Annotated in this window: 46 protein-coding genes (1 of these 46 running past the window's edge); 34 read left to right on the top strand and 12 right to left on the bottom strand. The window is 49.1% G+C overall.

Annotation, left to right across the window (positions count from 1 at the left end; translation table 11 throughout):
• The 3 genes in view from M2404_RS09995 to purF are tightly spaced (at most 59 nt apart) and all read left to right on the top strand, a layout consistent with a single transcriptional unit that may run on beyond the window.
• Positions 1-451, top strand: partial view of an SPOR domain-containing protein gene (locus M2404_RS09995; RefSeq protein WP_259239584.1) — the 3' portion only. The gene continues 161 nt to the left of window position 1, outside the view; the window shows 451 of its 612 coding nt (coding positions 162-612); its start codon lies off the left edge, out of view; the stop codon is at positions 449-451.
• Between the two features lie 59 nt (positions 452-510).
• On the top strand, positions 511-999 hold the full coding sequence (locus tag M2404_RS09990; RefSeq protein ID WP_259239583.1) for a CvpA family protein: 489 nt from the start codon (positions 511-513) through the stop codon (positions 997-999).
• A 21-nt stretch (positions 1,000-1,020) separates the two neighbouring features.
• On the top strand, positions 1,021-2,532 hold the full coding sequence (gene purF / locus M2404_RS09985; protein WP_259239582.1) for an amidophosphoribosyltransferase: 1,512 nt from the start codon (positions 1,021-1,023) through the stop codon (positions 2,530-2,532).
• Between the two features lie 75 nt (positions 2,533-2,607).
• Here the strand turns inward: purF and M2404_RS09980 are convergent, their stop codons facing one another.
• Positions 2,608-3,207: a Yip1 family protein gene (locus M2404_RS09980; protein WP_259239581.1), complete on the bottom strand. Its 600-nt coding sequence runs from the start codon at positions 3,205-3,207 to the stop codon at positions 2,608-2,610.
• 196 nt (positions 3,208-3,403) lie between these two features.
• On the opposite strand from M2404_RS09980, the gene miaE reads away from it, so the two are divergent.
• Positions 3,404-4,168 carry a tRNA isopentenyl-2-thiomethyl-A-37 hydroxylase MiaE gene (gene miaE / locus M2404_RS09975; RefSeq protein WP_259239580.1) on the top strand — a complete coding sequence of 255 codons (765 nt, stop codon included), beginning with the start codon at positions 3,404-3,406 and terminating at the stop codon, positions 4,166-4,168.
• 2 nt (positions 4,169-4,170) lie between these two features.
• Here miaE and M2404_RS09970 read toward each other — a convergent pair whose 3' ends face one another.
• Positions 4,171-5,106 (bottom strand): GGDEF domain-containing protein, encoded by a 936-nt coding sequence (locus tag M2404_RS09970; protein ID WP_259239579.1) that lies wholly within the window; start codon positions 5,104-5,106, stop codon positions 4,171-4,173.
• 83 nt (positions 5,107-5,189) lie between these two features.
• Between M2404_RS09970 and M2404_RS09965 the strand changes: the two genes are divergently transcribed.
• Both M2404_RS09965 and M2404_RS09960 read left to right on the top strand, forming a co-directional pair.
• A complete protein-coding gene (locus tag M2404_RS09965; RefSeq protein ID WP_259239578.1) occupies positions 5,190-6,899 on the top strand; it encodes an esterase/lipase family protein in 1,710 nt (569 codons plus the stop codon).
• A gap of 317 nt (positions 6,900-7,216) precedes the next feature.
• Positions 7,217-9,691, top strand: coding sequence for a TonB-dependent receptor (locus M2404_RS09960; protein WP_259239577.1), 2,475 nt, complete (start codon positions 7,217-7,219; stop codon positions 9,689-9,691).
• A 54-nt stretch (positions 9,692-9,745) separates the two neighbouring features.
• Here the strand turns inward: M2404_RS09960 and M2404_RS09955 are convergent, their stop codons facing one another.
• Positions 9,746-10,747 carry a LacI family DNA-binding transcriptional regulator gene (locus M2404_RS09955; RefSeq protein ID WP_259239576.1) on the bottom strand — a complete coding sequence of 334 codons (1,002 nt, stop codon included), beginning with the start codon at positions 10,745-10,747 and terminating at the stop codon, positions 9,746-9,748.
• Positions 10,748-10,878: 131 nt separating this feature from the next.
• Here M2404_RS09955 and M2404_RS09950 point away from each other — a divergent pair, with 131 nt between their 5' ends.
• The 4 genes from M2404_RS09950 (at position 10,879) to M2404_RS09935 (ending at position 16,296) form a co-directional block, all read left to right on the top strand.
• Positions 10,879-11,391, top strand: a complete 513-nt coding sequence (locus tag M2404_RS09950; RefSeq protein ID WP_259239575.1) for a gluconokinase — start codon at positions 10,879-10,881, stop codon at positions 11,389-11,391.
• 76 nt (positions 11,392-11,467) lie between these two features.
• Positions 11,468-12,856, top strand: a complete 1,389-nt coding sequence (locus M2404_RS09945; RefSeq protein WP_259239574.1) for an MFS transporter — start codon at positions 11,468-11,470, stop codon at positions 12,854-12,856.
• Between the two features lie 27 nt (positions 12,857-12,883).
• Positions 12,884-15,268, top strand: coding sequence for a GH36-type glycosyl hydrolase domain-containing protein (locus tag M2404_RS09940; protein WP_259239719.1), 2,385 nt, complete (start codon positions 12,884-12,886; stop codon positions 15,266-15,268).
• Positions 15,269-15,285: 17 nt separating this feature from the next.
• Positions 15,286-16,296: a Gfo/Idh/MocA family protein gene (locus tag M2404_RS09935; RefSeq protein ID WP_259239573.1), complete on the top strand. Its 1,011-nt coding sequence runs from the start codon at positions 15,286-15,288 to the stop codon at positions 16,294-16,296.
• 34 nt (positions 16,297-16,330) lie between these two features.
• On the opposite strand, the gene M2404_RS09930 is transcribed toward M2404_RS09935, so the two are convergent.
• Together M2404_RS09930 and M2404_RS09925 are read right to left on the bottom strand one after the other, a co-directional pair.
• Complete coding sequence (locus M2404_RS09930) at positions 16,331-17,092, bottom strand: UDP-2,3-diacylglucosamine diphosphatase (protein WP_310503079.1); 762 nt, start codon at positions 17,090-17,092, stop codon at positions 16,331-16,333.
• 21 nt (positions 17,093-17,113) lie between these two features.
• The gene (locus M2404_RS09925) at positions 17,114-17,608 is read right to left on the bottom strand and encodes a peptidylprolyl isomerase (protein WP_259239572.1); all 495 of its coding nucleotides are present in this window, start codon (positions 17,606-17,608) and stop codon (positions 17,114-17,116) included.
• Positions 17,609-17,765: 157 nt separating this feature from the next.
• Between M2404_RS09925 and cysS the strand changes: the two genes are divergently transcribed.
• From cysS to M2404_RS09895, 6 genes are all read left to right on the top strand, one after another.
• On the top strand, positions 17,766-19,145 hold the full coding sequence (gene cysS / locus M2404_RS09920) for a cysteine--tRNA ligase (RefSeq protein ID WP_259239571.1): 1,380 nt from the start codon (positions 17,766-17,768) through the stop codon (positions 19,143-19,145).
• Between the two features lie 248 nt (positions 19,146-19,393).
• The gene (locus M2404_RS09915; RefSeq protein WP_259239570.1) at positions 19,394-19,711 is read left to right on the top strand and encodes a DUF1889 family protein; all 318 of its coding nucleotides are present in this window, start codon (positions 19,394-19,396) and stop codon (positions 19,709-19,711) included.
• 437 nt (positions 19,712-20,148) lie between these two features.
• Complete coding sequence (locus M2404_RS09910; RefSeq protein WP_259239569.1) at positions 20,149-20,655, top strand: hypothetical protein; 507 nt, start codon at positions 20,149-20,151, stop codon at positions 20,653-20,655.
• A 110-nt stretch (positions 20,656-20,765) separates the two neighbouring features.
• Entirely contained in the window at positions 20,766-21,359 is a 594-nt protein-coding gene (locus tag M2404_RS09905) for a hypothetical protein (RefSeq protein ID WP_259239568.1), read from the top strand.
• Positions 21,360-21,730: 371 nt separating this feature from the next.
• Positions 21,731-22,834, top strand: coding sequence for a DUF4238 domain-containing protein (locus M2404_RS09900; protein WP_259239567.1), 1,104 nt, complete (start codon positions 21,731-21,733; stop codon positions 22,832-22,834).
• Positions 22,835-23,043: 209 nt separating this feature from the next.
• Positions 23,044-23,652 (top strand): hypothetical protein, encoded by a 609-nt coding sequence (locus M2404_RS09895; protein WP_259239566.1) that lies wholly within the window; start codon positions 23,044-23,046, stop codon positions 23,650-23,652.
• Positions 23,653-23,826: 174 nt separating this feature from the next.
• On the opposite strand, the gene M2404_RS09890 is transcribed toward M2404_RS09895, so the two are convergent.
• Together M2404_RS09890 and M2404_RS09885 are read right to left on the bottom strand one after the other, a co-directional pair.
• Positions 23,827-24,177, bottom strand: a complete 351-nt coding sequence (locus tag M2404_RS09890) for an outer membrane protein assembly factor BamD (protein ID WP_259239565.1) — start codon at positions 24,175-24,177, stop codon at positions 23,827-23,829.
• Positions 24,178-24,181: 4 nt separating this feature from the next.
• Positions 24,182-24,910: a hypothetical protein gene (locus M2404_RS09885; protein WP_259239564.1), complete on the bottom strand. Its 729-nt coding sequence runs from the start codon at positions 24,908-24,910 to the stop codon at positions 24,182-24,184.
• Positions 24,911-25,275: 365 nt separating this feature from the next.
• Between M2404_RS09885 and M2404_RS09880 the strand changes: the two genes are divergently transcribed.
• On the top strand, positions 25,276-25,914 hold the full coding sequence (locus tag M2404_RS09880; protein ID WP_259239563.1) for a class I SAM-dependent methyltransferase: 639 nt from the start codon (positions 25,276-25,278) through the stop codon (positions 25,912-25,914).
• 165 nt (positions 25,915-26,079) lie between these two features.
• Here the strand turns inward: M2404_RS09880 and M2404_RS09875 are convergent, their stop codons facing one another.
• From M2404_RS09875 to M2404_RS09860, 4 genes are all read right to left on the bottom strand, one after another.
• Positions 26,080-27,138, bottom strand: coding sequence for an alpha/beta hydrolase family protein (locus M2404_RS09875; RefSeq protein ID WP_259239562.1), 1,059 nt, complete (start codon positions 27,136-27,138; stop codon positions 26,080-26,082).
• A gap of 184 nt (positions 27,139-27,322) precedes the next feature.
• Positions 27,323-27,982 (bottom strand): HAD-IA family hydrolase, encoded by a 660-nt coding sequence (locus M2404_RS09870; RefSeq protein ID WP_259239561.1) that lies wholly within the window; start codon positions 27,980-27,982, stop codon positions 27,323-27,325.
• A gap of 9 nt (positions 27,983-27,991) precedes the next feature.
• Positions 27,992-30,409, bottom strand: a complete 2,418-nt coding sequence (locus M2404_RS09865) for a GH92 family glycosyl hydrolase (protein ID WP_259239560.1) — start codon at positions 30,407-30,409, stop codon at positions 27,992-27,994.
• A gap of 81 nt (positions 30,410-30,490) precedes the next feature.
• On the bottom strand, positions 30,491-31,240 hold the full coding sequence (locus tag M2404_RS09860; protein WP_259239559.1) for a FadR/GntR family transcriptional regulator: 750 nt from the start codon (positions 31,238-31,240) through the stop codon (positions 30,491-30,493).
• A gap of 154 nt (positions 31,241-31,394) precedes the next feature.
• Here M2404_RS09860 and manD point away from each other — a divergent pair, with 154 nt between their 5' ends.
• The 16 genes from manD (at position 31,395) to M2404_RS09780 (ending at position 55,850) form a co-directional block, all read left to right on the top strand.
• The gene (gene manD / locus M2404_RS09855; protein ID WP_259239558.1) at positions 31,395-32,603 is read left to right on the top strand and encodes a D-mannonate dehydratase ManD; all 1,209 of its coding nucleotides are present in this window, start codon (positions 31,395-31,397) and stop codon (positions 32,601-32,603) included.
• A 6-nt stretch (positions 32,604-32,609) separates the two neighbouring features.
• Positions 32,610-33,605 (top strand): carbohydrate kinase family protein, encoded by a 996-nt coding sequence (locus tag M2404_RS09850; RefSeq protein ID WP_259239557.1) that lies wholly within the window; start codon positions 32,610-32,612, stop codon positions 33,603-33,605.
• The gene (locus M2404_RS09845; RefSeq protein WP_259239556.1) at positions 33,602-34,813 is read left to right on the top strand and encodes an AGE family epimerase/isomerase; all 1,212 of its coding nucleotides are present in this window, start codon (positions 33,602-33,604) and stop codon (positions 34,811-34,813) included. Before M2404_RS09850 ends, M2404_RS09845 begins: the two co-directional genes overlap by 4 nt.
• Positions 34,813-36,057: a sugar MFS transporter gene (locus tag M2404_RS09840; RefSeq protein ID WP_259239555.1), complete on the top strand. Its 1,245-nt coding sequence runs from the start codon at positions 34,813-34,815 to the stop codon at positions 36,055-36,057. The genes M2404_RS09845 and M2404_RS09840 overlap by 1 nt, the downstream gene beginning before the upstream one ends.
• Positions 36,058-36,289: 232 nt before the next feature.
• Positions 36,290-38,995, top strand: coding sequence for a TonB-dependent receptor (locus tag M2404_RS09835; RefSeq protein ID WP_259239554.1), 2,706 nt, complete (start codon positions 36,290-36,292; stop codon positions 38,993-38,995).
• A gap of 191 nt (positions 38,996-39,186) precedes the next feature.
• Complete coding sequence (locus M2404_RS09830; RefSeq protein ID WP_259239552.1) at positions 39,187-40,206, top strand: LacI family DNA-binding transcriptional regulator; 1,020 nt, start codon at positions 39,187-39,189, stop codon at positions 40,204-40,206.
• Positions 40,207-40,394: 188 nt separating this feature from the next.
• Positions 40,395-43,058 (top strand): TonB-dependent receptor, encoded by a 2,664-nt coding sequence (locus tag M2404_RS09825; RefSeq protein WP_259239551.1) that lies wholly within the window; start codon positions 40,395-40,397, stop codon positions 43,056-43,058.
• Between the two features lie 80 nt (positions 43,059-43,138).
• Complete coding sequence (locus M2404_RS09820) at positions 43,139-45,451, top strand: alpha-N-acetylglucosaminidase (protein ID WP_259239550.1); 2,313 nt, start codon at positions 43,139-43,141, stop codon at positions 45,449-45,451.
• A 13-nt stretch (positions 45,452-45,464) separates the two neighbouring features.
• The gene (locus M2404_RS09815; RefSeq protein WP_259239549.1) at positions 45,465-46,541 is read left to right on the top strand and encodes an acyltransferase family protein; all 1,077 of its coding nucleotides are present in this window, start codon (positions 45,465-45,467) and stop codon (positions 46,539-46,541) included.
• On the top strand, positions 46,541-47,464 hold the full coding sequence (locus tag M2404_RS09810; RefSeq protein ID WP_259239548.1) for a glucosamine kinase nucleotide-binding domain-containing protein: 924 nt from the start codon (positions 46,541-46,543) through the stop codon (positions 47,462-47,464). The genes M2404_RS09815 and M2404_RS09810 overlap by 1 nt, the downstream gene beginning before the upstream one ends.
• Complete coding sequence (gene nagB-II, locus M2404_RS09805) at positions 47,461-48,453, top strand: glucosamine-6-phosphate deaminase NagB-II (protein WP_259239547.1); 993 nt, start codon at positions 47,461-47,463, stop codon at positions 48,451-48,453. The genes M2404_RS09810 and nagB-II overlap by 4 nt, the downstream gene beginning before the upstream one ends.
• Entirely contained in the window at positions 48,450-49,619 is a 1,170-nt protein-coding gene (gene nagA, locus M2404_RS09800; RefSeq protein WP_259239546.1) for an N-acetylglucosamine-6-phosphate deacetylase, read from the top strand. Before nagB-II ends, nagA begins: the two co-directional genes overlap by 4 nt.
• Positions 49,616-50,923 carry a sugar MFS transporter gene (locus M2404_RS09795; protein WP_259239545.1) on the top strand — a complete coding sequence of 436 codons (1,308 nt, stop codon included), beginning with the start codon at positions 49,616-49,618 and terminating at the stop codon, positions 50,921-50,923. The genes nagA and M2404_RS09795 overlap by 4 nt, the downstream gene beginning before the upstream one ends.
• 220 nt (positions 50,924-51,143) lie before the next feature.
• Positions 51,144-52,811 carry a glycoside hydrolase family 28 protein gene (locus tag M2404_RS09790; RefSeq protein ID WP_259239544.1) on the top strand — a complete coding sequence of 556 codons (1,668 nt, stop codon included), beginning with the start codon at positions 51,144-51,146 and terminating at the stop codon, positions 52,809-52,811.
• 13 nt (positions 52,812-52,824) lie between these two features.
• Entirely contained in the window at positions 52,825-54,321 is a 1,497-nt protein-coding gene (locus M2404_RS09785) for a phosphoesterase (RefSeq protein WP_259239543.1), read from the top strand.
• A 200-nt stretch (positions 54,322-54,521) separates the two neighbouring features.
• Positions 54,522-55,850 (top strand): alpha/beta hydrolase-fold protein, encoded by a 1,329-nt coding sequence (locus M2404_RS09780; protein ID WP_259239542.1) that lies wholly within the window; start codon positions 54,522-54,524, stop codon positions 55,848-55,850.
• A 179-nt stretch (positions 55,851-56,029) separates the two neighbouring features.
• On the opposite strand, the gene M2404_RS09775 is transcribed toward M2404_RS09780, so the two are convergent.
• Positions 56,030-56,794, bottom strand: coding sequence for a hypothetical protein (locus M2404_RS09775; RefSeq protein ID WP_259239541.1), 765 nt, complete (start codon positions 56,792-56,794; stop codon positions 56,030-56,032).
• Between the two features lie 471 nt (positions 56,795-57,265).
• Here M2404_RS09775 and M2404_RS09770 point away from each other — a divergent pair, with 471 nt between their 5' ends.
• The gene (locus M2404_RS09770) at positions 57,266-57,598 is read left to right on the top strand and encodes a DUF1835 domain-containing protein (protein ID WP_259239540.1); all 333 of its coding nucleotides are present in this window, start codon (positions 57,266-57,268) and stop codon (positions 57,596-57,598) included.
• The last annotated feature ends 73 nt before the right edge of the window (positions 57,599-57,671 follow it).

Raw genomic sequence — 57,671 nt, 5'->3', positions numbered from 1 at the left:
AGCTTTTGATCAGCAAGCATTTGAACAGGCACGCTCAGAGGTAACACCACAGCCGGTGGACGAGCCTGCGCTGGATGCCGCAGAACAAACCCCAAAAGACGATAATGGCTTGCCGTCTCAGCGTTATACCCAGGTAACGGCTCCGTCGGCAGACAAGCCTGTAACAACACGGCCCGTTAATGAAGCTCTGGCTCAGGCTGGTTGGGTAGTAAGGGTGGGGAGTTTCAGCAAAGTGCAAAATGCTAATGCATTGGTTGCTAAATTGCGTCAGGCAGGTTTTGTTACTTTTACCCGTGAGATAAGCAATGCTCAGGGCGTAAAGCTTACCAGTGTGTTGGTAGGCCCAGAGCTGAGAAAAGAGCGCCTGGAACAGCAATTGCCCAAGCTGCAGGAAATAACCGGTATTGAGCGGTTATCAGTAATGAGTTATCAGCCAACAGAAAATAATTAGCCAAGCAGTCGCTGTGTTTGGTAGAATGCGCGCCGTCATCAAACAACCGTTGGTAGCAAATGGTCTGGGTTGATTTTGCCATTCTGGCAATCATAGCGTTATCTGCAGTTATCAGCTTGGTACGTGGCTTTGTTAAAGAAGCTATTTCACTGGCTGTCTGGATCCTGGCATTCTTTATTGCCAGCCAATATTACCCCCATCTGGCTGGTTTATTTACCTCTATGCAGGACGAAACCCTGCGTAACGCCTGCGCCATCGCCATTTTATTTATTTGCAGCCTTATTGTTGGCGCTTTAGTTAATTTTCTTATTGGCAAATTGGTGCAATCTACCGGTTTGTCTGGCACAGACAGAGTATTAGGCCTGGTTTTTGGTGCGCTGCGCGGTGTGCTGATTGTCAGCGCGATATTGTTTTTTATGGACGCTTTTACCCCGGTGGCAGGTGCTGCCTGGTGGCAGCAATCAATTTTGATCCCTGAATTCGGTTTTATTATTGAATGGTTCTTCGAGTATTTGCAGAACCATTCCAGTTTTATGCAAAAGCCTTAACGCTGGCGAGGAAGAAAATCCATGTGTGGTATTGTTGGTATCGTTGGGAAATATCCGGTTAATCAGGCACTGTATGATGGTTTAACCGTGTTGCAGCATCGCGGGCAGGACGCTGCGGGTATTGTTACCGTTGACCACAACACGCTGCGTTTGCGCAAGGCAAACGGGCTGGTAAAGGATGTATTTGAAGCCCGCCATATGCAACGTCTGGCAGGCAATATCGGTATCGGTCATGTGCGTTATCCTACTGCGGGTTCTTCCAGCACCGCAGAAGCTCAGCCGTTTTATGTTAACAGCCCTTTTGGTATTGCACTGGCGCACAATGGCAATCTGACTAATTCGCATATTCTGAAAGAAGATATCTTCCGGGTAGCGCGCCGTCATGTAAACACCACGTCTGACTCTGAAGTGTTGTTAAATGTGCTGGCGCATGAACTGCATAACAGCGGTGTTATGGAGCTGCAGGCTGAGCATATTTTCCGTGCTGTAGCCAATGTACATCGTAAAGTTAAAGGTGGCTATGCCGTTGTGGCGCTGATTATCGGCCACGGTTTACTGGCATTTCGTGATCCTAACGGTATTCGCCCGTTAGTGATGGGTAAGCGCGAAACCGAGCTTGGCACCGAGTATATGGTGGCATCTGAAAGCGTTGCACTGGATGCCGACGGCTTTACCGTACTGCGCGATGTCTCGCCGGGCGAAGCGGTATATATCACCGAGCAGGGCGAGTTGCACAGCTTTCAGTGCGCCGAAAACCCAAGTTATACCCCGTGTATTTTCGAGTATGTGTATTTTGCCCGGCCAGACTCAACCATTGACAATATTTCGGTATACGCTTCCCGCGTAGCCATGGGCACAATGCTAGGGCAGAAGATCAAACGTGAATGGGCTAACCTGGATATTGATGTGGTGATCCCTATCCCGGAAACCAGTAACGATGCAGCATTGCAAATCGCCACCGTGCTAGGTTTGCCGTATCGCCAGGGCTATGTGAAAAACCGCTATATCGGCCGTACTTTTATTATGCCCGGCCAGGAAGCGCGGAAAAAATCGGTTAAACGTAAACTTAATGCTATTAAGCAGGAATTTAAAGATAAAAACGTGCTGTTGGTAGATGACTCAATAGTGCGTGGTACTACTTCACAGCAAATTATTGATATGGCACGTGAAGCTGGTGCAAAGAAAGTCTATTTTGCCTCAGCGGCGCCGGAAATCCGTTTTCCTAATGTGTACGGTATTGATATGCCATCGGCTAATGAGCTGATAGCGCATGGCCACGACGTGGAAAGTATCTGTAATATTATTGGTGCAGACGGCCTGATTTTTCAGTCACTGCCCGATTTGATAGAAGCGGTGCGGCTGGAGAACCCGGAAATTAAACGTTTTGAAACCTCAGTATTTGACGGTAACTACGTTACTAATGATATCGATCAGGAATACCTGAACCGGCTGGACCAGATGCGCAGCGATAGCGCTAAGGAAAAGTCCGGCGCAGCGATGGCAACTAACCTGGAAACCTACAACGAAGGCTAAGCAGTCGCCATAACATAGTGTTGATAATATAAAGGGAGCATTAAACTCCCTTTATAGTTTCTGGCTCAGAATAGTTTAATGCGTAAATGCCGGGCCGAAGCCGGAACTCCATAATATTGCTGTGGCAGTAAGAATGCACACCAGCAACACCAAACCACAGGTAACCACAGAACTGGCATAGATAAAGCCACGCTCTTCCGGAATATGCATCAGTATGGGCACCCCGACGTACAGCAGATACACTGAATAAGCCAGGCCAATCAAACCAACTACCATCACTACCCAAAGCTCAGGATACAAGCCGGCAAAACCCACCATAAACAGTGGCGTGGATGTATAAGCTGCCAGTTCCAGTGTTTGAGTATAGGTAGGTTCAGCACCAAAGGTATGGGCCATCCAGTGTGCCAGCAATGCCAGCGCAAATACGCCACCAATCAGTGCAATATACATAGCAACTGACAACATCAGCGCGCTGTCGGGGGTTAGCATAATACGATTACCCACACCTATGCTCCAGCCCAGATGTACCGCTGAATAATAAGCGCAAACAGAGGGTATCAGAGCAACCAGCAAAATGTGGATCAGGCTATAACGAAAACTTTCATGTCTTGCATCTATAGTATGCCATTCTTCTTTCGGATGAGCATACAGTCCCCATAAGTGATTCAATATCATAATTATTATCCTTGTCACTACGTCTGTATTACCTGACTATTTGCAATAGCCGTTACATCAGTTATGACCAATATAATGCACTTCGTCAAGCATTCTGGCTGAAATTTGAGCAGGCAGTTGCTGCAACTATCATCGCTTGGTAGCCAGAGGGCTATCCGCTATAATGCGCGCCATCTCTGAGTCGTGAACTAACAACATGCTAAACGCCGAAATTACGCAGTTATTAAGCCCGGTTAAGCAGTTTCTGCAATGTGAAACCCCTGCACAATGGCTGGCAATGGCGGCTAAACCAGGAAGCTTGCCACTTTTGCTGCAGGATCACCTGATTTGCGAGTTAAAAGCGGCGCAATCAGCTATGTATCTGATCCGCCGGTATGCCAGCGACGAGCAAAGTGGCGAGGCATTGCTGCAATGGCTCAAACCGTTTGAAGACTTTACCTATCGCCAGCAAGGTGACTGGCGGGCACTGGCCGGGCTTAGCCTGAAAAAGTCTATGTTGCCCAAAGCTAATTCCGGTTATGCACAGGATCTGATTGATAAAATGGTATTGCTGATCAAAGAAGAGCTGCATCATTTTTATCAGGTGCTGGAGGTGATGGCTGACAATGGTATTGAGTACGAAAAAATTACTTCCAGCCGCTATGCCCGCGGGCTGCTGCGCCATGTTCGCACCTACGAGCCACAGGCGATGGTAGATAAACTGATTTGTGGTGCTTTTATTGAAGCACGCTCCTGCGAGCGTTTTGCTAAGTTAGCCCCGCTCTTGCCAAAACCGATTGCCGATTTTTACATTTCATTGCTGCGTTCAGAAGCCCGGCATTATCAGGATTACCTGACTCTGGCCACAGAAATAGCGGGGCAGGATATCAGTGAGCGGATTGCGTTTTTTGCGGTGATTGAAGCTGAGCTTATCAGCTCGCCGGATGCCGACTTCAAATTTCACAGTGGTGTGCCGGCCTGAGCTTATAAAATAACGCAGTACTCTGCTACCACCACTTTATTACGTCCGCTATGTTTGGCCTGATACAGCGCAGCATCGGCATCAGCATATAGCTGTTCAAAGCTGGTTTTGTTGCGCGCCAGCGCGATACCTACCGACAAGGTAATGCGCAGCTCACGGCCATCAATATACAGTTTTTCATCTGCGATTTGCTGGCGTAGCCGTTCTGCTACTTCAACTGCTGTGTCGCGATCTGTTTGTGCCAGAAAAATACCAAACTCTTCGCCACCAATACGGCCGAAAATATCGTATTCGCGTAAGGTGCTTTTAATTAATCGTGCTACCTGGCGCAGTACTTCGTCGCCAGCCTGGTGGCCGAAGCTGTCGTTGACGTTTTTAAAGTGGTCGATATCCAGCAGAAAAAATGCCATAGCATTGTTATGGCGGTGACAGCGGGTGATTTCAGCTTGCACTGAAGCAACAAAACTACGCCGGTTAGCAATTTGTGTCAGCTCGTCAGTAAGGGCTAAATTAGTTAATTTACGGGTATGTTCATTTAAATGCTGTTCAACAATTTTTTGTTTGGTAATGTCTTTGGCCTGTATCAGCATTTCGCCACCCGGCAGGGTTTGTTCTGAGAATAAAAACCAGCGGCCATCGACTAAATCTACCTCAAACAAGCGAAAATCGCGTGAGCGGCGCAGCTGCTGTACCCGGTTTAGCCAACTGTCAATATTGTCGGTATCGATGCGCGGGCCTTTTTGAGTGTCAAAAACTGTACGCATAATAGCCTCAAAGCTCTGGCCAATCAGTTCGGTTTCGGGGCGGAAAAACACGGCTAGAAACGCTTTATTGGCGCAAAGCAGCGTATCGTCAGCAGAGAGAATGGCGTAGCCATCGCGGCTGACGTCAATAAATTCGGCTAACCGGCCGGCAAAGTGTTTAAATGAGTTTTCCATACTGAAAAAACCTGACACAGAACAATGCTATAGTGGTACAGCATAGCGGAAATCAAACCTGTTTTTAAACTACAGGAGTAAAAATGTTGCAGCGTTACCGTGTAGGGCAATTGTGTATTCTGCTGCTTATTATGGCATTGCAGGGTTGTAGCCAGGGCAAATATATCTACTGGAAAAAACCTGCAGCGATGCCGGAAGAGGCTGTAACAGGTTTGCTGGCTTACCAATATATTGCATTAAACCAGGTGCCAGATGTGGCTATAGCAGAGTATTGCCTGCAACTTACTGCGCAGCGCTCACCGGGGTATCAGCTATTTTTATTGCAGCTAAGCTGCGCAGAACGCTGGCTGGCGCAGCCACTGGATGATTCGCAGCGCCAGCAGGCTGTTGGCTACTATAACCGGGCATTAATGCCGCTGGTCAGGGCGGCGTTGGCGCGGCAGGACACTAAAGCGCTGAATCTGCGGCTTGAGTTATCGGCAGACAGCGATGAAAGTGGCCAGGCGTTTGAGCAGTTTTTTCTGGCGGCTGATTTGCAGGCTTATGACCCTTTTATGTTACGCCAGCAGGATAATGGTTTAGGCATTGCTGTAGTAGGGCAGCGTGCAAACACCGGCTCTGAGCAGGATCGTTATTTTCCGCCTGAGGGGATTTTCCGCCCGCTTACTGTGATGCCGGTAAAGCTGGATTTTAGCAACCCGGTGCTGCCTGTGCTCACACTGCGCGGTGTTTATATGCAACAACAGCAAAACTGGCCGGTAGCCGGGCAGCAATATCTGCTGAATTATGATCCTGCAGCCGCGTATTTATGTTTAGTAGAAGTGGCGGTGGCCGATCAGTTAGAAAAAACCGGCCTGTTTAATGCTGACAAAGTAGACGAAAAATTGGGTATTTATGCCATAGAGCCGCTAAGTGAAGACAAAATCCCGGTTTTGATGATCCATGGTTTAAATTCCAGCCCGTTGATATGGCGCCGCTTAAGCTGGGCGATATTTTCTGATCCGCAGCTATCGGCCCGTTATCAGGTGTGGCATGCGTTTTACCCCTCCGGCCCGCCGCCGTTTTTTAATGCCATGCGTTTAAGGCAACGCACTGATGAACTGCTGCAGCATATTTCGCCAGACGGTCAGGCAGTAGCTGCAAATAATATGGTACTGGTAGGCCATAGTATGGGCGGTATTATCAGCAAAACCTTTGTACAAAACAGCGGTACCGCTTTATGGGATACCACTTTTTACCGGCCTGCAGCTGAGCTGCCGGTAAATGCCGACACCCGCCAGAGCCTGCAGGATATTTTTATTTTTACGGCCCGGCCTTATGTAAAAACGGTAGTGTTTATTGATACGCCGCACCGCGGCGCGGCTACTGCTGACGGCTGGATCGGCAGATTAGCATCAGCCATGATCACGTTGCCTAAAGCGGTGAAAAACGTGTTTGGCAATATGTGGCTGGCATTAACTAAAGATGATATTAAACCCGCCATGCGCAGCTATATGCGTGGCTTTGGCCCTAACAGCGTTGATGTATTATCGCCCAGGCACCCGTTGGTGCAGCAATTAAACTTGTTACCACTACAGGTGCCGGTGTATTCGGTAATAGGCAATAACAGGGCAGACCGCTGCGCCGACTTTGCTACATGCCCGGCATTAAATGACAGTGTAGTGCCCTATAGTAGTGCGCATTTACCCCAGGCCGTGGCAGAGTATGTAGTTGCCTCCGAGCATAATTCTTATCAGTCAGTGCAAGCTATTGAGTTTATTTCGAAAATCTTATCCTCAGATATAGCTTTCTAACGGCACTGCTCCGGGTGCTTAACTGCACCTTGTGGCAGTTGCTGGTGCAATAACCGCTTTTTTCCTTGACAAGCTACCTGCTTTCGCTCTAATTTAGCCCAATTATTAAAATATGGTTGCGCAATCATTTTTGGTTGATAGCGGTTTTGATGATGCTTAAGTCAATAACTTGCTGTATTTAATTGGCCTGCTGTAGGTTTTTTTCGTATAACCTTCAGTTAAATGGTAGCGCAAACATTTATTTGATAACAATAACTGGGCCCTGTGTAAGTGCTTGAGCTGCAGTAACGACAACAACTCCGGGGGGAGAAACAATTATGCCAATCAGCAAAAAACCAATTACCAAACTTAAGCAAAGCTATCTTTTGATCTCTGCTGCCTTGCTTGCAGCCGGAGCAAATAGCGTATATGCGCAAAGTGCTGAACCTGCAGCAGACGGCAGCAGTGAAGCGCGTGCGATAGAAGTAATCCAGGTAAGCGCCACCAAACGGGTAACCACTATCCGCGAAACACCGCTGGCGGTTACAGCCTTTGACCAGAATGCACTGGACGACAACCACGTACTGCAACTGGATGATTTACAAGGCATAGTGCCAAGTTTACATATTGCCCAAAATGGCACGCAAAATACACCTATGGTATACCTGCGTGGTATTGGCTCGTCGGACCAAACCGAAAGCGGTGACCCTGCAGTAGCCTTCCATGTTGACGGTGTTTATTCTGCCCGCTCTCAGGGCGCTTCAGCCTTGATGTTCGATTTAGAAGGCGCCGAGATTTTACGCGGGCCACAGGGCACCTTATTTGGCCGTAATGCCACCGGCGGTGTGGTTAATTTGCATACGGCCAAACCTAAACTGGATTACTTTGAAGCCAATGCTGAATTTACCCTGGGTAACTATGACCGGCGTGCCACCCGCGCCATGGTTAACTTACCGCTGACCGATACGCTGGCAATTCGTGTGGCTGCAGCAATGGATAAATCTGAAGGCGTGGTAGATATGGCGCCGGGTTCTGCCATGGGCAAAAATTACGGCTCTACCGATTTGGCCGCCGCCCGTATCAGTGCGCTATGGCAGCCGAATGATAATTTTGACTGGTTTTTGTCATATGAAAACTTTACTGACCAGGGCACAGGCCATATTCCGACAGTAAGTGGCGGCTCAAACCGTTCGGCCTATATTCAGGAGCCGGGCTTTAACGATTTTGTGATCGACAGCGTGCGTACCCGGTTAAATTACAATTTTGATAACGGTATTACGGTGTCCTATATCGGTGGTTATACCGATTCGTCGCGTGAATCTGTCTGGGACAGAAGCTGGGATCAAAACAAATATGAGTGGGGCGGCTGTGTAGAATGTACCCACGAAGCAACCCAGCATGAACTGCAACTTAAAAATGAAGACAGCGCCCGCCTGCAGTGGATGGTTGGCTTGTTTTACTTTAAAGAAAACAACAGCACTCACTTTGATATAGTGCACCCGGATGTAGACTACGAAGGTGGCAATACACCTAACCCGAATTTATGGTCTACCTACCGCCAGCCGGATCGTGGTCTGAAATCTAACAGTATTTATGCCCAAAGCACTTATAAACTTACTGATGAATTCCGTGTTAGTGTCGGGCTGCGTTATACCGAAGACGAGCGTTGGGACAGAGGCGGGCGTAACATTATGTGCCCTGATGTTAAACGCACCGAAAACCTGCCGCTAAACAGTGACTATGTCGGCCTGCTGGATCCGGATAATCTGCTAAATGGCCTGGCACCAAACAAACACCTGGTACAACCCGGCCAGTGCTGGGTAGACACCTACAACGATACCAGCCCAAGCTGGGACAAAACTACCGGTATGGCGCGGCTGGAGTGGGATTTCTCACCCACTATTATGCTGTATAGCTCTTATGCTACCGGCTTTAAATCCGGCACTATTCAGGACGGCGGCCAGTACACCGGTACCGGCCCGTTTACACAAGCTGATCTGGACGCCATCATTGCCAGAAACAACAATGAAGCTGCCGGTACCAATGCTTATGTGGCACCGGAAGAAAATACCAGCATTGAGCTGGGCTTAAAAGGCTCGTTCCTCGATAGCACTTTGCAGGTATTTGCTGCTTTATTCAGCACCGAATACACCGACTTACAGGTAACCAGTAATGTCACCACCGAAACCGGTGCTGACTTATTGCGCAAAACCAACGCCGGTAAAGCCACTATTAATGGTTTGGAAGTAGAAGCGAAATGGCTGGTGGGCCGTAACGGCGAGCTGAACGGCACTATGTCGTATCTGGATGCGAAATACGATGAGTTTTTCACTACCGACTCCAGCTATGGCGCCGACGGTATCGCTTTTAACCCGTCAGCCGGTAACCCGAATCTACCAAATTTACTGGATTTCAGCGGTAACCATCTGGTGCAGGCACCAGAGTTTAGTATGTCGCTAAGTTATGAGCATTTCTTTGAGTTAAGCAATGGGGCTTCAGTGCGGCCACGCCTGCGTGCCAGCTATTCGTCAGAGATCTGGTTTGATCCGGCTAACCGTGGTGACAGACCGGAAGGCTTCCGTAATCTGCCTTATGCAGCAGACATTGACCGTCAGGATGCGTATACCAAGCTGGACGCCAGCCTGGTTTATCAGCCATCGGCCGGTAACTGGAGTCTGGAAGCTTTTGTTAATAACCTGACTGACAAAGCCATAAAAAGCGATCAGGGCCGCTGGAACAGCAACCCGGTACCTAACTATATGTGGCAGGCGCCACGTACTTTTGGCGTTCGGGTAAAAGTGAGTTTTGATTAATCACGCAGGCCAACGCCGCTGAGATATCAGCGGCGTTGTTATTCATGTTGCAACTCAGGTTGAGCTGCGTACCATAATATTGTAACCGACATCTACCGGGGCTACCGCATGGCGGCCTTTACCAGCTGCGCTAAACAACATTTCTACTGCCTGGCGGCCCATATCAGCGCGTGGTGATGCCACAGATGTAATGGCTGGTTCAACCAATGCTGAAGCTTCCAAATCATTAAAGCCGCAAATGGCAATATCTTTGGGCACGTTTAAATTCATGCGTTTACTTTCAAACAAAGCACCCAGCGCCAGATCATCATTACAGCAAAATACCGCATCGCACTGGTTGTCTGATTCGGCAATTACGGCCTGTAACAGCTGGCCGCCCAGTTTAATCGACGAGGGTTGCACCGTGGTTTTAATAAAACTGCGACAGGGCTGTGGCCAGTCGGCGATAGCTTGTTTAAAACCTGCCAGCCGCTGCTGGGTGCGGGGGTCCATGCGGGCACCAACAAAGGCCGGTGCGCGATAGCCACGTTGTAGCAGGTGTTTCGTCATATCGTAACTGGCCTGGTAATGCGAAAAGCCAATGTTTAAATCTATCGGCTGATTGGTCAGCTCCATGATCTGCACCACCGGAATATCAGCCTGCAGTAACAGTTTACGGGCGTAATCAGTTTGTGCGGCTCCGGTAACAATAAAGCCTTCCGGCGATTGGCTAAGCAGGGTAGCAATCAACTTTTCTTCTTCCAACGGCGAGTAGTGGCAGTCGCCCAGCAGCACCTGCAGGTTTTTTGCTTTCACTGCCTGATAAATGCCCTGCAGTACATCGTTAAACACAATATTGGATAACGACGGAATAATAACGGCCAGCACGCCGGACTTTTTCGACGCCAGGGCGCTGGCAGCATGGTTGCGGATATAGCCAATTTCGTGAATGGCTTTTTCTACTTTATTGCGTAATTTGTCAGATACCTTGGTTGGGTCTGTCAATACCCGCGATACCGTGATGGCGCTTACACCGGCAACTTTGGCAACGTCTTTTAAATTTGGCTTTGGGCTCATAAGCTTAGCTCTGCAATCTTTTACAAGACAATACTGTATTGCGGGTTGTTAGTCAAAATGGTTGCGCAATCATTGTTGCTGGTTTAAGCTTGAAACCAACAAGCAACACTAACAGGAAGCAGCAGCTTATTATGCGCGCTACAGTAAGCAAAACGATTGTGATTATGGGCGTGGCCGGTAGCGGTAAGTCAACCGTTGGCCAGTTACTGGCGCAGCAACTGGGCTGGCGCTTTATTGAAGGCGACGATTATCACAGCCCGCAGGCAAAACAGATGATGGCCAGTGGCATACCGCTGGCCGATCATTTACGCGAAAGCTGGGTACAGGCACTATGTAACGAGCTTAGTGCCTGCAAAGCCGCAAAGCAGCCTTGTGTGTTAAGTTATTCCGGTTTAATTGCCCGCCACCGCCAGCAAATTCGCAGTAGTGCAGACAATGCCCACTTTTTTTATTTACAGGGCGATGCCACATTGCTGGCACAGCGCCTGGCGCAGCGGCAAAACCATTTTATGCCGCCAGCCATGTTGCAAAGCCAGCTACTCACCATGCAAAGCTGCGACAATGAAACCGATATAACCATGCTGGATATCACGCTGCCGGCAGCAAAGCTGGTACAGCAGATAACACAGTTTTTAGCCGCGTAAATCGATACCTGATTGCGCTATCATATTCAGCCGCAGAGCTGATGCCATAACAGTTCATAATAACGGATAACAGGGTATGACCGCTTCAGCAAGGCAACACACCACAACGCCGCAGAGTGCCACACAGGTAACGCTGCGCGAAAAAATAGGTTACGGCCTCGGCGATATGGGCTTTAACTTTTACTGGACTAATATTTCAGCTTTTTTGCTGATTTATTATACCGACGTATTTGGCATTTCAGCGGCAGCTGCCGGTACTATGATGCTGGTAACAAAAATTATTGATGCTTTTACCGATCCGCTAATGGGGGCTATTGCCGACCGCACCCGCAGCCGCTTTGGTAAATTCCGGCCTTATTTATTATGGTTAGCAATACCGCTGGCGGCTGCCGGTGTACTCACTTACAGCACGCCGGATTTGGGCGAAACCGGCAAGCTGGTATGGGCTTATGCTACCTACACCTTGCTGATGCTGGTGTATACCGCGATTAATATTCCATATTCTGCCCTGTCTGGCGTTATTACCAGCGACAGCCAGCAGCGAACAACACTGGTAAGCTTTCGTTTTATCGGCGGTTTTAGCGGTGGCATACTGGTAACGTATTTAACACCCAAGTTAGTGCCTTTGCTGGGGCAGGGCGATGATGTGCTGGGCTGGCAACTGACGATGCTGGTGTTTGGTATCGCTGCAGCACTGATGTTTTTAACAACCTTTTTAACCACCCGCGAACGTATTGAACCTATTAACCGGCAACCTACTGCAGTGCTGCAGGATCTGGCTGATTTAAAGCATAACAAACCCTGGCTGGTGTTATTTGCGCTGGCGCTGATTATTATGGTAACCATTACCATGCGTGCCGGTAGCGGTGTGTATTATTTTAAATATTATGTTGAAAGGCCCGATTTAGTCGGCGAGTTTTTATCTTCCTATATGTTTGCGCTGGCACTTGGTGCTGCGGCCACGCCACTGATGACCCGCTTTATTGATAAAAAACATTTGATGGTGTTACTGATGTCCTTAGCAGGGATGCTTTCCATCAGCCTGTACTTTGTACCGGCCGATGCTGTCGGTGTTATTTTCGCGCTTAATCTGGCCATTGGTTTTGTGCTGGGGCCAAAGTCGCCGCTGGCGTTTTCTATGTATGCCGACACGGCCGATTACAACGAATGGCGCACCGGGCGCAGGGCCACCGCCATGACCTTTGCTGCAGCAACATTCTCACAAAAACTGGGCGGGGCTATAGCATCGGCCTTAATTGGCTGGCTGCTGGCCGCTATTGGTTATGTCGCTAACGAGCAGCAAAGCAGTGGCTCGCAAACCGGCATAGTACTGTTGATTTCGGTGATCCCAGGGGTTATCGCACTGCTGGCAGCTTTTGTGATGCGTTATTACAGCCTGGATAACCAGCAACTGGCAAAAATTCAGTTAGATTTGCAACAGCGCAAGGCAGCCGCCAGCGCATAAGATAATTTTACCCGGAGTATTACTTTGATGGCAGCCTCTGGCATGCAACCTGGCAACAACGGCCAACGTTATGACTTATTCAGCCCTACCACTATGCCGCTGGCAGCAGCATTTTTATGGAACAAACAATTAATGGTGCAACTGAACTGCCGTGGCTATGCCACTGCGCAGTTTATGCAGCCGGAGCCGGCAAAATACGCCCATGCGCCCAATTTGGAAGCAAAAACCTTTATGCAGCCCGAGCAGCCGTATTATGCGCATCATCCGGGCCGCTTTGTTTACATTAAAGACGAGCAAAGCACTAAGGTGTTTTCGGTACCTTACGAGCCGGTGCGCAGCAAAGCCGACAGCTTTGTGTTTTCGGCCGGTAAAAGTGATATTTGCTGGCAGTTGCAGCAACAGGGCCTGCAATTGCAATGGCAGCTGTGCTTAAGCCCGGATCAGCCCCATGAGTTGTGGCAGCTTACGGTGACTAACCTTGGTGCACAGCCACGAGAGCTGAGTATCTACCCGTATTTCCCGGTGGGTTATATGTCGTGGATGAACCAGTCAGCAAAGTTTGAACCGGCGCTCAACGCCATAGTGTGTTCATCGGTAACGCCGTATCAAAAATACCCCGATTATTTTAAAAACAAGCTGCTAAAGGATAAAACCTTTTTGCTGGCCGAGCAGGTGCCTGCCAGTTGGCAATGCGCACAACAAGCGTTTGAAGGTGAGGGTGGTCTGCATGCGCCGGGTGCTTTGCAGCAAACCGAGCTTGATGGCGGCGATGCCTTATATGAAACCCCGGCCTGCGTTATGCAATACCGGCTGAAACTGGCTGCTGGTGCACAGCAGGTTTACCGCTTTGTGTTTGGCCCGGCACTGGATGAAAGTGAGATTGCCGCAGCCCGTCAGCGTTACTTTTTAACGCCAGATGGCTTTAGCACAGCGCAGCAGCAGTACAGCAATTATATTGCGCAAGGAGAGGGCTGTTTACAGATAGAAACACCCGATACCGCACTGGATAACTTTGTAAACCACTGGCTGCCACGCCAGGTGTATTACCACGGCGACGTTAACCGGCTTACTACCGATCCGCAAACGCGCAATTATCTGCAGGATAATATGGGCATGAGCTATGTGCGGCCAGAGGCGTTTCGCACGGCTTTATTAACGGCATTGGCGCAGCAGCACAGCAGCGGTGAAATGCCAGACGGCATTTTGCTGCACCCCGATGCCGAGCTGAAATACATTAACCAGGTGCCGCATACTGACCAGTGCGTGTGGTTGCCGGTATGTTTAGCCGCCTACCTGGCTGAAACCAACGACACTGGCTTATTGCAGCAACAGATCGCATTTGGCGACAGTGCTGAGCAAGCCACAGTGTTTGAGCATATTTGCCGGGCCATGAGCTGGTTGCTGCATAAACGGGATGCGCGGGGCCTGAGTTTTATTGAACAGGGCGACTGGTGCGATCCAATGAATATGGTTGGTTACAAAGGCCGGGGCGTATCGGGTTGGTTATCGCTGGCGGCGGCTTATGCGCTTAACTGCTGGGCCGGTATATGCCAGCAGCTGGGCGAGCAGCAACGTGCTGAGCAATACCGCAAAGATGCTGACAGCTTTAATCAGGCGGTTAACCATTACCTGTGGGATGGCAAATGGTATGGCCGCGGTATTACCGACGACAATGTGGTATTTGGCGTTAGTAAAGACGCTGAAGGCCGTATTTATCTGAACCCGCAAAGCTGGGCCATGTTAAGCGGGGCGGCTAATAACGAGCAGCTGCAACTGATGCTGGCCGAAATTGATGCCCAACTGGCCACGCCTTATGGTGTGCAAATGCTGGCTCCGGCCTATACCGCTATGCGCGACGATGTTGGCAGGGTAACACAAAAGCATCCGGGCTCGGCCGAAAATGGCTCGGTGTATAACCATGCGGCGGCATTTTACCTGTATGCGTTGTATCAGATTAACCAGCCAGACAAGGCTTATCAGGTACTGCGCCAGATGCTGCCCGGCAGCACAGAGCAAGACTGCCTGCAACGCGGCCAGTTACCGGTGTTTATTCCGAATTACTATCGCGGTGCTTACCGGCAATTTCCGCGCACTGCCGGGCGCTCCAGCCAGTTATTTAATACCGGTACTGTACACTGGGTATATCGCTCGTTAATCGAAGGGCTGTTTGGCGTAAAAGGTTGTGCAGAGGGCTTATTACTGCAACCGCAACTGCCCGCCGATTGGCCACAGGTTAAGCTTAAGCGGCAGTTTCGTGGCGCAGAGTTTAGCATAGTAATGCGCCGGCAAAGTGATATCAAAGTCGCGCAGCTAAGTGTCGATGGCCGCTTACTGCCACAACCGCTTATCACGGATATTGTCGCCGGCCGGCATTATCAGGTAGAACTGTTGCTGCCTCAGCCAGCTAAGTAACTGTATAAGGAAAGGCTATGATCCGCATTGGTTTATTAGGCGCTGCCCGTATCAGTGATAAAGCAATATTTCAGCCGCTTAAGCAACTAAGAGGTTTTGCCTTGCAAGCGGTAGCCGCCTCATCGGCAGAACGGGCCCGCCAGTATGCCGGTGCGCATGGCATTTTACATGTCGCCGACAGCTATCAGGCTTTGCTTGAGCGTAGCGATATCGACCTGATTTACAATGCGCTGCCACCTTCAGAACATGCGTATTGGACCATACAAGCCTTACAGCAGGGCAAGCATGTGTTGTGTGAAAAGCCGTTTGCTATGGATGAAGCTGAGGCACAAGCTATGGTGCAGGCGGCAAAGGCGTCCGGCAAGGTACTGCTGGAAGCCTTTCATTACCGCTTTCACCCGTTGTTTGTTGAAATAATGCGCCTGGTGCAGGCCGGTACTATTGGCAGTATCCGCCATTTACGGGCTAATTTTTCGGTGCGGATCCCCTATTTTGCCGGTTCGCTACGGCACGAAGCAGCGCTGGGCGGTGGCGCCATGATGGATTTAGGCTGTTATCCGCTACATTGGGTACGTACTATTATGGGAAACGAACCTCAGGTACTAAGCGCTAATTGTATTACCGCCGGGGCAACTAATGGCGGGCCACAGATTGATATCACCACTCAGGCACAGCTGCAATTTGCTGACGGTGTTATTGCCGATATCGGCACCAGCATGGCAGAGCATTTAAGCCGCAGCCCCGATACCAGCCTGGTGCTGGAAGGCAGTTTGGGCAGTATTGAAGTTAGCGGGCTGATTACACCACAGCTGGGTAACAGTATAAAATTGATTACTGCCAGCTCAGAGCGGCAATATAGTGTGCCGGGCCGCAGCACCTATTATTATCAGTTGCAGCATGTTAAAGACTGCCTGCAAGGCCGCACTACAGCCTTAACCGGTGGTAACGATGCCATAAATAATATGCGCCTGCTGGATCAAATTTATCAGCAGGCCGGTTTGCTTCATCGTGGACAGTGCCGTAGTTAGCCAGTAACTGCTGTAATAAGTTTATCGCGGCGGTTTAGCTGGTCAAAGGGGTAAAATGCAGCTGCCACTGGCTGGCGCTCACTTTTAAATAACTGCTTTGTGTATACCAGTCGCCCAGTACATAGCGCTCAGCCGTTTTACCGTTAACGTCCAGTTTATGTACTGCCGGCCTGTGGGTATGGCCGTGGATCAACCTTAATACCCCGGCTTCGGCCATTACTCTGGGCACTTCGTCGGGGGTAACGTCCATAATTTGTGGCTGTGCCTGTGCCATATACTGCTGCTTATATTTAGCACTTTTGGCGCGTGCTTTACGGGCCAGGCGCTGGCGATACCATAGCGGCATATTCAGCATCAGCCACTGCCACCAGGGCTGGTTCCACCATTTACGGAATTTCTGGTAGGCAATATCCAGCGTACACAGGCTGTCGCCGTGCATTATCAGCGTTGGCTTGCCGTATAAATCAATTACCTTTGCCGGTGGCAATAGGGTCATGCCACAGCGTTTGGCGTAAGTGCTACGTAGAAAAAAGTCGCGGTTGCCGTGAATAAAATACAGCGCTACGCCGCTATCGCTAACGGTTTTAAGCGCGCGGGCTACCTCTGCCAGCAATGGCTCGGGGTTGTCATCGCCAATCCATACTTCAAATAAATCGCCCAGAATATACAAGGCTTCGGCGTGTATGGCTTGCTCGCGCAAAAAGCGTAAAAAGGCGGCGGTAATATCGGGCCGATCTGCCGCTAAGTGTAGATCGGCGATAAACAGCGTGTGCTGTTCAGGCATAAGCTCAGACATCAGCTCTGGTATCAACAGCGCTTAAGCGTGCAGTTCAGCTTTTTCAATCACAACCGGTTTTACCGGCACATCGCTGTGGCCTGCATTACGGCCGGTGGCGACTTTTTTAATCTCGTCAACCACGTCCATACCTTCAACCACTTCACCAAATACGCAGTAACCCCAGCCAGAGCCGGTTTCAGAGCTGAAGTTTAAGAAGTCGTTGTCGGCGATGTTAATAAAAAACTGGCAGGTAGCCGAGTGCGGGTCATTGGTACGTGCCATAGCAATAGTGCCTTTTTTGTTTGGCACTTTGTTGTTGGCTTCATTTTTAATTTTGTCTTTGGTGTCTTTTTGCTCCATCTCAGCAGTAAAACCGCCGCCCTGGATCATAAAGCCGTTAATAACACGGTGAAAAATGGTGTTGTCGTAAAAGCCGTCTTTAACATAGCTGATAAAGTTTTCTACCGTAGCAGGGGCTTTGTCGGCAAACAGGTTTAATTTAATTACGCCGTAATTGGTGTGTAAGCTAATCATAATAAGGTGTCCTTAGTTCAAAGTGGCGCTATTCTACCGCAGCTGAGCCAAATCATAAAGCAAGGATAGCCGCGTTACAGCACCGGTGATACACTAGCGCGCTGGTGCTGTAGCAGCACTGGTTTAGCGTTTTTAGTCAAAGGACTTCGGGGAAGACATGTTACATATTTATAATACCTTAAGCAGAAAAAAAGAACTTTTCACGCCAATTGAACCCGGTAAAGCAGGGCTCTATGTCTGCGGTATTACCATTTACGATTACTGCCATGTCGGCCACGCCCGTACCTATGTTGCCTTTGACGTAATAAACCGCTACCTGCGCTTTTTAGGATATGACGTTACCTATGTGCGTAATATTACCGACGTAGACGACAAAATTATTAAGCGCGCCGCCGAGAACAACGAAAGCTGCGACGCCTTAACCGAACGCTTTACCCAAGCCATGCACGCCGATTTTGCGGCGCTTGGCTTAATGCCGGCCGATATCGAGCCGCGCGTAACCACCCATATGGCCGAAATTATCGCCCTGATTGAAACCCTGGTCGCCAAAGGCTACGCCTATGTGGCAGCCGATGGCGATGTGTTGTTTGACGTTAGCAAATACGAAGCCTATGGCGAGCTTAGCCAGCAAAACCTGGAGATGCTGCAATCCGGTTCACGGGTAGAAGTGGCCGATAATAAAGACGATCCGCTGGATTTCGTATTATGGAAAGGCGCTAAGCCGGGCGAGCCGTTCTGGCAATCGCCGTGGGGCAATGGCCGCCCTGGCTGGCATATTGAATGTTCTGCCATGAGTGCCAAGCATTTAGGCGAGTATTTTGATATTCACGGCGGCGGTTCAGACTTACAGTTCCCGCACCACGAAAACGAAATTGCTCAGTCTACCTGTGCTCATGGCCACAAGTACGTAAATACCTGGATCCACACCGGTATGGTGCAGGTAGATAAAGAGAAAATGTCTAAATCGTTAGGCAATTTCTTTACGGTAAAAGACGTACTGGCAGAATATAACGCCGAGGCGGTACGCTACTTTTTATTATCCAGCCAATACCGCAGCCAGCTGAACTATTCCGCTGAAAACCTGCAGCAGGCTCATGCTGCCTTAGGCCGCTTATACACTGCGCTACGTAATGTAACGCCATCTGCCAGTGTTGATATGCAAAGTGATTATATCGCCCGTTTTAAAGCCGCAATGGACGATGATTTCAACACTCCGGAAGCCTTACCGGTGTTGTTTGAACTGGCGCGTGAAGTAAACCGCTTTAAAGAAACCGAACCGGCCAAGGCTGCCGAACTGGCTGGTATATTAAGCTTATTAGCCGGCGTGCTGGGCTTGCTGCAAGGTGATGCTGAGCAGTTCTTACAATCAGGCGCGTCAGATGACGATGTAGCTGAAATTGAAGCGCTAATAGCTAAGCGCAACAGCGCCCGTGCAAACAAAGACTGGGCAGCAGCAGACGCCGCCCGCGATGCGTTAACGGCAAAAGGTATTATCGTAGAAGATAAAAACGGCGTAACCAGCTGGCGTAAAGGCTGATTTAATACCGTTGATTAAAAAAACCGCCTGCTGGCGGTTTTTTTATGCGTTGATGTTGCAGCAGGCAGGGCTGAAAGCTGATTGATGTTTTGTTGAAATAGGCTGTGCCTGTAACTTATTGTAAGTTGGGAATATGCGGTGTAATGTACAAAACATTATATTTATAAGTCCGTGTTAACCCGTGTTGACGCGCGGGGGGCCTTGCAGAATAAGTGTTAGCTTTTATTGTCACGAATAAGGAGATTAAAATGAATTCAGTTATCGAAGAAGCATTGAAGTCGTTATCATTCAGGGTGAATATTTCAACTGGTTTAGTTCATCCATTAGATTCTGATTCAGCAAAGGAACTATTCAAAATTCTCAAAGAAAACGGACAGCAGCTTGTAAAAACAGAAATTGAAATGTGGGCAAGGCAAAACGGCTGGGCAGCCCGCCATGCTTCTGCACTTGGCGAATTAGGTGAAAAAATTGGGTCTGGAAGAAGTGTCCAAATCAAAAACAAGGGACGCTGGAAGGAAGGTATCTACGAACAATGGCTGTCTAGATCGCAAGGTCTTCAAAGTTAACAAGTTACTGCACCTGCAAAATTACTCGTGCGCTCCCAATTTTCCGGTTAGTAATGCGTAAAGTTTCTTACCCTTGAGGTTCAATGAGCGACAAAAGATTCGCAGTAGATTTTGATACATCGGCAGATATTCATCCTTGCTTGCTACATTTATGTAGGGCCGAGCAAACGATGCAACGGGTATCAAGCAGTGGTGATTCTTTACGTGTCACATAGAACAGGAAAGTTTGATAGTCCTGAAGGGATCGCCATGAGTTTCGATGTAGAAAACAACCTCTTCAAGTCAGAGCGAGAAGCTATCGCTTGGGTAGAAAGCTGGATTATCAATAAATCCGAGATCAGCGTGACGCGAAGGGAAGTCGATAAAACTTAACAAGCGGTTGTTCTCGCCCAGTGTCCAGTGAGGCTGGGGTGACCTTACTGCCGCATGGAGTATGAATGGAAATATCCTCTGTTATCGAAGTATGGAAGTACCTGAAATGGTTGCCAGGGTTTATTCTGAGAAAGATTTTCAGTAAGGAGCGGTTGGCGGATTTGGTGCTGATTGACGTGCAGGCTCGGCATGAGGCTGTCAGGGTCAATCTAGGTGAAATTGCTTCGTATTCTATATACTTGCAGGTAATAAACATGTCTCCGTTCGATGTGGAATTGGATAGAGCAGAGATAGATTTTTTGTGTGCAGGAGTTTCTGTCTCCAAACAACACATCAAGAAAACCGCCTTCAAATCAGGTGAAGTAGGATCTCTATATATTACAGGAGAAATCGAATCTCCTAAGGCAAAGCAAATGGCTCGTTACTATAACGAAAATCAGTCGTCCGTCTCTTTCCATTGCGAGTTCAATTGTGCACTACATAACTTTACAAAAATCTGTAGCAACCTCGAAGGTGTTAATGTTCACTTCGCAAACGCGGAATGGCGGAGTTCCGAAGTTGAAAAGGTGTAACAAACTGTTCCCGCACATTCCGGCATCTTCGGTGCCTCTACCTGGCAGTCTCTGCAGCGACTTGCGCCGCCAAGGCTGCTGAGTAAGGGCGTTAGTTTACGGAGGGAAATATGGAACATTGGCTTAGGACAGATGAGCGACAAGAGTTTATCTCTTCGATGCGAATGGTTCGCAAATGCCTTATATCTGTATCAGATGATATAGAACAATGGAAATGGGCTGTAATTGCTCTGCACAACGCGGCTCAAGGAGCAATGGTTCAAGCTTTAAGGGCTGGCAATGATTTTAGGATCATGCCTGAGAAATTAGCACAAAAATGCTATCAAGCTCACAGAGACAATAAGCCCTGGCCAAAAGCCAAAATGGATTCATTTCCTAATCTATACAAAAAGGTTCAGTCTCAGGAAATGATGCTTTTTTATACGCATAGTAAAACGCTACCTTGTGACACTGATCGGGACTATTGTGTAAGTAAGTTACTTGAACTCAGAAACTCGTTTATACATTTCATGCCACAGGGCTGGACACTTGAGGTATCTGGTTTACCTCACATATTTATTTCACTTATCGAAATGATCAGCTATTTATGCTGGGAGTCTAGAAACGTCATTTGGTATGAAGAAGGTCAATCTACTACAGCCAGAGAATTAGTCTCCGAGTGTTTAAGTGCTGCACGTCAGTTGAGCGACAGTTATGCAAACTAACACCATATAAGAGCCTCCCCATCCTCAACAGCTAAAACCGCTCTTCTGGCAGCGTTAACGGCCAATCTGTTGTCCATAAGCAAGATAGACTGTTTCATCTGTCATCATGGTTGCCAGGCGGTAGCCTGCAATAAATACATAAACGGCAAAAGGCTTTAACTTTGCAGTAGATAGCGCCTAATCGGTTAGCTGACATTTCCCCGAAATATGCTGTATTTGTCGCCAGGATAAGCTGTACCTGTAAGTCATTGTAAGTTGGAAAGATGCGGTGTAATGTTCAGTACATTGAACAGAAAAGGCTAAAATCTGTGTTTAAGTACGGATTTTTCAAGCATTAAGCCAACAAGCTATGAATGTAGACACGAGGATGAATGGCAACGAATAAGAATCAACACTTTGTCCCCAGATGCTATCTCAAAGCTTTTTCGAAGAGTGGCGAAGGCTTAGCTATAAATTTATTTAACATTGATCGCAGGAGGCTAATTCAAAACGCCCCGCTTAAACATCAGTGTTCAAAGGACTATTTTTACGGAGAAGATCAGGAACTGGAAAACGCGATTCAATTTATCGAGGGAAGATACGGAAGTATTGTCAAAGAGGTATTGTCGCCGGGATACAGGTTTACCGAAGATCATAAACACTTTCTGAAATTGTTTTGGTTGCTACAGTACCTACGAACGGAATCGGCATCTCGAAGACAAGTTGAAATGTTTCAGGGCATTAATGCCGCTTTCGGCGGAGTTTCAGATAAATTCGTCCCCAGCATTAAAGAAGCAGTACTTCATTCAATGTATGTCTTTGCAACTGAGATGAATATTGTCAGCGATCTCAAAGCGTGCCTAATTAAGAACAAGTCAGGAGTTCGATTTGTCACCTCAGATGACCCAGCCATAATGGGAAATCGTTGGCACCAATTAGACAAGCGTGCAAGAGGTATGGGTTTTGGGCTGGGGGCATCTGGATTGCTAGCTTTTTTGCCTCTTTCTGAAAACGTCATATTCATGGCTTATGATGGTGATGTGTATAGCGTCCCTAACAACGAAGGCTGGGCAGTATGTAAAAACAACGCTGATGCTAGAGCGTTTAATCAATTTCAATACCTTAACTGCAGAGCAAATATTTTTGTTCGTAACTCTGAATCCGAAAATGAGCTAGTCTCTTCTCTCGATGCTGCATTACCTTATAGGCCTAAAGAAAGGCACAAAATAAACTATGCGGTATTGGATTCTACGGAAGGTGAATACAAAAGGTATATTGTAATTACTCCTGAAGAAGCGGGAGAGCACGTTGAAGCACTGGTGCATTCACAACCAATTTTTCCAGTTCCGCCACACTGGCCCTCTCAGATAACGTGGAGGTCAAAAGGCGTTGTATATACCAATGGTACCGGCGTTGGATATGTTCGAAGGAATCAAGTATCTGAGGGGCAAAGCTATAGAAAATATTGGAGCGAGCCTGCAAAAATCAAGACTTAACATAATGGACGTCAATAGCGGGGCTTAAAGCCCCGTTTTACTCATTTAACAATAAAAATGAGTGGAAAAGCAGAATATAGCTGACGAAATAATAGCCTATGTTATAAATCCTAACTGTGGTAACTTTAAAACTGAAATGTGGGCTAGCCGAAAGCTAGTCCTTAGTGGAACGAAAAACACGTAATCTGACGAAATCGGAGTGTCACATAATGACAAAGCAAATCAATCAATATTCTACCTTATTTTCCTGTATTTATGACGAACAAGAACCTGTCGGACACTTAGGCCGCGGCACTCATTATTCTGTATTCAGGTCAGTTGAGTGGCTTGATGTCACTCGAACACCAATAAATAGACCGCAAATCCACGATTTTTCTGTTATTTGGGATGAAGACCACGACACTCGTGTCATTGACGTAATTGAAAGCATATACATGGCCGGACTGCTGTCACCAATTCAGTTTATAGGTGAAAGAAAAGGAATGTTAACGATTATAGTAGCGGCAAAGTTCTATTTTAGTGAAAATACCGATATCAGAGACTACGTGAAACAGTTACAAGATACTTGCGATAATTCGCCGCTTCAAGACCATTGGCCGGTTGGCGTTGGCATGTTTGACCGTTCTCCACACTTCCCTCCGAGTAATCCTCATCAGACGGAGCTTTGTGGAATTATCAACGATGCGAATCATAGTGTAGTTACTTACCTGAGAAATATTGATTCACTTTGGCGACTGGGTACAAAAGCGTACACACCAAAAGTACATATCGCTAACTTGCCAATTCCTCCAGTACCGGTACCGATTCAGCAACAATAATAATTAAATAGTTGATGGCCGTTATAACGGCCATCAGTCGTTTTACCACTTGGCATAATAAGCTTTCTCGGAGTTAATACGTAAAACTGCTCTTCTGGCCTCGTTAGCAAGCATTCCGTTTTCCATCAGCAAGATAGACTGCTTCATCTGTCATCATGGTTAGCTGACGATTTATCAGCGGGTTAACTTGTATTTTCCAATCGGAGTAGCGACTTCTAAACGATGAGTGGCTTCGCTGAGTATTTGCCAGGTAATTTGCTCATCATCCGCAGTTAACGTAAGCACGTTGTTTTGCCTGGTGTAGGGATACTGTCGGTTGCCATAGCCCTTAATAACCTCTGTTATCGTGTCGGCATTGATATCAACAAAATTACCGGCTTCCAGCTGATTAACACTGCCATCATCATAAACCACTTCAGCCATTACCCAGCGGCCTAAAATATCATCACTCTCGCTGGCATTGCTGCAAGAGGACAAGACTAAAGCGAATAGGGTTAGTGCAACCATATTCTTTATTTGTGCCATAAATTTATGCATAAGTTGATGTCGTCTTTATTGAGGGGGCACTTGCAATTGCACGTGCCAAGCCATCTGGCAATTCTGATAGCTGATACTTGCGGGTAGCAGATGACTCTCTGACAATCGCGCCTTCAAAGTTACGAGAAATCAGAGTGATTTTTTGTGTTAGCCCTTTTTGCCCCCAAGGATGCGGCGACCATTTAAAGCTATGTTCAAAAATTATCTCAAACGACCATCCGCGAGCCATTCTTGGGTATTCTACACCAGCCTGTATCTCATCTTTGGTAATAGCGACTATGGTACCAATAGCTACCGCTGCCATACCACTGGTTAATAATGTGGCAGCTACAGTCAAACCGGCAGTTGCTAAATGGCCGGTGTAACGAATTGCTTTTTCATGTTCAAGATTCCAGTTTGTGGCTGCACTGTCCGTTTCGAATAGGTAAGTGTGAGAACGCGAATTTGTTATCTCGTCTTTTAAAAAACAGTTGGGTTTGCGGCCTGACCCAATCCAGTTGCCACCATCAGACCAATTGAGGCGGTTATGGCACTTATTTTCAAGCTCTTTTCGCTGCGCAGGTCCTAATCTGGTCTGTGTTGCTGTTGCAAAATCTGATTGCATAACCAATGTATCCTTTTTTTGATAATGAATCCGTTCTGCTGTTAGCAGAAAATGAATAAAAATAGTACGAAATAAGTGTATTTTATGCAACATTTCATTATCAAAAACTGATCCCATTGCAACTGTAATTGGAAAATGGGTCTGGAAAATGGGTCGGAGCTAATAATCGCTTACTTATTTCAAGTGGCTGAAATATATTGGATTATCTAGGATGGGCTTTAATTCTCTCCGACTTTTTTGCTAAGAGTGGGCATGCAAATCAATTCCACAATAGTACGGATGTTGTGTAGTATAAAATTTCATTGGGTCTTCTCCTTTTTGGTTTGGTCGCCTTCCAGCTTAGCCAATCTGGCTGAACTGGGGAGAAGGCTCAATGAGTATCAAAAAAATTTTATCGCTAGCAAAAGCGCTGGCTGCAATGTCGACCCGCTGCGCGGCTTTCCGCGCTAAATTTGGGCGTTGGTGAGCTATAGGAGAGAGTAGTGCCAACTTCAGGCAAAGGTGACGATTTATCTAATGACTGGGAATCCGTCGCAAAGGAATTTATATCCATTGCATCCTTGGACATAGGAGCTACAACCGTTATGAGTTGGAGTAGTTTTCTTGATCCAGGACAAGCAGTTTTAGATGTTGGCTGTGGATTTGGCGGATCTTACACCCGAGGCCTGATGGAAAAGGGAATTGAAGTATACGGAATCGATGCTTCAGAAACTCTGATATTAGAACACCAAAAGAGGTTCCCAAATGCATTCGTTCGATGTGAGCTTGCTGAAGAGTCTTCTCTTTTCAACAGAGAATTTGATGGAGTTCTTTCCGTGGGATTAATCTTTCTTTTGTCTAAAGAGAAGCAACGAATGGTGCTTGAGAAAATGGCCGCTTCAGTAAAAGAAGGAGGGCGGCTTTTATTCAGTTCTCCTTTTCAGGTCTGTGATTGGAATGACCTATTAACGGGTAAGAAATCTGTATCATTGGGCAGAAACATGTATATCGAGTTCCTTCAGAAGCACGGCTTGCGATTGATCGGTGAATATACCGATGAAGGTGAAAATCACTACTACGATTTTAAGAAAGAGGAAAAAGGGGGCGGAGCTAATAATCGCTTACTTCTTGCAAGTTACTGAAATATATTGTGATTAAGCAAGTAGATCTTTAATTGTCTCCGACCCTTTTTGAGCTTAGCAGGCGATTGCTCAGCGGGTTAAGACGTATTTCCCTATCGGCGTAGCAACTTCTAAACGATGAGTGGCTTCGCTGAGTATTTACCAGGTAATTTGCTCATCATCCGTCTAATCTGCCATTGCCACTAAGTCTGAGCGGATAAACTCAGCTAACACCGCTTGATGTTGCTGGGCCCATAGGTTTATAGCCTGGCTGTCATCGGTGGTTATTTGTGCAATAAAGGCACTGGATAACGCCTGGGTGGCGGCTTTAATTACCTGCTGCTGTGGCTGCGTATCTTTGCCACCACGCCAGCCAGAGAAAATATTGTGGCTGCCCGAGCTAAACACCGCCAGCACTTTGTAACTGCTGGCTATGGCGTTATACAAGTCAAACCTGTCTTGTGGCGATGAATAATAACCCGGTACCCGAATTTCATCTTCGGTGGTGGTGATGTGCAAAGTGGGAATGTTCACTTCAGCCAGCACTTTATCCAGCGGCTGATCGTTATAAAAAGGCGGGGCTGAAATTAAAATAGCCGCTTTGATGCGATCATCCTTCAGGCTGACCAGGGCACCGTTTTGCTCAACCTGGGCACCGCTTAATAGCATTGAGGTATTGGCACCATAGGAGTGGCCAGCCATTACGATATTTTGCTGATCAAAATTTGCGGCATGCTCTGACGCTAATATCTGGTCTAAAGCAAACTTCACATCCAGTACTCTGGCTAACGCTTCGGTTGTATCGGCCGCGTCCATCAAGCGAAACGGTAGTGTTAGCCTGCTGCCGCGCCAGACTTTGCGATCACTGCCATCGTGCTGCACATGCAAGCTGGCATAGCCCTGGCTGGCCCAATACTGGCCCAGGTAAGCGTAGCGCTCTTTCGAGCCGCCCAGGCCATGAGAAAACACGATTAAGGCGCTGGCTTTTTTCTGGCGTGCGGGTTTAAACAATAATGCCGGTACAACGCGATCCCGGCTTTGGTCCAGCCAGTCAAAACTGATTTCTTCAATATTTAGCCACAAGTGCTCAGCAACGTTTGCCGAGTATTTTACCGAGGGCAAATTCAGTTGCTGTTGCCAGGCAACGCTATCGGGCTCCGGTTTTTGCGCGCATCCGGTTAAAGAGATCAGCAACATAGCGATAAATGCGGCGATGCCTGCTTTAATGATGATATGAGATCGCATAAAAGTCCTCTTGGGTGGAATCAACCCGCTTAATACGCTCAAAAGTGGTTTAGGGTTTGGTTTCTGGTCATTACAGGCTAACAGTATCCAGGTGAATAGAAAAAAGAAACAGCGATAAAAGCTGATTAGGTTGTTCGATAATTTCGACGAACGTTTTTGCTTCTGAAAAATGTGGTTATGGTGCCTAACTCAGGCCCTTGCTAACCCCCGCCAATATCGCTTTAATTTCACTGATATGTTTGATTTCAATTACGTCGGTGCTTGGGCTGGTTTCGTTATGCAGGTTGTAGAAAATGGTTGTCATACCGGCAGCAACACCGGCTTTTACGCCCGGCAGGCTGTCTTCAATAACCACACATTGCTCTGGCCTGGAGCCTAACTGCGCTGCCGCGTGCAGATACAGGCGTGGGTCGGGCTTAAAAATATCAATATCATAAGCACTGTAAATATGGCCGTTAAAAAACGGCAGCAACTGGCAGCGGCTAAGTGCCTGCTGTAATTTGCTTTGCGGGCCATTGCTTACTACGGCGCATGGCCAGCCTTGTTGTTGCACCCAGGCTAATAGTTCAGGAATACCTGCTACCGGCTGTAATTGTTGCGCAAACAATTCGGCTACTTTAGCGCGATACCAGGCTTCGCTGTCGCTATTCAGTGTTACGTTATGTTGGGCGGCTAACTGGTCAAAAATACGCTGTAGTTCACCGCCACGGTAGTCACGCATTAAATCTACGACATTTAACTGCACATTATAGCGGGCAAATAGCAGCGCCAGTGCCTGATTGCACAACCACTCGCTGTCTACTAAGGTACCGTCGCTGTCAAACAGCAGGCAAAGTCTGGCCATGTACTTCCCTTATCGTGTCAGGTTTTTATTCGGCTTATCTGACATTGTCAGCTCCAGCTCGCCACCGGCGATAATTTCACTATGGTATAAAAAGCTGCGATCTAGCGGTTTACTGTTTAGCTTTATGCTTTGGATATAAGGCCGGTTGGTGCTGTTTTGCAGGGCTTTAATAACAAATTTCTGGCCGGGGTAGTAATTTTGATCCAGCGTAATGCTGATTTCGTCAAATAACGGGCTGCCAATATAGTAGATAGGATCGGCCTCTGTGCCGCCGGTTAGCTGAAACAGGCCAATTTTCAGTAACACCGCCAGACTGCCCATTAAGCCCTGATCTTCATCACCGTTATAGCCGCGTTCTGGCGATAAATCACTGTAAACGGTATCAACCACCCGGCGTGACCAATATTGTGTTAGCCAGGGCGCACCGGCAGCGCTGAAAATAAAAGCCGTTTGCATACTGGGCTGGTTGCCGTAGTTTATTGGAATGCGCCGGTACTCCGGGTGGGTTTCGTGCGCATGGGCGGTGCCAGCGGTAAAGCCTTGCTGTTCGGCAATTTCAAAGGCAGTGTTTAATTTGCTAACCAGCTTATCTTTACCGCCCATTAGCTTAGCCAACCCGGCAATATCATGCGGCACAAACCAGGTGCCCTGAGCGGCATTGGCTTCTACAAAGCCGTTTTCATATTCAAAAGGGTCAAACGGCTGCTGCCAGCTGCCATCTATATTGCGTGGCCGCATATAGCCGCTTTGCTGATCAAACTGGTGATGGTAGTTCTGGCTGCGGCGGCTGAACTCTTTATAGTCTGCGGTTTTGCCCAGGGCTTTGGCCAGTTGCGCCAGGGTATGATCCTGAAAGCTGTATTCCAGTGTTTGGCCGGGGCCGCGGCGATGGCTGCCGTAATTGCTTTCTGCTACCGGCAGCGGGTAGGGAATATAGCCCTGCTTAAGGTAATAACGCATGCCGCCGCCTGTTGCACTGTAATGCTCGTAACCGGCGCGGGCCATCACGCCCTCTAAGCTGTGGTTTTTCTTCATTGCCTGATAGGCCAGTTCTACATCAAAATCACGCAGGCCTTTTTGATAGTTAGAAACCAGAAACGGCGTAGTAGGTGAGCCTGTCATCACCAGCGTGTCTTGCCCACCGGAGGGGCCGCGGGGAATAAAGCCGCTGTCTTGGTAATATTGCAGCAGGCTGTTGCCCATATCTGAGGCAATTTGCGGATAAGCCAGTGGCCACAGCGTCGCAATAGTCCATTGTGCGCCCCAGAATGAGTCGGAATTATGCTGGTTAAACCTGGGCTGGCCCTGCGCGTTTAGCGGTAACTGACCAATGCGGGTTTGCTGGCCGCTGTTATCCGGGTACTGGCCGTTAACGTCAGAAATCGCGCGGCGGCCTTGCAGGGCATGCCATAAGTCAGTATAAAAACGCCGTTGCTGCTGCGTGCTGCCGCCCTTAACCTGAATGTTGCTTAGCAGGGTATTCCATTCCTGCCGCGCTTCTTGCTGTACACGGGCAAAGTCCCAGTGTGGCAGTTCTGTCTGCATATTTAGTTTGGCGTTTTCTGCCGACACATAAGAGATAGCCACTTTCATCAGCGTGGGTTCGCCTTGGCCCTTTAGCTGTACCACAACACCGGCATTGTCACCGTTAACGCCCTGGACATTGCTAAACGCTATATCACCGCGCCAGGCATCAAGTTTAGCAATGGGCTGATTAAACTGAGCATGAAAATACACTCTTACCGGTTTAGTACGCCGTTCAGTACCCTGGTTGGTAATAAAGCCGGCTAAGCTGTTGTCGTCTTGCAACCAGGCTTCGGCATGCCCCAATTGCGAGGGGCCCATCAGGCCGCCTAATTGAAACAGCACTTGCTGGGGCTGATCTTTGGCATAGCGGTACTGATGAAAACCTACCCTTGAGGTAGCCGTTAAGGCTACATCTAACTGATAACGCTGCAGATGTAACTGGTGAAAGCCGGGCTGAACCACTTCGCCCTGATGCGAAAATGCCGAGGCGTAGTCTTGTTTTAGTGTGGCGAGCGGCGCGCTGCTGGACAACGGCATTACTGATAAACCAGCCAGTTGCCATTCATGGATATGGTTAAAACCTTGCACGGTGTCTGAGTTATAGCGGTAGCCGCTGCCCCATTCACCCATTTGCTCGGTGTCGGGGAACAGGCTAACCATACCAAAAGGCCGGGCGGCAGAGCTAAAGTAAAACCAGCGGCTGTTAGCGGTGTCCAGGTAGGGATATACCAGCTCAACCGGCTGCGGCGCTGGTTGTGCCGCAGTTGCCGTCAGACACAACCCGGCACTAAACAGCACCGGGCCCAGTAGCAGGCTTTGAAATTTGCCGACAGCAAAGCGGTGACGGTTTAAGTTAAAACTAAACAACTTAACGTTAAACAACTTAAGGTTAAACAGCATAGGAAATCCGGATTTGTTGTAATTCAGAGTGACTATCTATAACAAATTGGCCTGTCCAGTTGCAAGTGTGGTTTGTCCGCTTTAGTCTGAAATCAGTAGTAAATAGGCCTGGGTTACTTCGCTGATATGCGCCTGCATCGCCGATCTGGCACCGTCTGCATCGCGTCGGCTGATGCACTGATAAATTTTTTCATGTGCCAGAATATTGGGGCCGGCTACCTGCTGCTGAATTTTTCGCGCAAATAACCGGCTTAGCTCTGAGCTTTCACGCAGTTGCCACAGCCATTCAATCATCGATTGTAGCGCGCTATTGCGGGTGGCACTGGCAATTAACTGATGAAACTTACCGTCATAAGCTTCAGCCTCTGTGCTTTTTTTTGCCTCTACCAGCAGTGCCATCTGTTGCAGGTAAGCCTTGAGTCTTTGCAGCTCTTCATTGCTGATGCGTTCAGCTGCCAGCGCCGCGGCATCGCCTTCCAGCAGTAAGCGTGCTTCCATAATTTCCAGTGGGCCGGGGGCGTCGTCTGCCACTATTGAGCTTTTCAGGCCGTGGCGTTTTTCGGCGGTTTTCTGCACATAAATACCAGAGCCAGGCCTGATTTCTACTAAGCCGGATACCTCCAGCGCTATTAGTGCTTCGCGTACTGTCTGGCGGCTTACGTCATAACTTTGCGCCAGATCACGCTCTGCCGGTAAGCGGCTGCCGGGGCTAAGTTCGCCGGTGCTGATCCGCCCGGCCAGTTTTTCGGCAATTTGCAGATAAAGCCTTGAGCCAGCCGGTGTTGGGCGCTGCGGGCTGGTGCTGGATATTAGTTGTACAGTTTTTGTCATGGTGCTCTTTTAAAAAATAGGCTTTCAAAAAAATTTGGCCTGACCAATTATTTTATATTGTAAATTGGCCTGTCCAGGTGCTAATGTCTATAAATCGGCCAGACCAATTTAGTCGGTTGGTCAGCACTATTCAAGTTTTAAGTTGAGGAACAACATGAAAATCATCGATGCCAAAGTGATTGTAACCTGTCCGGGCAGAAATTTTGTTACGCTGAAAATCACCACCGATCAGGGGTTGTATGGTATCGGTGATGCTACGCTTAATGGCCGCGAGCTGGCAGTTGTCAGTTATTTGCAGGATTATTTGATCCCGTGTCTGATTGGCCGCGATGCCAGCCAGATTGAAGATATCTGGCAGTTTTTCTACCGTGGCGCTTACTGGCGCCGTGGCCCGGTGGGTATGACCGCGATAGCCGCTATTGATGTGGCATTGTGGGATATTAAAGCCAAAGCCGCCAATATGCCGTTATACCAATTATTGGGAGGCCGCAGCCGCGATGGCGTTATGGTGTATGGCCATGCCAATGGCCGGGATATTGCCGAAACGGTAGCTGAAGTAGGTAAGTATATTGAGCTGGGTTATAAAGCGATCCGCGCGCAAACCGGCATACCGGGCCTGGCCAGCACCTATGGTGTATCGAAAGATAAAATGTATTACGAACCGGCAGATAACGATTTGCCGTCAGAAAACCTGTGGTCTACCAGTAAATACCTGAACAGCGTACCCAAGCTGTTTGAAACACTGCGCGATACCTATGGTTATGAACATCATTTACTGCACGATACGCATCACCGTTTAACTCCTATTGAAGCGGCACAGCTGGGTAAATCGTTAGAACCGTACAAACTGTTCTGGCTGGAAGATGCGGTACCAGCAGAGTTACAGGAAGGCTTCCGGCTATTCCGCCACCATACCACTACGCCAATCGCCGTGGGTGAGGTGTTTGCCTCTATCCATGATTGCCAGCAACTGATCAGCGAGCAACTGATTGATTATATCCGTACCACCATAGTACACGGTGGTGGCATAACCCATTTACGCCGCATTGCGCACCTGGCCGAGCTATACCATGTGCGTACCGGCTTCCATGGTGCTACCGACTTAAGCCCGGTAACTATGGGCGCAGCGCTGCATTTTGATACCTGGGTGCCGAATTTTGGTATTCAGGAATATATGCGCCATACCGATGAAACCGACGAAGTATTCCCGCACGATTACCATTTTGACAATGGCTATCTGAAGGTAGGTGATACACCGGGCCATGGTGTTGATATCGATGAAGCCAAAGCGGCGAAATATCCCTATAAACGTGCCTATCTGCCGGTAAACCGGCTAGAAGATGGCACTATGTTTAACTGGTAAGCGGCAATGACCTGCAACAATAACCACAGCAACGCCGTAGTCTGTTTTGGCGAAGCACTGATTGATTTTATCAGCCAAAGCCAAATACAGTCTGACGGCCTGAGCATTGCGCAGTTTGCTCAGTACCCCGGCGGCGCACCGGCTAATGCAGCCGTGGCGGTGGCAAAGCTGGGTGGTAAAGCCCGTTTTGCCGGGCAGGTAGGGCAGGATAGCTTTGGTTATTTTTTACAGCAGGCCCTGCAGCATTATGGCGTTTGCACAGAGCATCTGGCGCTGCACCCGGCAGCGAAAACTGCACTGGCTTTTGTAGCGCATGACAGCCAGGGCGAGCGTAGCTTCAGCTTTTACCGCGAGCAATCAGCCGATTTACTCTATAGCAGTGCGCAAATCCAGCCAGCGTTATTTAACGGGGCCAGCTTGCTGCATTTTTGCAGCAATACCTTAGTTGAACCGGGCATTGCCGCTGTAACGGCAGAGCTACTGCAACAAGCACGCAATAAGGGTTTGTGGCTAAGTTTTGACGTTAACCTGCGCCATAATCTCTGGCCGGCAGGGCACGCCGGTAAAGAAGTAGTGCGTGGCTTTGTCAACAAAGCGCAGTTACTGAAGTTTTCTTATGATGAACTGGCTTACCTTAGTGATAACCCTGAGCCGTATATTCAGCAATTGCTGGCGGCAGAGGCGCATCTGGTGGTGATAACCCATGATGACAAACCCGTGCGCTATTACAACCGCCTTACACACGGCAGCCTTGCAGTGCCGCAAGTGCAGGCCGTAGATACCACTGCCGGTGGTGATGCCTTTATTGGCGGTTTGTTGTATCAGTTAAGTTTACAGCCAGCGTTGGCGGCATTTTGCCGTAACACTGCTGCGGTAGAGGCTGCTTTAGCCTTTGCTGCGCGCTGTGGTGCCCATGCCGTTACCCGCCATGGCGCTTTTCCTGCTTTACCTGTGCTGGCCGATGTCGCCGGTGCTATTGCTGTTGAAGGAGCTCAGCTATGAGCCTGATGTCTGTTCCGCCGTTGCCACAAAGTTATGACCGGGATTTTTTACTGGCGCATTGTCGCGATATTCTGGCGTTTTACACTCCCCGGTTAATCGATAGCAGCGGCGGCTTTTTCCATAATTATCTGGATGATGGCAGCTTGTTTAATCCTGGTTTTCGCCAGTTGGTTAGCAGCACCCGGCTGATTGTTAACTATGCCCGGGCATCAGTAGTGCTTAATCAGCCAGAGTATAAAACAGTGGTACTGCATGGCCTGCAGTATTTAGAGCAGGTGCATTACCAAAGCGACAGCCAGCGCTATGCCTGGACGCTACAGGATCACCAGCCGTTGGATATGACACAACAAGCCTATGGTTACGCTTTTGTGCTGCTGGCTTACAGTGCTGTGCATCAGGCTGGTATTGCACAGCGGCGCGATAAAATTGCTGAAACCTATAACTTACTGGAGCAGCGCTTCTGGCAGGCCGAATTCGGCCTGTATGCTGATGAAATAAGCAGCGCCGGGGGGCTTAGTTCGTATCGTGGCCAAAATGCCAATATGCATTTGTGTGAGGCGATGCTGGCGGCATACCAGGCTACCAGTGAGCCGCGCTATTTAGCCCGGGCTAAATTGCTGGCCCACAATATTACTGTGCGCCAGGCTGCACTTACCGGATGGCAGGTGTGGGAACATTACACTGAAACCTTCCAGCCCGACTGGGATTACAACAAAGACGATCCGAAAAATCTGTACCGGCCCTGGGGTTTTCAGCCCGGCCACCAAACCGAGTGGGCTAAATTGCTGTTGCAGTTAAACCGGTTGGACGCTGACCCTGCTCTGGTAACCAAAGCCCGTAGCCTGTTTGATCTCGCTTTTAACACCGCCTGGGACAGTGAGCACGGTGGCCTGGTATATGGCTACGATGCGCAAGGTAACTGGTGTGACGACGACAAATACTTCTGGGTACAGGCTGAAAGTTTCGCCGCCGCCGCGCTGTTATACCAAACCACCGCTGAAGCGCAGTACCTGAGCGCCTATCAGCAGCTTTGGCAGTACAGCTGGCAGCATCTGGTTGACCACCGGTATGGCGCCTGGTACCGGCTGCTAAACCGGCAAAACCAGCGTTACAACAATGAAAAAAGCAGTGCCGGTGCCAAGTGTGATTATCACACCTTGTGTGCCTGTTTTGATGTATTGGCCGCAATGCCGGGAGGGAGTAACTAATGCAATTATCCGGTTCGGCCGCATTAAAAACCAATCAATCTGCGATGAATGTCAGGCTGGCATTTTGGGCCATGACATCGCTGTTTTTTATCTGGGGTTTTATTACTGCGCTAAATGATATTTTGCTGCCTTACCTGAAAGGCGCCTTTGCGCTGAGCTACCTGCAGGCAGGTTTAGTACAGTTTTGCTTTTTTGGCGCCTATTTTGTCGTATCGCCACTGGCCGGAATATTACTGGAACGGATTGGTTTTCAGCGCGGCATGGTGGTAGGGCTGCTAACCATGGCTGCCGGTGCGGCGTTGTTTTATCCGGCAGCGGTACTGGGTTGGTATTGGTTTTTTCTGCTGGCGCTGTTTGTGCTGGCTGCGGGCATTACCGTGTTGCAAGTGTCGGCCAACCCTTATGTGGCTGTACTGGGCGATGAACGCCATGCTGCCAGCCGGCTTAATCTGGCGCAGGCACTTAATTCACTGGGCCACACTGCAGGGCCCTGGTTTGGCGCAGTACTTATTTTATCGGCCGGTACCGTAGTAGGCGACGCCAGCTCGGTGCAGGGGCCTTACTTACTGTTAGCCGTGATCCTGGCGCTGGTTGCGCTGTTGTTTTTATGGCTGCGTTTACCAGCGCTACAGCAAAACGATACCAGCAGCAAAACTGGTTTTGCCAGCCTGATGCGCACTTATCCGCAGCTGCGTTTTGGTGTGGTGGCTATTTTTCTTTATGTTGGTGCTGAGGTGGCGGTAGGCAGCTATCTGGTGAGCCTGTTTATGCAACTGGATATTGCCGGTATGGACAGAGTTGCCGCCGGCAAAATGGTGTCTTATTACTGGGGCGCGGCCATGGTGGGGCGCTTTATTGGTGCCGGTTTAATGCGTTTTATCGCGCCTGTTTACCTGCTGGCAGCTAACGCTGTGTTAGCTGTGCTGATGATTATACTGGCAGTGAATAGCAGTGGCGAGATCGCGATGTGGGCTATTTTGTCGGTGGGCTTGTTCAATTCTATTATGTTTCCAACTATTTTTGCGCTGGCGATTCGTGGCCTGGGTGTACACACCGGCCGCGCTTCAGGCTATTTGTGTCAGGGTATTGTGGGCGGTGCGTTAATGCCGCTGCTACAAGCAGGTGTAGCTGATATGTGGTCGTTGCAGTGGAGTTTTCTGGTACCTGCCTGTGCTTATGTTTATATCGGCTGGTACGCTCTGGCAGGCAGTAAAAGCCATACAGCACAGGGTACACAAGCATAGAGATACTAAGGTGTTGAATATTTGATACCGGTGTCAATTTTGTCTGTTACCTGGTGGGGAAGCCAGGTTAACCGGGCCAATTTTGGCCGCATTATCTGCCGGTTGCCGTGTTATTCAGCATGTTGTGACAGATTTTGCTTAGATATTTAAGCAAAAAACGATAATCAATTGACACCGGTGTCAATGGTTGTTTAAGGTAAAAGCGCTCGTAAAATAATCAACAGGGGTAGACATGAAAAATTATAAAAAAAGCACCATGTCGCTGGCCATCCTGGCGGCATTAACCGCAAGTATGCACAGCACGGTGTTAGCACAAGAAACAGTACAGGCAACTAATGAAGACGTTGAAATTATTGCCGTTAAAGGTTTTCGCAGCTCGGTGATCCGGGCAAAAGACATTAAACGCGATTCGATGATAGCGCAGGATTCGATAGTGGCTGAAGATATTGCCGACTTTCCGGATCTGAACCTGGCCGACTCACTACAACGGGTACCTGGTGTGGCCATTACCCGCGAGGGTGGCGAAGGCCGGCAGATTTCTCTGCGTGGTCTGGGGCCGGATTTCACCCGCGTGCAGGTAAACGGCATGGAAGCACTGGGTATTTCGTCGTCGCCAATGGACAGCCGAGGTGCCGTTGGCCGCTCACGGGCATTCGACTTTAATATTTTCGCCTCAGAGCTGTTTAACCAAATTGACGTGAAAAAATCTTACTCAGCCGATCAGGAAGAAGGCGGTATAGGTGGTACGGTGAATTTGCGCACCGCCAAGCCGTTTGACTACGATGGTTTTCAGGGCGCAGTAGCCGGGCAGTTGGGCACCAATACTAACACCGACAGTAACGATCCGCGTTTTGCCGGTATGTTATCCAACACCTGGGGCAACTTTGGTGCGCTGGCTTCGGTGGCATACAGCAAAAAAGAGTCACGCGAAATGGGCTATAACACCTATCGCTGGCGTAAGGTAAGGTCTACCAATATCAGTGATGCTGTTGACGCAGCCGATGCCGCAGAGGTAGCCAATGGTAATGTCTGGTTTGCCCGTGGTAACCGTTATTCAGTATGGGACAACGAACAGCAGCGTTTGGGCGTAACCACAGCACTGCAATACCGGCCGAGTAATGATCTGAAGTTTGCACTGGAATATATGTACGGCAAGCTGGAAAACGAGCTGGACGAGCATCATATTTCTACCGGTGGAGCCAGCAGTACTGCGCTGGGCCGGATTGAAGAGCTGGAAGTGCTCGATAATAACGGCGATCTGGAAGCTGTATATGCCCGCTTTAGCAACTCGACTATCCGTACCGAAAACCGTTCAGACTACAACGAGTCTATTTTTCAGCAACTGACATTTAATACCGACTGGCAAATTACCGATAACCTTGGTGTTAAGTTCCAACTGGGTACCAGTACCTCTGACTACAACCAGCCCAGATTAGACAAGGTTAACTTAACCCGCAGCGGCGGCATCACCACCGACTTTACCCAGGATCGGTTTTACGGTGTAAACACTTACGACTTTGACCCGACAGCGCTGGCTGGCTGGACGGTAAAAGATCTGTATTTCCGTGAAGATTACATCGCCACTGATTTCGATAATGCCAAAGCAGATTTTGACTATGCGTTTGATAACGGCAGCATTTTAACTTTTGGTGCTAATTACAAAAAGTTTAAAAACAGCGGCAACATGCGTGAAGACGGCGGTTATGCCGAAAATAAAGCTACACCGCTAAATAACGGTATAAACACTATTTCTGATGCGGTAACCAGTGTTTACTCTGAGCACCCGAATATGTCGTGGCTGCAGGCCGATGTGCGGGCGTTGCAGGCGTTTTATGGCCTGGAAGATTTAAAACTGGGTGAAGATAAAATTATCCAGACTAACTCTTACACGGTAGAAGAAGAAACCAGTAGTTTGTACACCCAGTATTACTGGGACACACTGATTGGCGGTAAAACATTACGCGGTACTGTTGGTGCGCGTTACTATGAAACCACACTGACATCCAGCGGTGTATCTAACGGCCAGGATATTGTTATTGAGCGCGAATACTCAGGTGTACTGCCAACATTAAACCTGGTGTACGAGCTGGGCGACGATTTGCTGCTGCGCTTTAGCGCCGGTAAAAACCTGACACGGCCGTCACTAAGCGCTATTTCGGTGTCGGCTAACGTGGCACAAATGACGGGCTCTCCGGGCGAAATTGGCCGTATCGCTATAGGTAACCCTGATCTTAAGCCGTTTGAATCGACCAACTTCGATTTAGCGCTGGAATATTACTTCGAAGGTGTCGGCTCGTTATCTGCGGCAATATTTCATAAAGACATTGAAAACTTTATTGTGACGGAATCGGTAACGGTAGCCTACAGCGAACTTGGCCTGCCAGCGTCACTGTTGCCCACCGGCGCGACGATGGATTCATTGTTTAACGTTACGTCACCACAAAACTCTGATTCTTCAAAAATTAAAGGTGCAGAGCTGGCGTTTCAGCGCGATCTGGACTTTTTACCGGCACCGTTTAACCAGTTGGGTGTTATTGCAAACTATACCTGGGTAGATGGCACTACACTGTACCGCAACGTGCAGGGTAGCGGCGAGAATCAGGAAAAAAGCTTCCCTGGCCTGTCGAAACAGAGCTACAACTTTACGCTGTATTATGAATCAGACAGCTGGGGCGCCCGTATTGCTGCGGCACACCGCAGTAAATATATCAGTGTAGTAGAAGGTGGCTTAGCTGACGAAGATGAGCGTGGTTTCCATGACACCACCTACTTTGATTTCTCAGCATTTTACCAAATCACCGACTCGCTGAAGTTTACTCTGGAAGCCATTAACCTGACTAACCAGCGTGAAGTGCAGTATAGCGATTCCAGTGAGCGGCCTTACAATACTACCACCAGTGGCCGTACTTATATGGCGGGTTTAAGCTATAAGTTCTAATCTGCCGAATAAGCTTTAATCGCCGGTAAAAGCCTGCACCAGAGCCAGATAACATGATGTTGGCACTGGTTCAGGCTTTGTTTTTTATCTGACTTAAGCTGTTGTAAGCTGAAAGATATTTGCACAGCCAGCGGGTGCCGGTATAAAGTTGGCTAATCACGCTGCATGCTTAGTTAATCTTAATGGACGCTATGTCGAGCAAAAAACCTACCATCAAAGATGTGGCCCGCCTCGCCGGGGTGTCGTTTAAAACGGTGTCGCGGGTGGTGAATAACGAAGCCTGGGTTAGTGATGACATTAAAACCAGGGTGCAGGCAGTGATTGCCCAGCTGAATTATCAGCCTAACCGTACGGCAAGGCTAATGCGCACCGCACCGTTTTCGCTGGCATTTGTATACGATAACCCCAACAGCCACTACGTGATTGAAATGCAAAACGGCATTTTATCGCAGTGCCGGCAAAAAGGTTTTGAACTGGTGATCCACCCGACAGATTCTCACTCAGGCCAGGTGCTGCACGAGCTTACCACCATTATTGGCAGTAACCAGGTGGGCGGGGTGATCCTGACACCACCGCTGTCAGAAAACCGTGAACTGGTACAGCAACTACTGGCCCAGCAGGCCAAAGTAGTGCGTATAGTGTCAGGCTCGGCACCACCGGATGATTTGTGCCCAACCATTTACGTTGACGATGAGCAAGCCGGTTTTAGTATTACCAGACATTTGCTAAAACTGGGCCACCGCCGTATAGCATTTTTGGGCTATCACAAAGATCACCAATCGTCACTGGGCCGCTATCGTGGCTACTGCGCTGCACTGCATGAGGCCGGATTAACGGTGTCAGAGCAACTGGTGATCGCCGGTGATTTCACCTTTGACTCCGGTGTCGCCATGACCGAACAGCTATTACAACAAGCTGATAAACCCACCGCACTGTTTGGCTGTAATGATGAAATTGCCGCTGGCGCTTTATTTACTGCCCGTATGCACCAACTTGCGGTGCCACAAGACTTGTCGATAGTAGGTTTTGAAAACAGCCCGTTCTCGCGCCAAACCTGGCCGCGACTCACCACAGTACACCAACCCAACGCCGAAATTGCTGCTAAAGCGGCAGCCTTGCTCATTAGCCTGATGCTGGAGAATGAAACGCAAACTGAACATTGCGGCTTTGAGTTGCAATTGGTATTGCGTGACTCTGTTTCTACATTGTGAAAATCGATATTTTCATTGATAAACAATAACTTAAAATTTATGTCAACGTTGTCACGTTTTTCATTGACAACGTTGACAGTGTGGTGCTAACTTGAACCCAGAGTGATTAATAAATCACCGGCCAGCAAGCTCTGGTACACAGGAAAAGACGTTCAATAAACCATAATTGGCAACAAGAGAGCGCAGGTATGAACAGGTTGAATCAGCACAAGTTAGGTAAGAAAACAGTTCTTGCATCGATCCTGGCGTCGTTATTATTTCCGGCGCTGGCCCAGGAGCAACAGCAGCAAACAACAGCACCTGAAGATGATAATTATGAGGTTATTTCAGTAACCTTCCGCGGCAGTTTAGTGGCTGCGGCAGATATTAAACGCCAGGATACTAAGGTAACCGACGCCATCACCACGGAAGATATCGGTAAGTTTCCCAGCGAAAATATCGCTGAAGCTATTCAGCGTATTCCTGGCGTACAAATTTCTAATGTTAACGGCCGTGGCTCAACGATCAGCGTGCGTGGCCTTGGTTCGCAATATGCGCGTACCACCCTGAACGGCCAGACCATGGCCAGCGCCGATTTTACCAGTGGTTTTCGGTTTGACATTATCCAGACTGAACTGGCGTCGTTGATTGAGGTGATTAAATCACCCACAGCTGACATGGACAGCGGCGGTTTATCCGGCACTATTAATATTGATACCGCTTCGCCTTTATCTTTCAGAGAGCAAAAAATTCTGCTGTCGGCCAATGGCCAGTATTCAGAATTTTCACCCAGCGGTGATGTTACACCAAAAGCCAATTTTACCTACATTGACCAGTTTGCCGGTAATACCGTAGGCGTGTTGCTAAACATGGGTTATCAGCAGTTAGACGACAGAGTAGACAACCTGTGGATGGACCGCTGGTTTGTTGATGCACAAGGCGATGTTACGCCGCGCCGGCCACGTTATCGCCGTATTGACCGTGAAACCGACCGCACCTTGTTTAATGGTACCCTGCAGTGGCGGCCAACAAGCGAATTTGAAGCTAAATTTACCGCTGTTTATGCCGGTGATGACACCAAACAGGATCTGAACCAGCAGGTGTTTTTGTTTAATGAAAACCAGATCACCCGCTTAGGTGCGGCTGAAAATGGCGTGTATAACCAGATCCAAATCAACAACTTTACCACCGAAAATAACCGCCAGTTGGAAGAAAAAGACGCAAAATCGCAGGCTTACACCTTAGAGCTGGATTACGATTGGAACGACTGGGCCTTTAGCAGCGTGCTGCATTACACCGCAGGTAAAGCATTACACAATGAAGAAGCGGCGATATTAGCGACAGTCATTTCGCAGGCTACGCTGGATATTTCTAACCCGTCGGATGTGGTGTTTGATGTTGCTGAAAACCTGGCTGATCCGGCGCTGTATCCGGCGATCATGCCACGTAATGAATACCCCAACGGGGCCAGCCGTAAAATGGATTCTGATGAAACCGCCGTGCAGTTTGATGCAACCCGTTTACTGGACTGGCACGGTTTTACCAGTATTTCTGCCGGGGTTAAATACCGTAAAGAAACACTGGAGCGCGAAGTATACCGCACTGACCGTGCCGCTATTGGTGATGCCGACCCGGCAGATTTACCGTCAATGGCTGAATATGGCTATCTGGTAACCGACTTCCTCGACAACCAGATGAGTATTCCGCACAGCTGGATAGCACCCAATATTCAGGCCTACCGCGATGCACTGGTGGCTGAAGGCGTAACGGTACCCACCTTATTTGCTGCCCAGTCAAGTTATTCGATGGAGCGGCAAATTACCTCGGCCTACCTGATGGCTAACTTTGAAACTGAAGTATTTGGTTTGGCCCTGCGCGGTAATTTTGGTGGCCGTTACGAGCAAACCAAACGCGATGTAAATACTTATCTGACCGGCGCCACTCACCCGGATAACGAAGAAATTAAACTGGCGATTGGTGAAATTACCCAAAGCTATGATTACAACAACTTCCTGCCAAGTGCTAACTTTGTGCTGGCACTGAACGATGATATGCAGGTGCGCCTGGCCGCCGCCAAAGTACTGGTAAGGCCCATTTTAACCTCTAACACCCAGTTGGCACCGTCAGAAACCTCGGGGGCAAACTCGGTTGGCAGCCGCACTTATACTGTCAACCTGGGCCAGCCGGAGCTAAAAGCCCTGACCGCGAATCAGCTGGATTTAGGCTGGGAGTGGTACTACAACCCGGGTGATTCGTTAACGGTAAACCTGTTTCAGAAAGATATTAAAAACGGCACCGTCAGCGAGCTGGTGTGCCCGGCGCAATATAACGGTACCGCACTGGGTATGGCAGGTTCAGAGTGCGTTGACGCCAGCGGCAATATTTATGATATCACCGCCATTTACAATGACAGCTCAACACTAACGGTAAAAGGTTATGAAATTGGCTGGAACCAGGGGTTAGATGACCTGTTACCGGTAGCCGGTTTTGGCTTAAGTTCTAACTATACCCGTATTCTGGTAGATGAAAGCGAAGGTTTTACCCTGAGCAACTCATCTGAGCAAACCTGGAATATTACCGCTTACTGGGAAAACGAAGAGTTCAGTGCCCGCGTAGCACTAAACCACCGCAGCCCCTATGTTCAGGACAGCAGCGATGCATTTTTTGCCCGTGAAGGCCGGGTGGTAAATGGCCGTAATCAGGTAGATTTGCTGTTAGGCTGGACCATCAGCGATCAATGGTCGATGCGTTTTGGCGCACTTAACGTTACCGGCAAAGATGAAGAAGCCTACCGTGATGAGCAAACCCGTGCCTGGCAAACTACCAGTGTTATCGGCCGCAGCTATTATCTGGGTGTAAGCTTTAACCTGTAATACTTCGTAAAAACAGTAGCCTGCCGCCTGGGGCAGGCGCTGTGTTGTGCATTATAACGATGATAATAAAAGGACATCCCATGCATTTATCCCCGCTAAATTTATCGCCGCGACAGTTCCCGTCGCGAAAGCTATGTCAGTTCCGCCACAAGGTGCTGGCATCCTGCTTATTGGCTGGCGCCTTGTTAACCGGTTGCAGCCCGGCAGTTGAGCAACCGCAAAGCGTAGTGGCAGAGCAACAAAACAGCGCAGGCGCTGAACCGGTGCGGCAGCTGTTTGAGCGGGTGGCAGGCCAGGCTGTGCCGCATGTGCATTTTTCGCTGGTTAACGATGACCAGCCCGATTGGTATCAGGTTGAGGCCCGCAGTGGCAAGCTGTATGTCAGTGCCAATGCGTTAACGGCGCTAAGCTATGGTACTTATGAATATCTGCGCCAGATTGGCGCTATGTCAGTAAGCTGGGAAGGCAGCCGGGTACAGTTGCCAGAGCAGTTTGCTGATTACCCGGCCGAGCGGGTTACGGCTTTGTTTCAGCAGCGCGCTTACTTAAATGTGTGTGCTTATGGTTACACCACGCCGTGGTGGAATTGGGATCGCTGGGAGCAGGAACTGGACTGGATGGCGTTGCACGGGGTAAATAACCCGGTGGCGATGGAAGGGCAGGAATATATCTGGCAACAGCTATGGCGTGAGTTTGGTGTGTCTGACGATGAACTGGCAGCTTACTTTTCTGGCCCGGCATTTACCCCCTGGCAGCGGATGGGCAATATCGAAGGCCACGAAGGCCCGTTGCCACAGGCTTATATTGATAAAAAACATCAGCTACAAAAACAGATCCTGCAAAAAATGGCCAGCTACGACATGAAACCGGTAGTACCGGCGTTTTCCGGTTATGTGCCGGAGCAGTTTGTTAAAATGTTCCCCGACGCCCGGATCATTGAAATGAAAGCCTGGAGTGGTTTTCCTAAACCCACCTATTGGCTCGATCCTGCCGATCCGCTGTTTGCTAAAGTCGCCAAACGCTTTATTGAGTTATACAACGCTGAATATGGTGAGCAGCACTACTACCTGATGGATGCCTTTAACGAAATGCTGCCGCCGGTATCAAAAGATAACCGTTATCAGGATCTGGCCGGTTATGGCGAGGCGCTGTATCAGTCACTGGCGCAGGTTGTGCCCAACGCTACCTGGGTAATGCAGGGCTGGATGTTTGGCTCAGACAGGCATTTCTGGGATCTGGATTCCATTCAGGCATTTTTAAGCAAAATACCTGATGACAAAATGATGATCCACGATATCGGCAACGACCGCTACGATGTATGGCAGGGCGCCAAAGGGTTTTATGGTAAGCAGTGGGTGTTTGGTTTTATTCATAATTACGGTGGCAGCAACCCGGTATATGCCGATTTTGATTTCTACCGCGAAAAAACTGCTTATGCATTGCAGCATGAAGAAAAAGGCAATTTAACCGGTTATGGCGTATTTCCGGAGGGGATCCACGGTACGTCATCAGCATACGAGTATATGTTTGACGTAGCCTGGCAAGGGCAAGCTACTGCAACAACAGAGTGGCTGCAGCACTACCTGAATGCCCGTTACGGCAGCACCACCCCGGCGTTGTTGTCAGCCTGGAATAAACTGTACAAGGCTACGCTTAGCACCAAGTACTGGGACCCTCGCTGGTGGGAAGGCTCAGCCGGTGCTTATTTGTTATTTAAACGCCCCTCAACAGAATATCTGCGCGCCACCGGCGCACCGGGTGATTTAGCTTTGCTGGATGAGGCACTGCGTGATTTGGTGGCCTTACCGCAGGCGCAGCAACAGGACAGGTTATTCCGCTATGATCTGGTCGATTTTGCCCGTCATTCGGTTACCCAACATATTGATATGTTGCTGCAACATACCACCCTGGCTTATCAGCAGGGTAAGGTAGAACAGGGCGATAATTTCCGCCGTCAGGCCAAGCAATTGATACTGGAGGTAGATGCGCTGATTGGCGGCCAGCAGGAAACACTTTACAGCTGGGTTAACGATGCCCGTGCCTATGCTGACAGCCCGGAATTAGCCGACTTTTACGAGCGCAATGCCCGTAAGCAAGTCACTATTTGGGGTGGAGAGAGTTTAAAAGACTACGCCTCTAAAGCCTGGCAGGGTATGTACGCACACTTTTATCTGCCGCGCTGGCAGCTGTTTTTCGATGCCCAGCGCCAGGCTGCAGTAAATGGTAAGCCACTGGATACTGCCGCACTGGAGCAGCAATTAATTGCCTGGGAGAACGCCTGGCTGGATCAACCGTTACCGCCTGCATCAGCAGTGCCGGCCGATGTGGTGTCTGCAGTAAAAGCACTACAGCAACTGGTTACCGCCAGTAAAGCGCCGCCATCAAACCTTTAAGCAGGAATATACTATGCAATCACAACGTTTGCTGGCATTAGATTTATTCCGCGGTTTAACCATTCTGTTTATGATTATGGTTAACAGCCCCAACACCTATGGTGAGTTTTCCCATGCTTACTGGGAGGGGGTTACCTTTGCCGATTTTATTTTTCCGTTCTTTTTGGTCATTGTTGGTGTAGCAGTAGCCATCGGTTTACAGCCGGTGGCGCGTAGCGCACAGCAGCTAAAAGAAGCGCGGGTAAAAATTTTGCGCCGTACCCTGATCCTGTTTGGCCTTGGTATCTTCGTTAACCTGATTTACCTGAAATTTGCCGATCTGCGCATTCTTGGCGTACTGCAACGCATCGCGCTGGTGTATCTGGTGTGCTCGTTGCTGTCGATGCACTGCAGCACTAAACGGCTGGTGCAAATCACAGTGTTTATTCTGCTGAGTTACTGGCTGCTGATTTTACTGGTACCGGCTCCGGGTTTGGCGGCAGGGCAATTGGAGCGTGATGCCAACCTGATTAACTGGTTCGACAGTCAGTTTCTGCCCGGTATGTTATGGCGCGGCACCTGGGATCCTGAAGGCATACTCAGCACTTATCCGGCCATTGCCAGCGGTTTATTTGGCGTCATTATGGGCCGCATAGTGTTGCAGTATAAACAGCAATTGCCGCAACTGGTCATGCTGTTATTTGTGCTGGGTTTTAGCAGCTTTTTGCTCGGTTGCCTGTGGAGCTTGTGGTTCCCGCTGATTAAGCAAATCTGGAGCAGTTCTTTTGTACTGGTAACCAGCGGCATGGCCAGCATGGTGCTGGCACTGCTGATTTGGTACACCGACGTACAGCAATATCACAGGTTTACTCAGGTTTCACTGGTGTTTGGTGCCAATGCCATTGTGGCTTATGTGCTGCATGTGGCGCTGGAAAAGCTGCTGGAACTGCAAATTGCAGGTGTGTCGGTACATGGCAGCTATTTGCAGTTAGCTGAGCAGCTTGGCTTAAGCCGGTTTTTCAGCGCCGGGTTATGGATAGTTGCCTTTCTGGCTTTGTGTTATGTGCCGGTATGGTGGATGTATCAGCGCAAAATCTTCGTGAAAATTTAATGGCATCAGCAGTGCAGTCTGAGGAGATTTTAGTGCAGCAAAGCGAACAACTTTTTATCGGCGTGGATGGCGGCGGCAGCAAGTGTAAAGCCCGGCTGGAAAACGCCAGCGGCCAGTTGCTGGCCGAAGCCGTAGCAGGCCCGGCCAACCCGGCAACAGACTTTGCCCAGACCACCGATTCAATACTCAGCGCTTGTCAGCGCGTACTGCAGCAGGCCGGTTATACCAGTGCAATGTTAGCGCAAAGCCATGTGGTATTGGGCCTTGCCGGGGTAAATGTACCCAGGGTACAGCGGCAAATGCAAAACTGGCGGCACCCTTTTGCCAGTATGCAGGTTACTACCGATTTACATATTGCCTGCCTGGGGGCCCATGGCGGGCGCGATGGCGCCATTTTAATAACCGGTACCGGTACCGCCGCTTTTGCCAGTGTGAATGGCGAACAACAGCTATTCAGTGCGCAGGGCTTTCCGCTGGGAGATCGGGGCAGCGGTGCCTGGCTTGGCTGGCAAGGGGTCAGCGCCACGCTGGATGTACTGGATGGCCTGCAACCGGCAACAGAGCTGACGCACAGTATTTGCCGCCGTTTGGGGGTAAACAGCAATACCGATCTGATCAGCTGCTGCATAGGTTACAAAGCTGCAGATTACGGCCAGTTGGCGCCATTGGTATTACAACACCAGCAGGCGGGCGATCCTTATGCCTGCGATATTCTGGCCAGGGGGCTTAGTTATATTCAGGCGTTGTTGCAACGCCTGCAGGACAGCGGCGCGGCGCAGATTGCCATGATAGGCGGTTTAGCACCACAGCTGGCGGCATTATTGCCGCCAGCATTACAGCAACAATTCAGCCAGGTGCAGGGCCCGCCAGAGGCAGGCGCCAGTGCACTGGCCCGGCAGTATTTTCTGGAGAAACAACTATGACCCTGATGCGACAGGAAGCCAGCGAAACCTGGCAACGCATTCAACAACAAATTGACAGCAACGGCAGCTTATACGCCGAAGTAGCAGAGCGCATTCGCGCTTTTGATCCGGCTTTTGTCTATATTGTTGGCCGTGGCACTTCTGACCACGCCGGTGTATTTGCCCGCTATCTGATTGAGGTAGAGCTGGGCGTGGTGGTAGCTGCGGCCGCGCCTTCTGTCGCCAGTTTATTTGCCCGCCAGCTTAAACTGCAACGCGCGCTGGTGCTGCTTATATCTCAGTCTGGCCGTAGTGAAGACATACTGGCGCAGGCCCGTGCCGCCAAACAAAGCGGGGCTTTGGTGCTGGCGCTGGTAAATGATATCAGTTCACCGTTGGCAGCCCTGGCCGACTACGCCGTGCCGTTGCTGGCCGGGCCCGAAAAAGCCGTTGCGGCAACCAAAAGTTATTTGTGTACGCTGGCGGCGATAATACAGCTGGTAGCGTACTGGAAACAGGATGCGGCACTGCTAGCGGCATTACCCGGCTTACCGCAAGCGCTGCAAACTGTGCTGGTGCAACCGGCCCAGCTACAACTGCCACACCTGCAACAACTGCGGCACTGTGTGGTGTTGGGGCGGGCGTTTGGTTATGCCATCAGCCGTGAAATAGCACTTAAAATCAAAGAAGTATGCGGTATTCAGGCCGAAGCCTTCAGCAGTGCCGAATTTTTACACGGCCCGGTATCGTTACTTAACCAGCCGCTGACCCTGTTAAACGTGGCATTGGAAGATGAAAGCGCTGGCGCACATCAAACGCAAATTACCGAAGTAAAAAAACGCGGTGGTGAAGTAGTAACACTACACAGCACCCTGGCAGACATTCATCCGCGTCTGCAGCCATTATTGCTGATGCAGCGCTTTTATCTGGATATTGAAGCTATAGCGGTGGCGATGGGCAAAAACCCGGATGCGCCGGTAGGGCTGAATAAAGTGACTATTACGTTATGAGCAAGGCAAATAGCACAGTGCAAACCCTGTATGTAGCGCAGTGCTTTGATGGCAGGCAGCTACTGAACAATGTCCGGGTAGACTGGCAACATGGCCGTATCAGTGCTATTGAGGCCGGAGTTAAGCCGGCGCAACCTGGCCAGCAGTTACAGGGGCTGCTTTGCCCCGGTTTTTTTGATATTCAGGTAAATGGCGGCGGGGGCGTGTTATTTAACCAACAGCCGGATGCCACCGCTCTGCGTACTATCAGCCAGGCGCATTTGCAGTTTGGCACCACGGCCATGCTGCCAACGGTAATTACCGATAAACTGCAGGTTATGCAAGCTGCCGCTGATGCGGTTGCTGAGCTGTTGCCGCAAGCCGGGCATACAATAGTGGGTATTCACTTTGAAGGCCCGCATCTTTCAACCGCGCGGCGGGGTATTCACCCGGCTGACTGTATCCGGCCCTTGTCTGATGCTGAGCTGGCACTGTTTTGCCGTAAAGATCTGGGCATAGTTATGGTAACGCTGGCGCCGGAAACTGTACCGGCAGCGCAAATTCGCCAGTTATCTGCTGAGGGCGTTATTGTTTGTCTGGGCCATTCTGCTGCCACCGCAGAACAGGCACTTGCTGCTATTGATGCCGGAGCCCGCTGTTTTACCCATTTATTTAATGCTATGTCGCCTCTAACCAGCCGCGAGCCCGGTATGGTGGGGGCGGCACTGGCAAGCACGGATGTGTATTGCGGCCTTATTCTGGACCACTTGCATGTACACCCGTTGTCGGCCCGTATTGCCGCGCAATGTAAAGGCGAAGATAAGCTGATCCTGGTTACCGATGCTATGGCACACACCGGCAGTGAGCTACAAACCTTAGCCTATCAGCATACTGAAATCCGCCGCGACGGCTTAAAGCTTACACTGCCAGATGGCACGCTAGCCGGTTCTGCGCTGGATATGCTCACGGCACTGCGCCACTACCATCATGATTTAGCCTTACCGCTTAGCAGTGGTTTAAAAGCGCTTAGCGCTAACCCGGCCAGTTTGTGTGGCCTGCAGCCTGATATAGGCTACCTGCAGCAGGGCGCGCTAGCCAATATGCTGTTGCTTAATACCGGGCTGGATATACAGCGCTGCTGGTTACAAGGCACTCAGATTAATAACAACAACAGGATACAGTTATGACCCATCCCGGCAAAACCGGCTACGGCCTGCAACCGATTATTATTATCGGTGTGCTGTTTTTTATGTTTGGCTTTATTACCTGGCTTAATGGGGCGTTAATCCCGTTTTTACAGCTGGTATGCCAGTTAAGCGAAGTACAGGCTTTACTGATCGCCTTTAGTTTTTATATTGCTTATGTGGTAATGGCGTTGCCGATGGCACGGGTGCTGATATGGTCGGGTTATAAAAATGCCATGTCGATTGGCCTTGGCCTGATAGCGCTGGGGTGCGCATTGTTTATTCCGGCGGCGCTAAGCCAGCAGTTTGCGGTATTTTTGCTGGCGCAGTTTGTGGTGGGCTCCGGGCTTACCTTATTGCAAACGGCATCTAACCCTTACCTGGTAAGGGTTGGGCCCGAGCAATCTGCCGCGGCGCGTATTTCGCTAATGGGCATTTTAAATAAGAGTGCCGGTGTACTGGCACCTTTGGTATTTACCTGGCTGGTGCTGCAGGATTTAGGGCATATTACCGCTGAAAGCCTGGCCTTACTGGACGAAGCACAGCGTCTGCAACAGCTTGAGATGCTGTCGCTGCAACTTATTACACCTTATGCCGGTATCGCTGTCGCCATTTTGCTGCTGGCGGTGGCACTGCGTTTTTCAGCCTTACCCGATTTACCCGCCGAGCCTGCGCCGGTTAGCACTGGCAAGGGCGATGCATCGGTATGGCAGCACCGGCATTTGGTGCTGGGCGTTATCACGTTGTTTTGCTATGTCGGCGTTGAAGTTATTGCCGGTGACACCATCGGTTTGCTGGGCTCTGCATTACAAGTGCCGGGGGCCACTACGCTGACTTCTTATACATTAGCCTTTATGGTGCTGGGTTACAGTTTAGGTTTATTGCTGGTGCCGCGTTTATTGTCACAACGCCAGGCACTGGCTATTTCGGCCGGGCTTGGCCTGATACTGTCTGTAGCGATTTTGTTATCTGATGCCCAAAGTAGTGCTATTGCTGCTGTGTTATGGGGCTGGGCCGGTATTCCGCTATTGCCGGATCCGGTTAGCCTGGTAGCGTTACTGGGGCTGGCTAATGCGCTGGTATGGCCCGCAGTGTGGCCACTGGCACTGGCTGGCTTAGGCTCATTAACGCCCAAAGGCTCAGCGTTATTAATTATGGGTATTGCCGGTGGTGCCATCTTGCCGCTGGTGTATGGTGTGCTATCGGAGCAAACCGGGCCAGTCAGTGCTTATATGGTACTGCTACCCTGTTACGCGATGATTTTGTATTACGCACTGCATGGATGTAAGCGTAAAGCCTTTAAATAACCGCTACTTTAACCTTATTTACCTGTCGCTGATAACGGCAAAAGCCGGTAGCAGCGACTAAATCTGCTTAGACCCCATAAGCATTGACACCGGTGTCAATGCTTGTTATATCTACAAAAAAGCCCGCTTCAGGGCAAATAATAACAGGTTTGCGATAGAGCAAACTTTTGCCATAAGCAGCCTGATGCTGCTTAACGGCACTGACAAAAGGGGATATAGCGTGACATTAAACCGCCGTCGTTTTCTTAAGGGCTCGCTTGCTGCAGTGGCTGCGGCTCAGTTAGTCTCTGTTGCTGCTTCAGCCAGCCAACTGGCGCAGTACCAGCAGTTATTTGACAGTAACCGCAAAGCCGGTAAACGGCCACAGCTTGCCAACCGCCAGCAACTTAACCTGACAGATTTCGGAGCCGTGGGCGATGGTGTGTTTAATAACACCGAAGCCTTGCAGCAGGCTATTGCTCAGGCCAGTGCGCAACCAGACGGCGCTACAATTAAAGTTGCTGCCGGGCAGTATCTTATTGGTGCTACAGAGCTTAAATCCAAAGTTGATTTATTGCTGGAACCCGGTGCCGTGCTGTTGGGTAGTGTCAATATTGAAGATTATTATATCGACGGCAAATTAAAAGCATTGCTGTATGCCAATGAGGCCCGCGAGATCGCCATTTTTGGTGGCGGTACTATTGATGGCCGGGGCCGTGAGCTGGCGTTAAACATTAACGAGCTACACCATAGTGGTAAAAGGGTTGAGAGCGATTTTAATACCTGGCGTAACCGTTCTAATCACCGGCCAAATGTGATTGGTTTTTACCACTGCACTAAGGTGCGGATTTACGATATCAGCGTGAACAATGGCGCGTCCTGGGTGCAGCATTATGGCGCCTGCGAAGATCTGGTAATCGATAATATTACAGTGCACAGCGACGCCTACTGGAATAACGACGGTATTGATATTAACGACTGCAAAAAAGTGCAGATCACCGGCTGTTTTATCAACTCGGCTGACGACGCCATTTGCCTGAAATCGACTATGGGGCCGGGGTATTTTAATGAAGATGTTTATATTGCCGATTGTGTGCTGCGTTCCAGTGCCAACGGCGTGAAGTTTGGTACCGAGTCGCAAGGCGGTTTTCGCCGGGTAAAAATTCATAATATTCAGGTGTTTGATACCTACCGTGCCGCCATTGCACTGGAAGCGGTAGACGGCGCTTTTCTGGAAGATATCGAAGTTGACGGGGTTGATGCCCGCCATGTTGGTTGTGCGTTATTTTTGCGGCTGGGCCAGCGCAATATGCATGTCGCCAAAGACACGCCGGTAGGCCGTTTTCAAAATGTCAGCCTGAAAAATATTAAAGCCGATATCGCCTTTGAACGCGCCGACTTACACTACGAAGTACGTGGCCCGGCACTCAATGCGTTTTTTAACCCGATCCCGGCGTCAATTACCGGCCTGCCAGATGCGCCGCTTAATGGCATCAGCCTGGAAAATATTGAAATACACTACCCTGGCCGGGCCAATAAAGGCCTGGCTTACCGGCCGTATCATCAGCTGTTTTTAGTACCGCAAGAGCGTGATGCCTACCCCGAATACAGCATGTTTGGCGAACTGCCGGCCTATGGCCTATATGTGCGGCATGTAAACGGCCTGAGCCTGAAAAATATCCGTTTTAGCAGCCGCGAAGCGGATTTTCGCCCGGCACTGATCCTGGATGATGTAAAGCAGTTACGGCTTGAACGGGCTCAGTTGGCGGGCAGCCAGCGGCCACAGTTGGTAATGCAGCAGGTACCGTCGCCACAGCTAACGGCAATTTCCGGCACTGATGCGGCAGGGCAACCGGTGGTGTTAACGGCGGCAGATATGGCCGTAGTGCAAGCTCAAACTAATCGCTAACAAGAGGTACATAATGAAGTTGTCTGTCTGTGCATTAAGTCTGAGTATGGTAATGCTGGCGGGTTGCCAGAACAGCCCTGCGCTAACAAGAGCAACCCCGGCGGTAACCGGAGCAACCGACACCACTGCCAACATCACCGACACCCGCCAGTGGCTGGCCGGTGATCACCATGTGCACACCCATTACAGCGTGCGCTGGGATACCAGCGTGTTTCCGCCAGCACCGATTATTGGCGGCGACGCTATTTATTCTATTCCGGTAAATGCTCAGATGGCTGCGCACCATGGCTTAAGCTGGATGGTGATTACCGATCACGGCGGGCCAAACCGTGCCAAACTGGCGCTGGAGCAAGCCTACCCGGAATTGCTGGCCTCGCGTAAAGCCCTGCCGCATATTCTGCAATTTTACGGTATGGAATTTGATGTGCCGGGCAATAGCCCCGGAGGCCGTCATGCTACCTTTATTATGCCAAAGCGGCCAAGCGAAGCGCAGCAACTGTATGATATAGAAAGTAAATACAATGGCCGCCAGGGCATGCCGCCATCCCCGGATAAAGCCGACGATGCCTATATGCTGCTGGCATTAAAAGCTATGGCAGCCTTACCGGACACACCTTTATTGCTGGCGAACCACCCGGGCCGGTTGGCAACCGGGTTTCGCGAATACAATAAAATCACCCCCAAACAATTACGGGACTGGCAAGACACCGCCCCCGAGGTGGTTATAGGCATGAGTGGCGCTGAAGGCCATCAGGCTGCGGTGTTTAACCGTGACGGCAGCCTTAAGCCAGAGGGCGTGCGCGGTGAATATCCCGGCTACCCCACCATGGGCGGCTATGATCAAATGACTGCGCGTTTAGGTGGCGTATGGGACAGCCTGTTAAGCGAGGGCCGCAAATGGTGGGTCACTGCGGTATCCGACAGCCACGGCCACTACACCGATGGCTGGGCCGATTTCTGGCCCGGTGAATATGCCAAAACCTATGTTTATGCCGATAAAAACTACGACAGCATTTTCGACAATTTAAAAGCCGGGCGCGTATTTGCCGTTACCGGTGATTTAATTGACGCCCTCTTTGTTGAAGTGGCGGTAAAAGGCTCCGATCGTAGCGCCGGTATGGGCGAAACCTTAACGGTAACACCACAGGACGAACTGGTGCTGCGGGTACGCTTTCGCGACCCGGATACCTTAAACGCTGGCGGCTATAACCCGCAGGTTGCGCGGGTAGATGCCATTGTCGGCCAAATCAGCGGCCCGGTGGCCGACCGCAACAGCGACGAAACCAGCACAACCCGCGTATTACAGCGTTTTTATCAGCAGGACTGGCAACAGCAAGATGGCTTTAGCGTATTTGAGCTGCCACTTGGCAAAGTAACGGCCGATCAGTACCTACGCCTGCGCGGCACCAATCAGCGCGACGAGCTGGAACCGCAGCCGGATGAAAAGGGCGAAAACCCCTGGAGCGATCTGTGGTTTTACAGCAACCCGGTGTTTATCAGGGTTATGTAATATTTAAGGTACAGCATGTGTACCCCAAGCAAACTACCAACACCGGCTGGTTTAATGCCTTCACCGCCTGGCTAACAATGCATGGCATGTTTAAGCGTAAAGAGTAAGTATCAGGCGGCTCAGCCGCCTGTTGTTTCGCATGTAAATACCGTGCTTAATACTTTATCTGATAGTTCTGAATTAATCCGACAGGCTGCTAAGTGCCAAAAGCGGACGTACAACTTAACTTTGTTATGGCCCTCAAATTCAGTATATGGTTGAGCCACGAAGCCTTTCAATATATGCGCCTACATGCTAGCTTCGTGAAACATATGAAAATAAATGGAAAAATAATGAGGAAAAGTAATATTGTTAAAAGAATAGCTACTTTTATAGTTTTCTCGGTGATGACTTCGTCTGTTGTCGCTCAGCAGGCATCAGATTCGAATGGAGAGTACAAGCTACTGACAGATACACTTCATTCTGAAGTTCTCAATGAGAACAGAGCTATCGCAGTACAACTTCCCAAGAGCTATGGATCTGCGCCGGATAAGAAATATCCAGTTATCTATCGGCTTGATGGTAAAGACAATATCCCGCTAATTACTGCGGTTTTAGAGAGACTGCAAGAAGCAGACGCTGCACCTGAAGTTATCATTGTTGCAATTGAAAATACCGACAGGCAGAGAGATTTATTTCCAACAATCAATCAAGAACCACTAGGCCCGGTTGGCATCGGCGGTGGCGCGCCAAAGTTTTTAAGTTTTATAGAAAATGAACTTATCCCTTTCGTGGATAAAAAATACCGTACTCATAACTTTAAAGTCATTGCGGGTGCCTCCGCTGGCGGCGTATTCGTGCTTTATGCTTTGCAAACCAATCCAGAACTTTTTCAGGCACATTTAGCTTATAGTGCAGCTGTTTGGTGGAATTACGGGGCAACGGCAAACAGTACTAAAGCATTTATGTCTAAAACAAAAAATTTAGACAACTATTTATATATGAACATCGGTGAAGAAAGCGGCTTTATGAGAGAGCGCTACGACGATTTGCAAAACTTCATATCGTCCAACACGCCCAACGGCTTAACCTTTATCAGTGAGAAGTTCGATGCTGTATCACACGGCTTAACGTCAGCTGCTGGCATTTTTAATGCCTATCACAATCTGTTTTTATCGTTACGGATGCCAATACAAGCCTATACCGGCGAAACCCGCTCAATCTCAGATTATTACAACCGGCTATCAAAGCAATATGGTGAACAGACACCACCGCCGGAATGGGTGGTTCGTGAATTGGGTTACAGCTTCGTAAATAATCGCAATCTCGACGAAGCGATCAAGCTTTTCAAATACGGTATAACGCTCTATCCCGAAAAACCAGACGCATATAACGGTCTGGCTTATGGGTACGAACAGAGTGAGAGGTACGAAGAGTCACTCGTACAGGTAAACAAAGCGCTGGCCTTATCGGGCGAAGGATATGATGGCTATGAAGTTTATCTTGCGCGTAAAGAGCGATTACTTAAACTGCTAGCTCATCCGAGATAACCATAATTTGTATTTTTCATGGTTGGATTTGTAAGTTAGGGCTAGAGCACATAACGTCCGTAATCCGCTCTTAACAGACTGACAGAGTAGTCACTTTCTGTTATCAAAGTTTATTTGACGGACCGCTGGCATTAGTTATTGCTCTATCAGATAACAAAATAAGCACAGGTTTCCGCCTTTCAACCTTCGTTTAACTTCCGCTGAGCCAGCAGCTCTGCTCTGGCTTCGGGCAGGGTGATATACCTTTCTATTGCCGCCATTAGCACTGGTGCATCAATACCGTAAGTGGAGCTCATAATAACAAAATCAGCGCCGGTCCATTTGCGGGATGATGCCATTTGCTTGCTCACTTTAGCGAGATACGAAGCTGGTTCGACGATAATATTTTCCGGTGCAACCGACAGAAACACCGCCGGGTTATTGTGGATCTCACCCCGGTATAAATCGATAATGGCCTCCCAGGCAATACTGACTTTGCCTTTGGGGTAGCCAAAAGTAAAACCTGCCGGGTCGAACTGAATATAGGTTTTGGCTAATCTGCCGCTAAATAAACCGAGCAGTAAAACGGCACCGGTAGTGGCAATCAGCAGGCTAATGCCATAGAAAATTTGGTTATCGTCAGGCTGAAACAACATAAGGGTGCTGCCAAATGCCAGCAAGCCAATGCCCAGCAAAGCGATGCGCTTTTTAGATGCGTAGATAGGTTCGCCGCCGGTAACTGTTACGGTGTGTAATGACTGACGCTGCAAGCGCAATTTACGAATAATAATATGTACTGCCACCGCAAAGCAGGCACCAAAGAACACCAGCGTTGTCATGCCGGTATTAAAATCCTTTTGCATAATAAGCAGGCTGCTTAGCACAAAAAGCAGGCCAATCAGCGCAAAGAGCCAGTCTTTAAAAGTGATTTTATCCAATGTTGATCCTGTAGCAGGTTTTGTCATTTGCCTAATCCTGTTGCTTCCGCTTTGCAGCTATCACTTTACTTTATTCCGTTTACTTTTATCAAAGCCTACAACCTTAGGTTGGATTTAGTATTGAAAATAGCAATTATTATCATTGATGTTTTTATTTTTGATTGTTAGATTTGCTAAATTGTAAATTTAGTAGGTATTTTTAAGGAGGAGAGGTGTTTTCATTAAGAATCTCCTGCGTTGATGGTACGAGAAAATTCTACTTTTGACGCCAGTTAATTTACGGGGTGATTACCGTTATGTTGATTGAGTACTGGAGTAGGGATGGGAAGTCTTACGAAGACTGTGCAGAAGATTTTAGTAGAATATTAGATGAAAACCCTCATCCAATGCCTCGTTGTTGGAGCGATACCCGTACGAATCGTTGTAATAATTGTATGAGGATTTGTGAGGAAGGTGGAAGTTACTGGGATTTTTTTTAATTATATTGTCGGTGTATGAATGAACTTAGATATAACTTTTTCTGATTCAGCTTTCAGTCTGATAAAAGATATTTTCAACCTTGATGAAAGTTGCATGGCGTCTTTTCGTGATAATTTGACGTTTGGTCCTGTGTATGAAATTTATGATCTTGAGCAATGGCTACAGCAGCGTGATGCCATTTGGGCATCGACTGAAGAATATCCTCCTTTTAGTTTTCGTAACTATTCTAATGATTTTTATGCTGTAACTAGTAGGTTGACACAAGCTGATAATATTGTGTTATGGCTGGATGAGAGTTTACAAACACAGCTGGCAGCCTGTTGTCTATTTGGACTTCCCCTAATTTCATAGACACTCATTAACCTCGTTGAGATTAGCTTTTTCCTCATAATCTGCCGGTGATAACTGCCCTAAATGACTGTGT

This window comes from Rheinheimera pacifica (assembly GCF_024809855.1).
GTDB lineage: Bacteria > Pseudomonadota > Gammaproteobacteria > Enterobacterales > Alteromonadaceae > Alishewanella > Alishewanella pacifica_A.
The sequence above is the reverse complement of the archived record's forward strand: the minus strand, read 5'-3'. Positions and strand labels throughout refer to the sequence as shown.

What these genes read in the sequence shown, in the direction of transcription:
- M2404_RS09990 (WP_259239583.1), top strand. Translation starts at nt 511, where the DNA reads ATGGTCTGGGTTGATTTTGCCATTCTGGCAATCATAGCGTTATCTGCA.
- purF (WP_259239582.1), top strand. Translation starts at nt 1,021, where the DNA reads ATGTGTGGTATTGTTGGTATCGTTGGGAAATATCCGGTTAATCAGGCA.
- M2404_RS09980 (WP_259239581.1), bottom strand. Translation starts at nt 3,207, where the DNA reads ATGATATTGAATCACTTATGGGGACTGTATGCTCATCCGAAAGAAGAA.
- miaE (WP_259239580.1), top strand. Translation starts at nt 3,404, where the DNA reads ATGCTAAACGCCGAAATTACGCAGTTATTAAGCCCGGTTAAGCAGTTT.
- M2404_RS09970 (WP_259239579.1), bottom strand. Translation starts at nt 5,106, where the DNA reads ATGGAAAACTCATTTAAACACTTTGCCGGCCGGTTAGCCGAATTTATT.
- M2404_RS09965 (WP_259239578.1), top strand. Translation starts at nt 5,190, where the DNA reads ATGTTGCAGCGTTACCGTGTAGGGCAATTGTGTATTCTGCTGCTTATT.
- M2404_RS09960 (WP_259239577.1), top strand. Translation starts at nt 7,217, where the DNA reads ATGCCAATCAGCAAAAAACCAATTACCAAACTTAAGCAAAGCTATCTT.
- M2404_RS09955 (WP_259239576.1), bottom strand. Translation starts at nt 10,747, where the DNA reads ATGAGCCCAAAGCCAAATTTAAAAGACGTTGCCAAAGTTGCCGGTGTA.
- M2404_RS09950 (WP_259239575.1), top strand. Translation starts at nt 10,879, where the DNA reads ATGCGCGCTACAGTAAGCAAAACGATTGTGATTATGGGCGTGGCCGGT.
- M2404_RS09945 (WP_259239574.1), top strand. Translation starts at nt 11,468, where the DNA reads ATGACCGCTTCAGCAAGGCAACACACCACAACGCCGCAGAGTGCCACA.
- M2404_RS09940 (WP_259239719.1), top strand. Translation starts at nt 12,884, where the DNA reads ATGGCAGCCTCTGGCATGCAACCTGGCAACAACGGCCAACGTTATGAC.
- M2404_RS09935 (WP_259239573.1), top strand. Translation starts at nt 15,286, where the DNA reads ATGATCCGCATTGGTTTATTAGGCGCTGCCCGTATCAGTGATAAAGCA.
- M2404_RS09930 (WP_310503079.1), bottom strand. Translation starts at nt 17,092, where the DNA reads ATGTCTGAGCTTATGCCTGAACAGCACACGCTGTTTATCGCCGATCTA.
- M2404_RS09925 (WP_259239572.1), bottom strand. Translation starts at nt 17,608, where the DNA reads ATGATTAGCTTACACACCAATTACGGCGTAATTAAATTAAACCTGTTT.
- cysS (WP_259239571.1), top strand. Translation starts at nt 17,766, where the DNA reads ATGTTACATATTTATAATACCTTAAGCAGAAAAAAAGAACTTTTCACG.
- M2404_RS09915 (WP_259239570.1), top strand. Translation starts at nt 19,394, where the DNA reads ATGAATTCAGTTATCGAAGAAGCATTGAAGTCGTTATCATTCAGGGTG.
- M2404_RS09910 (WP_259239569.1), top strand. Translation starts at nt 20,149, where the DNA reads ATGGAAATATCCTCTGTTATCGAAGTATGGAAGTACCTGAAATGGTTG.
- M2404_RS09905 (WP_259239568.1), top strand. Translation starts at nt 20,766, where the DNA reads ATGGAACATTGGCTTAGGACAGATGAGCGACAAGAGTTTATCTCTTCG.
- M2404_RS09900 (WP_259239567.1), top strand. Translation starts at nt 21,731, where the DNA reads ATGGCAACGAATAAGAATCAACACTTTGTCCCCAGATGCTATCTCAAA.
- M2404_RS09895 (WP_259239566.1), top strand. Translation starts at nt 23,044, where the DNA reads ATGACAAAGCAAATCAATCAATATTCTACCTTATTTTCCTGTATTTAT.
- M2404_RS09890 (WP_259239565.1), bottom strand. Translation starts at nt 24,177, where the DNA reads ATGGCACAAATAAAGAATATGGTTGCACTAACCCTATTCGCTTTAGTC.
- M2404_RS09885 (WP_259239564.1), bottom strand. Translation starts at nt 24,910, where the DNA reads ATGGGATCAGTTTTTGATAATGAAATGTTGCATAAAATACACTTATTT.
- M2404_RS09875 (WP_259239562.1), bottom strand. Translation starts at nt 27,138, where the DNA reads ATGCGATCTCATATCATCATTAAAGCAGGCATCGCCGCATTTATCGCT.
- M2404_RS09870 (WP_259239561.1), bottom strand. Translation starts at nt 27,982, where the DNA reads ATGGCCAGACTTTGCCTGCTGTTTGACAGCGACGGTACCTTAGTAGAC.
- M2404_RS09865 (WP_259239560.1), bottom strand. Translation starts at nt 30,409, where the DNA reads ATGCTGTTTAACCTTAAGTTGTTTAACGTTAAGTTGTTTAGTTTTAAC.
- M2404_RS09860 (WP_259239559.1), bottom strand. Translation starts at nt 31,240, where the DNA reads ATGACAAAAACTGTACAACTAATATCCAGCACCAGCCCGCAGCGCCCA.
- manD (WP_259239558.1), top strand. Translation starts at nt 31,395, where the DNA reads ATGAAAATCATCGATGCCAAAGTGATTGTAACCTGTCCGGGCAGAAAT.
- M2404_RS09850 (WP_259239557.1), top strand. Translation starts at nt 32,610, where the DNA reads ATGACCTGCAACAATAACCACAGCAACGCCGTAGTCTGTTTTGGCGAA.
- M2404_RS09845 (WP_259239556.1), top strand. Translation starts at nt 33,602, where the DNA reads ATGAGCCTGATGTCTGTTCCGCCGTTGCCACAAAGTTATGACCGGGAT.
- M2404_RS09840 (WP_259239555.1), top strand. Translation starts at nt 34,813, where the DNA reads ATGCAATTATCCGGTTCGGCCGCATTAAAAACCAATCAATCTGCGATG.
- M2404_RS09835 (WP_259239554.1), top strand. Translation starts at nt 36,290, where the DNA reads ATGAAAAATTATAAAAAAAGCACCATGTCGCTGGCCATCCTGGCGGCA.
- M2404_RS09830 (WP_259239552.1), top strand. Translation starts at nt 39,187, where the DNA reads ATGTCGAGCAAAAAACCTACCATCAAAGATGTGGCCCGCCTCGCCGGG.
- M2404_RS09825 (WP_259239551.1), top strand. Translation starts at nt 40,395, where the DNA reads ATGAACAGGTTGAATCAGCACAAGTTAGGTAAGAAAACAGTTCTTGCA.
- M2404_RS09820 (WP_259239550.1), top strand. Translation starts at nt 43,139, where the DNA reads ATGCATTTATCCCCGCTAAATTTATCGCCGCGACAGTTCCCGTCGCGA.
- M2404_RS09815 (WP_259239549.1), top strand. Translation starts at nt 45,465, where the DNA reads ATGCAATCACAACGTTTGCTGGCATTAGATTTATTCCGCGGTTTAACC.
- M2404_RS09810 (WP_259239548.1), top strand. Translation starts at nt 46,541, where the DNA reads ATGGCATCAGCAGTGCAGTCTGAGGAGATTTTAGTGCAGCAAAGCGAA.
- nagB-II (WP_259239547.1), top strand. Translation starts at nt 47,461, where the DNA reads ATGACCCTGATGCGACAGGAAGCCAGCGAAACCTGGCAACGCATTCAA.
- nagA (WP_259239546.1), top strand. Translation starts at nt 48,450, where the DNA reads ATGAGCAAGGCAAATAGCACAGTGCAAACCCTGTATGTAGCGCAGTGC.
- M2404_RS09795 (WP_259239545.1), top strand. Translation starts at nt 49,616, where the DNA reads ATGACCCATCCCGGCAAAACCGGCTACGGCCTGCAACCGATTATTATT.
- M2404_RS09785 (WP_259239543.1), top strand. Translation starts at nt 52,825, where the DNA reads ATGAAGTTGTCTGTCTGTGCATTAAGTCTGAGTATGGTAATGCTGGCG.
- M2404_RS09775 (WP_259239541.1), bottom strand. Translation starts at nt 56,794, where the DNA reads ATGACAAAACCTGCTACAGGATCAACATTGGATAAAATCACTTTTAAA.
- M2404_RS09770 (WP_259239540.1), top strand. Translation starts at nt 57,266, where the DNA reads ATGAACTTAGATATAACTTTTTCTGATTCAGCTTTCAGTCTGATAAAA.